A 40,407-nucleotide genomic window follows, 5' to 3' on the forward strand; every position below is an offset into this window, starting at 1 on the left:
ATCATTAATTTTGGTATGATAATTATTTGCGAAACTTCTTCTAAATTTACGCTTTTTAACGCTTTTTAAATCAATATCTTTTCAGATTGATTAATTTTGCAATAAAATCGAATTACCTAAATCATGTTTGTAGTTGTTTTGCGTCATTTATTCCGAAAGAATTTTATTGGAATTACCATTTTTCCTTTCATTTTTTTGAGAGATAAAAAACTGAAAAATGATGAAGTTTTAATCAATCACGAAACCATTCATATCATTCAACAACTCGAACTTTTGGTCGTTTTTTTCTATCCTTTTTATTTTATTGAATATGCCATTCGATTGATTCAATATCGCGATCAACACAAAGCATATCGCAATATTAGTTTTGAGCGTGAAGCTTATGCAAACGAACACAATTTGAATTATTTAAAAAAACGAAAATTTTATAATTTTCTAAAATATATCTAAATGATTTGGAACGATTTTAAAGCTCAAATTCAAAACATTGACATCAAACATTTAACTTCTCAAAATATTCAACTTTCTATATTAAGAGAAGATTTGATTCATCCAGAAATCTCTGGAAACAAATACCGAAAACTGAAATATAATTTTATTGAAGCTGAAAAACTCGGTTTCAAGAAATTGATAACATTTGGTGGCGCTTTTTCCAATCATATTGCAGCAACGGCGGCAGCTGGTCAACTTCATCATTTCGAAACTATCGGTATAATTCGTGGAGAAGAATTAAGTGATAAAATCGATGAAAATCCTACGTTACGTTTTGCTCAAAAATGTGGAATGCAATTGCATTTTATTTCCAGAGAAGATTATCGAAAAAAAGATGAAGTAGAATTTATTAATCATTTAAACACTAAATATCCAAACACTTACGTTATTCCAGAAGGAGGCACAAATGATTTTGCTATAAAAGGTTGCGAAGAAATTCTGTACGATGATTGTTTCGAATATGATTTTATTGCTTCGGCAATCGGAACTTGCGGAACAATTGCTGGATTGATTGAAAGTTCGAAACCTCATCAAAAAATTTTAGGTTTTCCGAGTTTAAAGGGAAATTTTATCCAAAATGAAATCGAAAAATTGACAAATAAAACGAATTTTACTATTTTTAATGATTATCATTTTGGCGGATATGGGAAAGTTTCGGATGAATTAATTACTTTTGTAAATGATTTCAAGCGAATTAACCATATTCAATTGGATCCTATTTACACTGGAAAAATGGTTTTTGGAATTTTTCAATTAATTAAAAATCATTATTTTAGTGATAATTCTAAAATTCTTTTGGTTCATACAGGCGGATTGCAAGGAATTGAAGGAATGAACAAACTTTTAAAGAAGAAGAACAAAAATATTATAGAATGAAAAAATTGTTATACGTTTTTAGCTTAGTGTTGACGATTTCGACGCAAGCACAAGAAAGTAGAGACATAACTTACATTCGAAAACACGCTATTTTAGCTGTTGAAGAAATGCAACTTTACAAAGTTCCGGCAAGTATTACGTTGGCTCAAGGTTTATTGGAAACTGGCGGCGGACAAAGTAAATTAGCCGATCAAGCCAATAATCACTTCGGAATAAAATGTAAAGGTCCTGAAGAATGGTCGTTGGATAAACCTCGTATTTATCACGATGATGATGCGAAAGGTGAATGTTTTAGAAAATATTCTTCAGTTGAAGAAAGTTATAGAGATCATTCTAAATTTTTAGCTTTAAGACCTTATTACAAAGCTTTATTTTTCTTAGATCCAACAGATTATAACGCTTGGGCAAATGGTCTGAAAAAATCTGGCTATGCAACTGATCCAAAATATGCTTCAAAATTAATTTCGAGAATTGAGAAATATAATTTAGATCAATTTGATAAGATTTCTCCAGAAGAAGTTTATACAAAATTGTATACATTATACAACAATCAGGATGATATGATGATGGCAAATAATTCATCGAAATCTAAAACGAAGAAAGAATCTAAAACAATCAAAGAAGAAATTGCATTAGCGTCTTATCAACCAAATAATAATAGTATAGAGAAAAATGAGCCTAGTGTAAATAACAAAACAATTGCTTACGAAACTCGTCCTCAAAATCCTACAACTCGCATTAAAAATCACAAGAATAATATTCCTTATATTGTTGCTCAAGCGGGAGAAACAATTGCGACTATTTCTAAAACATACAACAAAGTTCCTTCGGATATTGCGAATTTCAATGAAATACAAATGGGTTCTAAATTGAAAGATGGACAAATTGTATTTTTCGGAAAAAAGAAAACAAAAGGTTCTGATTATTCATACAAAGTACAAGAAGGTGATGATATGTACACGATTTCGCAACGTTTTGGTGTAAAAGTAAACAACCTATATAAACTAAATCGTATGGAACCAGGTGAACAACCTAAAATTGGTCAACGTATTAATTTGAAAACAAAAGTTAGAGCATAATGAGCTCAATAATAAAAAAAAGCTTCCAAATGGAAGCTTTTTTTATTTCATCATTTTGAGAATATCAACCAATTGTTGATTGATTCCTCCTGTTTGATAATCCATCGGTGCAGGCGCGCGATCAATCATAATATTTCCTTCTTTGTCTAAAATAATAAAAGTCGGAATGTATTCTATCTTATAATCAAAGCCAAAGTTATCTTCTCTTCCTGCAAATAACTGTACACCAGACATCTGATTTTCTCTCACCATTTTTTCCCAAATTGGCTTATCTTCTAATTTATCCAAAGAAACACTTACAAAATGAATTGGTGCATTATGAAATTGTTTTTCCAATTCTTTCATAAAAGGAATTTGAACTTTGCAAGGTCCACACCATGTTGCCCAAATATCCATGTAGACATATTTTCCTTTGAAATCTGATAAGTCAAATCGTTTTCCATTGATATCAGCCAAAGAAAAATCTGGTGCTTTTATCAATTCTTTCGGAATTTCTGATTCTGGTGATTCTTTTTTTGCAACAGAATCAATCTTTTCTATTTCAGCAGATTCTTCAATTTTTTGTTCAGATTTATTACAACTAAAAAATGTAAAAAACATTGATAGTAATAGTAGTTTCGTTTTCATTTTATTTTTCAAATAAGTATTAAAAAACTTGATAATATCTATAAGTCTTTCGTCAAAAATAAACATTTAAACGTTAGCAATTTCATAAAATACCTCAATTCACTTGACAAAGGGGTATCTGACATCGTATATTTGCAAAAAATTGTACAATTATGAAAATGAAAACCTCCGATTTCGACTTTACTTTACCTGAAGAACTTTTAGCAGATCGCCCTTCTGAAAACAGAGACGAAGCTCGCTTAATGGTTGTTCACCGTGACACCGGAGAAATTGAACATAGACAATTTAAAGATCTTATCGAGTATTTCGACGAAGGAGATGTAATGATTCGTAACAATACGAAAGTTTTCCCTGCTCGTTTGATGGGTAACAAAGAGAAAACTGGTGCTCAAATCGAAGTTTTCTTGCTAAGAGAATTAGATGCTGAGACTCGTTTATGGGATGTTTTGGTTGATCCAGCGCGTAAAATTCGTATCGGAAATAAATTATTCTTCGATAATGATGATACATTAGTTGCAGAGGTTGTTGACAATACAACTTCTCGTGGACGTACTTTACGTTTCTTATTTGATGGATCTTACGAAGAATTCCGTGCAAAATTGAAAGAATTAGGAGAAACTCCACTTCCAAAATATATTTTACGTGATGTTGAACCAGAAGATGCAGAGCGTTACCAAACAATTTATGCAAAACACGAAGGAGCTGTTGCTGCACCAACAGCTGGTTTACACTTTTCTAAACACTTATTAAAACGTTTAGAAATTAAAGGTGTTGATTTTGCTGAATTAACATTACACATTGGTTTAGGAACTTTTCAAGCTGTAGAGGTTGAAGATTTATCTAAACACAAAATGGAGTCTGAGCAAGTTATTATTCCTCAAGAATCTGCTGATCTTGTAAATCGTGCAATTGACGAGAAGAAAAAAGTTTGTGCTATTGGTACAACTTCTATGCGTTCTATCGAATCTTCTGTTTCTGCAGATGGTCATTTAAATGCATTTGATGGTTGGACGAACAAATTTATTCACCCACCATACGATTTCTCTATTGCAAATTGTATGATTACAAACTTCCACACACCAAAATCGACATTAATCATGATGATTTCTGCGTTTGCTGGACACGATTTAACAATGAAAGCATACAACGAAGCTGTAAAAGAAGGATACAAATTCTACTCTTACGGAGATGCAATGTTAATCTTATAAGACAAGTTTGAGTACAACAAAAAAAGATATACGAAAGCTTTCACAAGCTGAGATTGAAGATTATTTCAAAGAGATTGGAGAAAAATCATTCCGCGCAAAACAAGTGTACGAATGGTTATGGAAAAAGAATGCGCATCAATTTGATGACATGACGAATATCTCAAAAGCTCTACGTGAGCAATTGGGAGAATCTTTCCAAATTCAACCTGTTGAAGTTGATCTTCTACAAAAATCTAACGACGGAACCATCAAGAATGCGGTTAAACTTCATGATGGTAACGTTGTGGAATCTGTTTTAATTCCGACTGATTCTCGCACAACTGCATGCGTTTCTTCGCAAGTTGGTTGTAGCTTGGATTGTACTTTTTGTGCAACAGCGCAATTAAAACGTATGCGTAACTTAACAGCTGCCGAAATCGTCGATCAAGTTGTGATTATCGATGAAGAAAGTAAACGTTATTTCAATCGTCCTTTAAGCAATATCGTATTTATGGGAATGGGAGAACCTTTGTTAAATTATAACGAAGTAATTTCTGCCATCAAAAAAATCACGTTGCCAGAAGGATTGGGAATGGCTCCAAGACGAATTACAGTTTCTACTTCGGGAATTCCTAAAATGATTGAAAAACTGGCTGACGAAGATTTACGTGTTAACCTTGCGGTATCTTTACATTCGGCTCGAGAAGAAGTTCGTAATGTGATTATGCCTTTTTCTGTTAAATTTCCGTTGACGGATTTAATGGATAGTCTTCAATATTGGTACCAACAAACAGGTTTACGAATTACGTTCGAATATATTGTTTGGGGCGGTGTTAATGATAAAAAAGAAGATATCGATGCATTGGTAAAATTCTGTCGAAAAATTCCTTCTAAAGTGAATATTATCGAATATAATTCGATTGATGACGGAATCTACAAACAAGCATCAGAAGAAGCAGTTAACAATTATATCAAAGCTTTAGAATCCAACAATATTGTGGTAAATGTACGTCGTAGTCGCGGAAAAGATATTGATGCAGCTTGCGGGCAATTAGCCAATAAAACTGGAAATGATTAAAACAAAATCAAATGAAATATTTAGCCATATTTTTATTTTTGATTCTGACTAAATTCTCTTTCGCGCAAATAGTAGAAAACATCGATACAATTTCTATTGATGATTATAAAATGGAAAGTATCAACTTACCGCCTACTTTGAACGAAATTTCGACTTTAGAATATGAAAAAGAAGATAAAAATGTGGCTTCTTTTTGGGGTTTAAACGATTCTGATTCCAAACCAGAATTGTATCGTTTTGATGCAAAAACAGGTAAAATTATCAATACTATTTTCATCACAAATGCTCCAAATATCGATTGGGAAGAAATGTCTTCGGATGATAATCGAATTTATTTTGCTGATTTTGGAAATAATTTGGGCAAACGAAAAGATTTAGCCATTTATTTTATCCAGAAATCAAACATCGATTATTCAAAATCTTATCAGCAATTAAAAGCTGAAAAAATAGAATTTTATTATCCAGAACAAGAAACTTTTCAGTTCAAAAATATGACGACAAATTGGGACGCAGAAGCATTTTTTGTCTACCAAAATCAATTGCATATTTTTACAAAAGAATGGTCAAATATGTCAACGTCTCATTATGTTGTTCCTATTGACTCTTCTAAAAAACACGCAGCCAAAAAGTTAGAAACTTTTCCTACAAATTACGCTGTAGCTGCTGCTTATATCGATGCTGATGTAAATAGTTCTACCAAAGGAATTTATCTATTGGGCTACACAAAAGAAGCGTTAACTTTTATCAATTGGTTCGATTTGCCAAAAGATAACAATCAGTTATTCTTCACTTCTCAAGTTAAAAAAATAAGTTTACCTTTGGGCTTCACGACACAGTTGGGACAATTGGAAGGTATTTCAGTTTTGCCAACCGAAAACAAAATTTGTTTTAGCGGAGAGGAATTTAACTATAAAGGATTCTATGCAAAACAGGTTGTACATTGCATCAATAATTTTACGAATTAAAAAAATAAATTTTGGGTAACACGGTAGATTTGATTAAAGCTCCGATCGCGGAGGAAATGAAATTGTTTGAACAGAAATTCTTCGAATCGATGAAGAGTAATGTTTCGCTTCTTGACCGTATTTCCAATTATATCGTGCGCAGAAAAGGAAAACAAATGCGTCCGATGTTTGTATTTTTAACTGCAAAATTAAATGGCGAAGTACAAGAACGTACCTATCGTGCAGCTTCTTTTATCGAGCTTATTCACACCGCAACTTTAGTACACGATGATGTAGTGGATGATAGTACATTGCGTCGTGGTTTCTTTTCACTTAATGCGATTTGGAAGAATAAAGTAGCTATTTTGGTGGGAGATTATTTTTTGTCAAAGACCTTAATTATTTCGACTAAAAACAAAGATTTTGATTTACTTGAAGTTGTTTCGGTTGCGATACAGGAAATTTCGGAAGGTGAATTATTGCAAATCGAAAAAGCGCGAAAACTTGATATTACAGAAGATGTATACTTCGAGATTATTCGAATGAAAACGGCAACGCTTATCGCAGCTTGTTGTGAGGCTGGAGCACGTTCTGTTGGTTGTTCGGAAGAAGTAGCGAAGAAAATGCATCGCTTTGGTGAATTGGTTGGAATTGCCTTTCAGATCAAAGATGATTTGTTTGATTATACCACTTCTAATGCAATTGGAAAGCCTGTCGGAATTGACATCAAAGAACAAAAAATGACGTTACCGTTGATTTATTCAATTAACACAGCGAATGAAAAAGACAAAAAATGGTTGATTAATTCGGTAAAACGTTACAACAATGACAAAAAACGTGTACGAGAAATTATTCAGTATGTAAAAGATCACGGCGGAATTGAGTACACGCAAAAAATGATGAAACAATATAGCCAAGAGGCTTTAGATATACTATACGAATTCCCAGAAAGTGAATTTCGAAATTCATTGGAAACAATGGTGAAATACGTTATCGAAAGAGAAAAATAACAAAAGGACTTCTAATTGAAGTCCTTTTTGTTTTACATTAAGAATTAACAGTTCTAAGCTCTGGATGCGATATTGAAACAAGTTCAATATGACTCCGATAAATTAAGATCTATTTTCAATAATAAATTAGCGGAAAATGTCAAGCTGAATTGAATTCAGCTTCTCATCACTTTAAAAACTAAATCAACCTCACGACATTACGAATTAAGTCAGCTTGGTTCTAGACACTTTGTTTACAACATAAAAAAAGTCACTACAAACCGTAATGACTTTATATTTTGATTAAAACCTTATTTTTAAATGGATTTCTGATAAATATAATCATCCATAATATATCCATTTCCAATGTCAAATGTTTTTGATTCCATATTCTTGAAACCATTTTTCTCATAAAAACGAATTGCCTTCGCATTGTGTTTATTTACTGTTAAATGAACAGCTTTTGCACCTTTTTCTCTCGCATAATCTACAACTCTATTCAACATCAATTGTCCAATTCCTTTGGTTTGATTAGACTCTTTTAAGTAAATTTTAGATAAGAAAACAGTATTATTTTCATCTAATTTGTAATGTAAATAACCAGACGGAACATTATCTATTTTCAGGATTTCCCAAACGTCTCCATTTGCAATTCCTTCGTTTACTTTGTCATTATTATACATCATATCAATCATATAATTGATTTGATCTTGGGATAATAAATCTTTGTAACATTCGTTCCAGATCTCATTTGCCAAAGGTTGAACCAAATGAATATTTTTTTCATTAACCGTATGAAAATGTGGATAAACATCTAATTTAACTGGATTGATTTTTTGATTAACTTCTAAATTTTGTAGAATTTCATCTTTACGCTTTTCGATATCTGCAGAAAACATTTCCATTGTCCATTTACGTTTAAGATGATAGTAATAGAAAACACCAATAAATAGAAAAATAATTGTTTCTCCAATCCAAACAAATTTTGACTTACTCAATTCAACAGGATTCATGATATCAATATCAATTATACTAGTTACTTTAAGAGCCACTAATGCAAATACTAATAGAACAATTCCAAAAAAATACATTCCAATAACACTTAGAATTGTTTTAACTTTGTTCTTCTTAAAAAACTTAGCTAAAAAATAATATTGTACCGAGAACAAAAATAATATAATAAAATCCACTTAATTTAAATTTTTATATCTCACAAAAATACGAAAAATATGCCCGCAAACATTTATATTTGTATGAAACATATCAAAACAAAAAGTGATTTATTATGTATAGCGATAAATTTCAAAACTACTTACAAACGCAATTGAATGATTTAGAAGAACAAGGATTATTCAAAAAAGAACGCATCATTGCTTCTCCTCAAAGTGCAGAAATTACATTAGAAAATGGTAAAACATTACTTAATTTTTGTGCGAACAACTATTTAGGATTATCTGATAATAAAGACGTTATCTCAGCTTCTCAAAAAATGTTAGATGACCGCGGATACGGAATGTCTTCGGTTCGTTTTATTTGTGGTACGCAAGATGTACACAAACAATTAGAGAAAAAAATCGCTAATTTCTTAGGAATGGAAGATACGATTTTATATGCTGCTGCTTTTGACGCAAATGGTGGTGTTTTTGAGCCTTTGTTTACAGAAGAAGATGCGATTATTTCTGATGAATTAAACCACGCTTCTATTATTGATGGTGTTCGTTTATGTAAAGCTGCTCGTTATCGTTATAAAAACAATAATATGGCTGATTTAGAGGCTCAATTAATTGTAGCTTCAGAAAAAAATCATCGTTTCAAAATTATTGTAACAGACGGAGTTTTCTCTATGGATGGTATCGTTGCAGACTTAAAAGGTGTTTGTGATTTAGCTGATAAATACGATGCTTTGGTAATGGTTGATGATTCTCACGCAACTGGTTTTATTGGAAAAACTGGACGTGGAACACATGAGCACAACGAAGTAATGGGACGTGTAGACATCATTACATCTACTTTAGGAAAAGCTTTAGGTGGTGCAATGGGTGGATTTACTTCTGGTAAAAAAGAAGTCATCGAAATGTTACGTCAAAAATCTCGTCCATATTTATTCTCTAACTCTTTAGCTCCTGGAATTGTTGGTGCAGCTTTACAAGTGTTAGAAATGTTAGAAAAAGATACTTCTTTACGCGATAAAGTAATGTGGAATGCTGAATATTTCCGCAAAGAAATGGTTGCTGCTGGTTTTGATATTCCAGAAGGTGATGCTGCAATTGTACCTGTTATGCTGTACGATGCGAAATTATCTCAAGTTATGGCAGACAAATTATTAGATGAAGGTGTTTATGTAATCGGATTCTTTTTCCCTGTTGTTCCTCGCGACAAAGCACGTATTCGTGTACAATTATCAGCTGCACATACAAAAGAGCAATTAGATCATACAATTGCTGCTTTTACAAAAGTTGGTAAAGAATTAGGAGTGATTAAATAAGAATTTGTTTTTTCAATATTATATTAGCGACTAAATATTTTTAGTCGCTTTTTTTATATATTTAACTTATGCTTTTCAAAAATAAAACATATCAAATAACGACAAATCTTTCTGATCAAGAAGTTTTTAAAATACTGAATGATAATACAGAAGAAAAAAGAATTCGTTTTTCTAAAAGTAAATATGAATTTGAAGGGATAGTTTATAAAGATCATTTCAATTTGATGAAAACGATTAGCGGACGAAATAGTTTTAATCCTCAAATTATTGGTCATTTCAATACCAACGACAATAAAACCACTATTGTTTACAATTTAGAATTAAACTCTTTTGTTTCAATATTTTTCATTGTTTGGATAAGTATTGTGACTTTATTTTTTATAATCTCACTTTTTCAAATTATTACTAATGGAATTCATAATTTTTTACCTTTAATTTCTATTCCGATGTTATTTTTTGGATTCATATTATATTTTGTTGCTACAAAAATGTCTGAGGATAAAATCACTGAAACTTTTGAAAAATTATTTCAAGAAAAAGTTCAAGAAGTAAAATAATTCAACGCCACGAATTGTCTCTCAAAATCCTTACTTTTACAACAATTCAACGAAAGAAAATTTCAAAATGGCTCAATTCATAGAAAATGTTGTAAAAGATTTAGTCCAAAATCAAAAAAACTTTATCAACACCACTTTAGTTTTACCAGGAAAACGTCCAATGTTATTCTTCAAACAAGAATTTCAGCGTCAAGCGCAAAATATCATTCTTCCACAAATGAAAAGTATCGAAGAATTGATGAGCGAACTTTCTGGTTTAGAAATTATTTCTGGAATTAATCTATGGTTCAAAGCGTATCAAGCCTATAAAAAAATCGTTGACAAGCCTGATTCTTTCGAAGATTTTATCAAATGGGGACCAACTGTTTTGAAAGATTTCGATGATATCGATGCTTCTTTGCAACCTGCGCATAAAGTTTTAGACTATTTGATTTCGGTAGAACGAATTAGTCAATGGGGAGATGGAAAAATTGAGATTGGGAAAAATGAAATCATTCAAAATCACTTAACGTTTTGGGGAATTGTTTCAAAATTATATTTTCAATTACAACAAGATCTGTTGGATTCGAAAGAAGGTTATGCTGGGATGGTTTTTAGAATCGCAAGTGAAAAGGTTGAAGAGATTGTCGAAAACAGAACTTCACATTATGTTTTTGCTGGTTTTAATGCCTTGACAAAAGCAGAACAAGCACTAATTTTTCGATTAGAAAAAGAAAAATTAGCCACTTTATATTGGGATGCAGATAAATATTATTACGAAAATCCGAATCAAGAAGCTGGTTCTTTTCTAAGAAAATACAAAGAAAAAATAAAACCTATCAATTGGGTGGTTGATGAATTTTCGAGACCAAAAAATTTACAGACAATTGGTGTTGCAAAACAAGTTGGACAAGCAAAATATATTGCAGATTTAATTAGAAATCTCAACGAAGATGAGATAAAAAATACCGCGTTGATTTTGGCTGATGAATCTATTTTACCAGCAATTCTCAATTCGTTGCCCGAAAATATCACACATCTCAACATTTCGATGGGAATTCCGTTGCGTTCGGTTCCGTTAGCGCAATTTTTCAAATCAATTTTTGAGTTGCAAATGAATCGGGAGAAGTTAGGAAAAGGAACCATGTTTTATTTCAAAAATGTCTTACAAATTCTTGAAAATAAAACATTATCTCTTTTTAGCACAGAAGAAAGTCGAAGATTAATCGGTGATATTCGTTTACAAAATAGAATATTTAATTCTCAAAATTCGATTCAAAATGCCTTAAGAGAATCAATCTTTAAATCTATTTTTCATATTCCGAAAAGCATCACTGAATTTATTCATCATCTAAAAAATTGGACAGACGAATTACTGCATCATCCTTCGATGAACGATTTGTTGACAAAAGAATATTTGTTCTTTTTCAAAAAAGTTTTCAATCAATTGCACGAAAATTTGTTGAGTGTTGATGATATCAAAGATTACAGAACCTTGTTTTTATTGTACAATAAAATCGTTTCTTCCGAGACAATTTCCTTTATTGGAGAGCCTTTGAAAGGTTTACAATTGATGGGATTATTGGAAACTCGTTTATTGAATTTCGATAATATTATCATGACTTCTGTGAATGACGAAATTTTGCCTTTGGGACGACAAAACAATACATTTATTCCGTATGACATTCGCAAACAAATGAAATTGAATACATTTACCGAAAATGATTCGATTTATGCATATCACTTTTATCGTTTGATTCAGCGTGCAAAAAATGCTTATTTTGTGTATGATACAGAAGCTGACGGAATGGGTTCTGGAGAAAAATCTCGCTTTTTGGCTCAAATCAAATTTGAAAGTAATCACGAAGTGAAAGAAACTTTTGCTGCTCCAAGTTTTGTTACAAAACCTTTGAAAGAAATCATTGTTCCTAAAACTGACGAAACAATGGCTAAACTTCAAAATTGGGCTGAATATGGAATTTCACCTTCTTCACTTTCTACCTATTTACGCAATCCATTAGATTTTTATGAGCAACGCATTTTTAATGTAAATGAAGTCGAAGAAGCCGAAGAAATTGTAAGTGCAAGAACGTTAGGAAACATTGTACACGGCGCTTTGGAGGATTTGTACACGTCTTATATTGGGCATATTTTGCATGAAAATGATTTCAAAAATATCGAAAAAATAAAAGATAAAACCTTACAAGAACATTTCAGCAAAGAATATAAAGATGGGCATTTGGACAAAGGTCCAAATTATTTGATTTATAAAATTGCAGAACGAATTGTAGATGGAGTTCTTTCTAAAGATACGACTACTGCAAAAGAAAATGAATTTGTAATTCGAGCTTTGGAAAGCAAGCACGAAGTTGATTTTACACTAACAAATGGCAAAATTGTAAAGCTAAAAGGTGTAATTGACCGAATAGATTCTGTCAATAATCAAATCCGAATTATTGATTACAAAACTGGTTATGCAAAAGATATTTCTGTAAAAACCGAAGAAATAGAAACCGTTTACCAAAAAGAAGATAAAGCCAAACAATTGCAATTAATTTTCTATGCTCATTTATTTTATGCAGACAAAGAGAACTTAACTAAAGACATTGAATTGTGTATTTATCCAATCAAATTTCCAAATAAAGAATTAATTAAACTTTCGGTTGATAAAAATACAACCATCGATTATTCGATTGTCGAGAATTCTACCGCGCCAATGTCAACATTAATCGAAGAGATTTTAAATCAAGAAATTCCGTTCAAACAACCAGAATAGTACTCAATACACTATAAAGAAAACCCTTTGTAAACACTACATACAAAGGGTTTTATATTTAATTTGGTGTATAAATCGATTTATATTCTTAATAATTTGCTAAAAAATAGTAGTTTTGGAAAAGTTTAAAATCGCATAATGAAAAACAATAAACTTTTTATAGCTATTATTATTGCCCTACTTATCGGGGTTGCGCTTGGAGGATATGTACATTATAATACCTCGCCAGAATTTATTAAAACATTTTCGACTAACATAAAACTTCTTGGTACTATTTTCATTCGTCTTATTCAGATGATTATTGCGCCTTTAGTTTTCTCAACTTTAGTAGTTGGTATTGCTAAAATGGGTGATATGAAAATGGTTGGACGTGTTGGTGGACGTGCAATGGGGTGGTTTATCACAGCTTCACTTACTTCTTTGGTGATTGGTGCTATTGTTATCAATGTAATGAAACCTGGAGAAGGATTGAACATTGAAATCGATTCAAGTTCTGCTCAAGATTTATTAAAAGGTCAAGCTTCTCTTACACTAGAACATTTCATTACGCATATGATTCCTAAATCTGTTTTCGAATCGTTTGCAACGAATGAAATCTTACAAATCGTTGTTTTCTCTATTTTCTTTGGTGTTGCCCTTTCAGCTTACGGAAAAGAAGGAGAAATAATTACAAAAGCGTTAGACAAAATTTCACATATCGTCTTAATCATGGTTGGATACGTGATGTGGACTGCTCCATTAGGAGTTTTAGGAACAATTGCTGCTGCTATTGCAACATATGGATTCGGAATATTCTTACTTTATCTTAAATACTTAATCGCCTTTATAATTGGTATTTTACTTCTTTGGATTGTTTTAATTTTAGTTGGATATTTCATCTTAGGAAAACGAGTAATTGATTTATTAAGACACATCAAAGCACCATTATTAATCGCTTTCTCTACAACTTCATCAGAAGCTGTATTCCCAAAATTAGTAGAAGAATTAGAAAAATTTGGAGCTCAAAAGAAAATTATTTCATTTACTTTACCGCTCGGATACTCCTTCAATTTAGATGGATCGATGATGTACATGACATTTGCATCGCTATTCATCGCACAAGTTTATGGAATTCACATGCCAATCGAAAAACAAATTTTGATGTTATTAGTCTTAATGCTTACATCAAAAGGTGTTGCAGGTGTACCAAGAGCTTCATTAATTGTAGTGGTTGCAACTTGTTCGATGTTTGGAATTCCACCAGAAGGAATTGCGTTGATTTTACCTATTGACCATTTCTGTGATATGGCTCGTTCGATGACAAATGTACTTGGGAACGCCTTATCTACAGTTGCTGTAGACAAATGGGAAGGACACGTCGCAATTGAGCAAACATATACACACGATGATGATCATCACAAAGCTTAAAATTGCTTTTCAAAAATATAATAAGAAATGCGACCCTATACAGGTCGCATTTCTTATTATAATCTCATTCGTTAACCGATTACAATTCATTATATTTTGGGAATTTAGGATGAACAATTCGTTTCCATTCCGGATGCTTTTTGATGTAGGCATATACATAAGGACAATACGGAAACAAAGGATTTTTATGTTCCTCCAAATAAACCAATGTTTTATCTACCAAAGCAGCTGCAACGCCTCTTCCTCCTAATTCTTCAGGAACTTCGGTATGAATCAATTTGATAATATCATCTTCTTGTTTATAATCTATAAAAGCGATGTATCCATCAACATTCAGCTCAAAGCGAAAAGTTGATTCATTTTTTACAACCTGTAAAGGAATTAATTCTTCATTCATATTATTTCTTTTTTTATGACAATAATCCGATAAAAATCTGTTTTCAGAATTGATATACATCAAAAAAGCAATCAAAATTTTTGGTTGCTTTTTCCTAATATTTTATACTGATTTCAACTCTATTAATGTTATTTCTGGCCAAACACCTACTCTTCCTGGGTAAAAATGATAACCAAATCCGCGATTTACATTGATAATCTTTCCTTCAAAATCATAAAAACCTGCCCATTGCGGATACACATATTGCGCAGGACTCCAACGCAAACCAATTTTCGGAACTTCAATTCCTAATTGCATTCCATGCGTATGTCCAGACAAAGTCAAGTCAAAATGTTTCGGATGATTTTTCAATATCTCATTCCAATGCGAAGGATCATGAGACATCACAATTTTAAAATCTTCTGTATTTACATAATTCGAAGCTGCATCAATATCACCTAATTTCTTAAATCGTGTTCCCCAATTCTGAACGCCAATCAACGCAATTTTTTCACCATTCTTTGTAATAAATCGGTTTTCATTCAATAATAATTTCATTCCAATCTTAGGGAAAATCGCTTTAATTTTCTCAAAATTATCTTGCTTTTCTTCCTCCGTTTTCCAATCCGAATATTCTCCATAATCATGATTTCCTAGCACTGCAAAATTTCCGTGCGGCGCTTGTTTTATTTTCGAAAAAACATCGTACCATTTGTCCATTTCCCAATGAAAATTATTCACAATATCTCCCGTAAATAACAATATATCAAACTCTTGTTGATTGATTAAATCGACTGCATATTCTATTTTCTCACGATTGTCCAAACTTCCCGAATGAATATCCGTTATATGTAAAATCTTGAAACCGTCAAACGATTTTGGTAAACGTTGATAAGCCAATTTTTTCTTGATTACTTTGAAATTATATTTTCCAATTGTCATTCCATAAATCAAACTAAAAAAAGGTATTGAAGCCACTGTTAATCCAGAAATCATTACAAATTTTCGGCGAGAAGGTAAATAAGAATCTTCTTTTGTTGGATGATTTGTTGCACGATTAAATAGCCAACCAAATCCTCTAAAAATATCTTGAACCAAGAAAAATAGAACCAGAATAATTCGAGGAAAACCAAACAACATAAACAAACCTGTTGCCCACATTGTCGTTTGTGTTTGACCAACATTACGATCAAAAAAGATTAGATTATATCCAAAATTACCCAAAACAAGTAACCACAAAAGCATATTTCCGAAAAGAATATACTTGTTTTGAATAAATTTTTTAAAGTTAAAATACAGGTAAATTTCAAGTACGATTGAAATAATTATTAGCGTGATAACACTATAAACAAACATTATTTTATTTGATTTTGAACAAAAATAAAAGAAATCTTTCTAACAGTGATTTATTATTAAATTCTTAACAGAACATTATAAAATTTATAGATGATTCTACGCAAAAATTTGCGTGATAAAAACGTAACTTTGTAGCATATTTTTAAGCATAAATTATGAAAAATAGACTACCTGTAACGGTACTTTCTGGATTTCTTGGAAGCGGAAAAACGACACTTCTTAATCATATATTACACAACAAAAAAGGACTAAAAGTAGCAGTTATCGTAAACGATATGGGCGCGGTAAATATTGATGCTCAAATGGTTTCTCGCGAAAATGATTTAATTCAAACGGATGAAAAATTGGTTGAATTGAGCAATGGTTGCGTTTGTTGTGAATTGCGCGAAGATTTGATTGTAGAAATCGAGAAGTTGGCTCGATCAGGGAAATATGATTATTTGGTTATCGAAAGTTCTGGTATTTCTGATCCAGGTCCTATTGCGCAATCATTGGATTTTGTTTCGCCAGATGGTAAAATTGATTTGCCAAAAGTTGCGCGTTTAGATACGTTGGTAACTGTAGTTGACGCTTATAATTTCTTCAAAAACTTAGGAACTGATGAAGATGTTTTTGATCGTGGTTTTACAGAAAATAGAGAAGATAATCGTCCGATTGTGAATCTTTTAATTGATCAAATTGAATTTTCGAATGTGATTATTCTAAATAAAATGGATTTGGTTGAAGAAGAAACGTTGATGAATATTGAAGCGTTTGTGACTAAATTAAATCCTTCTGCTAAAATAATTCCTGCAAGTTTTTCTCACGTTGAATTAACTGAAATTTTGAATACCAATCTATTCGATTTCGAAAAAATTCAGGACATGGATGCTTGGGTAAAATTATTAGAAGAGCAAGAAAAAGAGGAACATCATCATCACGACCATGATCACGAATGCGGCGAACATTGTACGCACGAACACCACGATCATTTGGAAGAAAAATATGGAATGACTTCTTTTGTTTACAGACAAAAAATTCCGTTTCATGCAGAACGTTTTTTAACCTATTTGAATGATAATTTTCCTGCAACGATTTACCGTTCCAAAGGTTTATTTTGGTTAGCAAATCGTCCTGATGAAGCAATTTTCTTGAGTCAAGCTGGTGGTAGTATCCGAATTGATCCTGCGGGGGCTTGGTGGTGCTCGATGCCGTATGACGAAAGAATTCAGTTTGCAGCTTATCAATTCAATCAAAAAACAATTGACGCCAAATGGTCGAAAGAATGGGGAGATCGAATGATAGAACTTGTTTTTATTGGTCAAGGTTTGGACAAAGAAAAAGTTACACAAGAATTAAACTCTTGTTTGCTGAATGAGCAAGAAATTGCAGAATGGCAAGCAAAACATAATTAAAATAAAAGAGCCTTATTTCGAATTGAAATAAGGCTCTTCTCTATCATCCTTGTTCTGAAGATTTAAACAGATTATTGTATTTACCAAATTCACTTGTCCTTTCCTAAAGGCTCGGTTAATTACAAACAAGTATGTTTGTAATCAAATTTGGAACGAGTATTTATATTTTTTGCTTCTGATTAAATGAATAAATTAAGTAAAATAGAAATGGTAAAATAAATATCGAGCCGAGTAATAATGCCCAAGCTAACATATTTATTGTACTCATTGCGCCATAATCTGTCAATAAAGATAATGTTGAACCATCTTTGAATAATACCAAATTCGGAAAATGCGAATATGATGCTGCAAACAAAATCATCATCACAATTATTCCTGCATAAACTTTCAACAAAGAATCCTTCGCTTTATTTAAGGCTGAAAGTAATAATACAATCGAAATTGAAGCAATTGCAATTGCGATATAACCGTAAATTTCTGATGTTATCCAACTAAATAATGGAATGTTTTTCCAAAGTGAAACTGCAAATACCAATGCACCAGCAACAAAAATTAAAGCTGTATAAAGCTTCGCACGTTTTCTTAAAATCACTTTATCTTCTTCGTTTTTAACAGTTTGAATTGAATAAACCGAAGCCAAGAAAGCACAAATCACAACAGTAAAAATTCCAACTGAAAAATTAAACCAACTTAGCCACGAAAATATATATGCATCTTGAAACGAAAATGCATTATCATCAATACTTCCTGAAACGATAGATCCTGCAATTATTCCCAAAAACAAAGGCGTCACAACACTTGAATAGGTAAAAATGACATCGTACAGATTGTGCCATTTATCATTGATTGCATCATAATTTCTGAAAGTAAACGATGTTCCTCTTGCAATAATTCCCAATAACATGATTACTAACGGGATGTGCAAATAATTTGAGATTTCTGCATACATCTTAGGAAAACCAACAAATAAAATAACAATGACAATGATTAACCACATGTGATTTGCCTCCCAAATAGGTCCAATCGAATTGTACATAATCTTCTGCGTACGTTTTTTGTAACTCTTTTCAGAGAATAATTCGACAATTCCAGCACCGAAATCTGCTCCACCTAAAATTAAATATAAACAGATGGCAACCCACAAAAATGCTATTACTACGTAAATCATACTTAATGTTTTTCTGGTTTATAATTTGGATCTTCTGGATCGTAAAGCTTCGCAACCATTTGTATTTGTCGATTCATTAAGAACACTAAAATAATGGACAATGTAATGAATACAAACGTGAAAATGTAAAACGAATATTGTATTCCTGGCATTGGCGTGATGGAATCTACCGTTCGCATAATTCCGTAAATAATCCACGGTTGACGACCGACTTCTGTTACCGTCCAACCTGCTTCTAAAGCGATGTATCCGAAAGGTGTCGCAATCATAAACAATTTATAAAACCAGCGTTTTGTTCGCCAATCTTTCTTAAAAAATTGCGCAATCAAATAAATAACAGCTATTCCCATCATCAACATTCCGAATGTTATCATAATCTGAAAAGCATAATGTACAACTGCCACAGGCGGCCATTCATCTTTCGGAAATTCTTCTAGACCTTTTACAGGTGTTTTGAAATCTGAATGAACCAAGAAACTCAATACACCCGGAACTTTTATCGCATATTTAATCTCTTCTTTTGATTCGTCCACTATTCCACCCAAAACAAATGAAGCACTTTCTTCTGTTTTGAAATGCGCTTCCATCGCAGCCAATTTAATCGGTTGACGTTTTGCTACATCTTTCGCCGAAATATCACCACTCAAAGGTGCTAACATTGCTGCTGTAATCGCTAAAACAGAACTAATTTTGAATGCTTCGCGATGAAAATTTACATTCTTACCTTTCAAAATAAGATAAGCATGTAAACCCGCAACCGCAAATCCAGTCGCACAAAAAGCTGCAATTGTCATGTGCAACGCTTGTGAAAACCACGCATCGTTGAACATAGCTTTTACAGGATCTATGTTTAAATATTCGCCATTTATAAAATCGAAACCTGACGGAGAATTCATCCAAGCATTTGCAGCAACAACCAAAATCCCTGAAGCTAAACCACTAATCCCTACAATTACACCACAAATCCAATGAAACCATTTATTGAATTTGTCCCAACCATAAAGGAAAAAACCTAAAGCAATGGCTTCAATAAAAAAAGCTGTTCCTTCTAACGAAAATGGCATTCCGAAAATTGGTCCAGCGTGTTCCATAAATTTAGGAAACAATAATCCTAACTCAAACGAAAGCATTGTACCAGAAACTGCTCCCGTAGCAAATAAAATTGCAACTCCCTTACTCCAAGCTTTGGTTAACCCTTTGTAAATTTCGTTTTTAGTTTTGAGGTATTTGTAGTGAGCGATTGCCATCATAAACGGCATCACCATTCCAACACACGAAAAAACAATGTGAAAGGCAAGCGACATCGCCATTTGACTTCTGGCAGCAATAAAATCGTCCATAAGTAGTTGTTTATAATTTGTTTGTTGGTTAAAGTTACTAAATAAAAAGAGGCAATTCGATTTTGAATTGCCTCTTTTTATATGATTTTGATTATATGTGATTTTCAAAAATTATTCAAATAATCTACATTCGGTATTTGATAAACTTTATTACTATCAAAATTTTTAATTTTATTACCCCTTACCATAATTCTTTTAGTTCCAGACTCTGTTGAAAAAATAATTTGAAAATCTTCATCAAAATTTTTAGAATCTATTTGTTTAGCTTTATTTAAAATAACTAAAAGTTGTTTTATCTGATTGTCATTTAATTGTTTAATTTCTGAAAATTTTCCATTTGAATTACTATCAGGTCTTTCTAATATAACTTCTTTAATTTCATTAATATTAGATGGATAATTTAACCTATCAATATTTGAACATGAAATTATAAATAGAAAAAGTAAAACAATCTTGATATACATCTTAATAAAATTGATTTTCTATTTAGCTGTCGCAGGAACTAACCACTTGAATTGTGGTCCTACTTCAGGAATTACAATACGTTGCGAAATTCTATCCATTCTATCTGGGAATTTCATGATATAATCTCTTGCTTTTTCAGCCTCAGCATTCAATCCAGAGATTTTATCTAATTGCCAAGCTTCAATTAATTTTCGCATAATATCGATGTAATCAAACGCTGTGTACACACCAATGCGTTGCGCTGCATCTGAAAACGCATCAAACAAAGTTCCTCTTTCTTCACCAGAAGCTCTTAAGAAATGCGCTGGCATTACAATTTTAAGTTTGAACATATGTTGAACAGCTAACATCATTTCAGAAGGATCAGCTTCGAAGATACGACGAACGAACTCTGTGTAAGCTAAATGGTGACGCATTTCATCTCCTGCAATAATTTTACACATACGCGATAATTTTTTCGCTCCGTATTTTTTTGCAATTGCTGATACATTATTGTGCGATACATAAGTTGCTAATTCTTGAAAACTTGTGTAAACAAAGTTTTTGTAAGGATCGTGTGCTGTTCCAATGTCGAAACCGTCATTTATCAAATGTTGCGTTGTTACTTCAACCTCGCGCATATTGATACGTCCTGATAAATACAAAAATTTATTCAAAACATCACCGTGACGATTTTCCTCTCCTGTCCAATGGCGAATCCATTTTGCCCAACCATTTTCTAGGTAATTTCCTTCTTCATCTACCACACCGTCCATTTGCATCAACCAAGATTCGTAGGTTGGCAAAGCTTCCTCGGTAATGGTATCACCAATCAATGTAATCCAGAAATCATCTGGCAAATCTTTCGAAAGCTCTTGTAATTCTTTGATTTCGTCAAAAAAAGAATCTGTTTGAGAATTCGGTAAAAAATCTGTTGGTTGCCAAATTTTATCGGCTGGAACTAAGAATTTGTCCATATAAGCATCAATATCTTTCTCAAGAAATTGCATTACTTCCAGGCGAACATTATTTATTGACATATAATTATTTTATGCGGTTATACTACTTTTTACAGTTTTTTCGGTAAGCTCGAATATTTCATCAAACTTATAGTCACTCACTTTTAAGGGTTTATGGTATTGTATCGTTACTTTCGCGCCCAAATACATCGGGAATTTACCCCACTTTTCTATTTCCCACGTATTATTTAGCGTAACGGGAACAACATAAGCGTCTTTAGCATATTTCGTCAAAACTTTCAATCCATTTTCTTTGAAAGCCTTTGGTACTCCATTTTTGCTTCTTGTACCTTCTGGAAAAATAATAGCTGAATAATTATTTTTCTGAATGTATTGCGCTAATTTTTTTATTTCCTCTATTGCTTGTTTTCCGTTCTTACGATCGATTAATGCAGAACCTCCATGCGTTAAATTGTACGATACACTGGGAATTCCTTTTCCCAATTCTATTTTCGAAATAAACTTAGGATGATAATCAGCCAAATCATATTCCAACGGAGAAATATCATACATACTTTGGTGATTACTCACAAAAATCAATGGTACATTTTGTTTCAAATTTTCTCTTCCTTTATAGGTATACGTTGTACCTAAAATTCTTGTCCAAAAAACCAAAAGACCATTCATCACTTTTACACTTTTGTGATGAGCAGCATAACCTCCCAAATTGTAGCACAACCATTGCACAACATGCATTACCAACAACGTTAATCCATAAAAAATATAAAAGATTATAGATAACGGATAACTTAAAATTTTCTTCAACATTAGAAATTTAGACAAATTTAATAAAAAATTATGCTAAGCATAATATATTTTTCTAGGCGATTTACTTTATTAATTTCAAAGTTAACTTTTCTTGATGAGCTTCATCATAAAAAGTAATTTGATTTGATGATTTTACTTTAAAATATGCAGTTTTTTGCAAATTTTGAATCAAATTTTGAGGAATTTCGCAATCAGAATTCACTTGTTTTAAATGATTAAAAATTATAGCTTGATCTATTTTGGTATAATCAGCCGTAATAATTCCGCAAACCGTTTTCATTACCATTTTTTTCGTTGCATCTTCAAAAATAATGTAATCTCCTCCATCATTTATATTCCATTTACCCGACAAATCGCTAATTTCTGAAGTCACAACTTTAGTTTCGGAAACTGTTTTGGTTGGTAAACAACTTGTTAATCCTAAAACAAAAAACAAAAGTATTGCTTGAATTGTATATTTCACGTGGTTTTATTTGTAACGAAGGTAGAAATATTTTGAATATTACGGATTGATTTTTTAAATATTCAATTTTATTAAGAAATTTGTTCTCTAAATAAGAAACAATGGCGAACACAAAGAAAGGAGAAGTTTTTACGGATCAAAATAACATCAAAAAAGTAAAAATAGAACGAAAACCAAGTTTTCCTAAAATCTATATTTTAACTGATGATTGTCAATTCGTGGAAGATGGTTTATACGAATTAGATTTTTTTGAAACGCCAAGTGTTACCAATTTCAAATCTGAATTGAATCCAACTATTCCTGCAATTAACTTTAAGCAGTTAAGTGAAAAAGGGAGAGAAAATTTAGTATAAGTTCTAAAAACTTCCTCCGAAATTAGCACTTTCAAATAGTTTTAAAATTCCAAAAAAAGGAATAAAACTTAAAAGTAATACAAGATATAATATCCTATTTTTATAGTTAAAAATAATGGATATTACTGAAAAAAGTGGACATAAAATAAAAGACCCAAACCCTGTAATAGCTATAAAATCGAACATAAAATTTTGATTTCTTGCTATTTCAGTTCCATCAATATTATACATAACAATAAAGCATAGAAAGAAGAATATTGTCAATCCTAAAAATACTCTTGATATGTTGATTTTGGTAGGCTGATTCATACAATTTATTTGAATAAAAATAAGTAAACTTTACAGAAAGCATCTCACCGAAAATAGTGATTTACAATTTTGCTTAAAATTTGATTGTATTGAAGCAGTAATAAACAAAAAACCCACACTGATAATCAGTATGGGTTTTCTTTAGATTGTGATCCAGTCAGGATTCGAACCTGAGACCTACTGCTTAGAAGGCAGTTGCTCTATCCAGCTGAGCTACTGGACCAATCCAAAATTCTATTACTAAAATTCGTCGGGGTGGCAGGATTCGAACCTGCGACCTCCTGCTCCCAAAGCAGGCGCGATGACCGGGCTACGCTACACCCCGATTCGGTCATTCAAAAAAAATGCGGAGAGACAGGGACTCGAACCCTGGCATCGGTTTCCCGATGACAGATTAGCAATCTGCTCCATTACCGCTCTGGCACCTCTCCTAACTTTTAAAAATAAGACTGATTAGTCTCATAAAGCGGTTGCAAATATATATTGACTTTTATTGCAAAACAAGTCTTTTTAGAAAAAAAATTAAATTATTTGGCTTAATTTTGGCTATTCAAAAGACTATTTAGAACTAAAAGAATGAATTTTAAAGGATTAGTATTTTCGGCAATTTCTTGTTTTTTTATTTTGGCTAGTTGTGCAACTAAAACAGTTCCACCAAAAACAATTACAAAAGTAATTCGTGACACAGTCATTATCAATTCAAAAACAGATCAACCGGAAATGACTCGAGCTGCAAAACTCGACAAGTACAAGGTGACAACAGATTATTATCCATCTATTTCGCAAGATGAACGTGTACGATTTTTAGTGTTACACTACACAGCAATCAACACAGAGTTATCGTTAAAAGTATTGACTCAGAAAGATGTAAGTGCACATTATTTGGTAAATGATTATGATGACAAAACAATTAATCTTTTAGTTGACGAAACAAAACGTGCATGGCATGCAGGTGTTAGTAGTTGGAAAGGATTGGATAATATAAACTTTTCTTCTATTGGTATCGAAATCGTTAATCTTGGAAACAAAGGAACGGATGCTTATCCAAATTACACGCCTTATCCAGATTATCAAATCAAAAAAGTAGGTGAATTGACACAAGATATTGTAAAACGTTATAATATTTCTCCTTTTAATGTAATTGGGCATTCTGATGTTGCGCCAGGAAGAAAACCAGATCCGGGTCCACTTTTCCCTTGGAAAAAATTATATACAGATTACGGTGTTGGTGCTTGGTACGATGATACAGACAAGTATGTATTTATGCAACAATATCCTTGGGATACAACAAGTTCCGTTTTTATCACACAAGTGCAAACTGATCTTAAGAAATATGGGTACAACGTTCCTACAAATGGAATGATAGACGCGCAAACAAAAAATGCAATTGTGGCATTTCAGATGCATTTCCGTCCAGAAAAATACGATGGAGTTGTAGATGCTGAAACTTGGGCAATCTTGAAAGCATTAAACAAAAAATATAATCCGTAAATCAAAATTGATTTATAGTACGAAACTCCTACGTGTTAGGAGTTTTTTTATGGAATAAACTTTCGGTAAAATAATATGAATAAATAGCATAATTATCATTTAAAATGGAATTGAGAGTTAAGAAAAATTGAAGTAATTTTATCCAAAATAATATAACATGGCTTTTAAAAGTTTGCGCCCAATTATTTGGACGAAAGATTTACAAAAAACAACAAAATTCTATAAAAAATTAGGATTTAAGATTGCTGATCAAAATGAAGATTGGATTTGGGCTTGCTTGCAAAAAGACGATGTAGAAATTATGTTGGCTTATCCAAATGAAGGAGCAGATTTTGAACGAGCAAATTTCACAGGCTCTTTTTATTTTGTTGTAGACAATGTAGACGAGTTGTGGAATCAAGTAAAAGATGATTGCGAAGTTGTATATGAAATTGAGACCTTTGAATGGGATATGCGCGAGTTTGCGATCTACGACAACAATGGTTATATCTTACAATTTGGACAAGAAATAGAAGTTACATTCGAAGATTAATTATGATCTCAAAACGATATTACAACATTATTTTAGCGATAATTATTCTTATTATTCCAATTGTTTTTTACATGATTATTAACACTATGGTTAGTATAAAATATGAAACCGACGGAGTTGACACTTGTATTTCTACTGTAACAGGAAAAAATCTTTGTTCGCAAATCGATCAACTAAAAGTTACTATTTACATTAACATGATTGTGATGATTTTCTGGTTAGCCTTAAGAAACTTGATCGTAAAAAAATAGCTTATGGATTATCATTTCGAAGAAAAATTTGAACAAATTAATTTCTCAGAAAATCAAAATATAGCTGGTGAATACGAGAATTGCGAGTTTATAAATTGTGATTTGAATGGATTAGATTTAAGCAATATCAAATTTATTCAATGTCAATTTATCGAATGTAATTTGAGTAATGTAACTTTAGAAAACACAAGCTTTCAGCAAGTTGAGTTTATGAATTGTAAAATGATAGGTTTTAATCTCGAAAATTCGAACAAATTTGGGTTAAGCATTTCATTTGAAAATTGTACGTTAAACGACTCATCTTTTTATGAATTACCGCTAAAAAAGACAAAGTTTAGCAATTGTTCTTTACAAAATGTAGAATTTTCTTTCGCAGATCTTAGTCAAGCTTATTTTATGAATTGTAATTTGGCTCACACCATTTTCTATCAGACCAATTTAAAGCAAGCCTACTTCAAAACGGCTTATAATTTCACGATAAATCCGAATGATAATCAATTGAAAGGCGCGCAGTTTTCCAAAGAAAATTGTGTTGGATTATTAGATTATCTTAGAATTACAATAAATTAAAAAAAGGTTTCGAATAAAATCGAAACCTTTTTTATGCTTTCTACTTATACTATTCTAATCAGAATAAATAATTTCAGATTATATTTTACTAAATCATAACATTTTAGAATAAATTACTTCTATATTTTATCAATTAGTCAATAATTATTTCTTGATTTAATAAATAATAAGATTATTATTGCATCTTTTTTTGATAAATTTTCTGAAATAAATCCAACTCAGATTATCAACTTAAAACTTTTCTTGACATTTTTTTAAGAAATTAAAAAAAATATTAGCGTATTATTTACACTAATAAAATAAAAAAGAAATTCTTTATCAAAAAAAGCATTATTATTATTCAATACATTATTTTAGATAAACTTAAGTCTATTAATTAAGTCAATACAAAATCACAAATAATGTACAGCTAACACCATTTATTAAAAAATGAAAAAAATTTTTGTCGCAATTGCTCTACTATCCATTTTTGGAGCCACGGAATTGAAGGCTCAATATGCTTCTGAATATGACGGCGGTTTGGTCGTTAAATTAAATCCAGAAGGAAGTAAATATGTCCGATTTATTCTTTGGGGACAAACTTGGTTTCAGGATTACGAAGGAAAACACGCCAATGATGGATTTTCTATCAAACGAGCGCGCGTTCTTGCTTATTCACAAATCAATGATCGATTTATGATTTTAACACATTTTGGTGCAAATGGAATCTATGATAATAATCTTTCTCCGATGGGAAAAAGTACAGATGTATCGTTTTTCTTGCATGAAATGTTTTTACAATATAAGGTAACAAACAATTTAGCAATTGGTGCTGGAGTTCACAATTTTGGTGGAATTTCTCGTGGAAATGGTCAAGGTTCTATCAATATGTTGACCTTAGATAATAACAGAGCTGACTGGTCAACACTTGGTTTGTCTGATCAATTTTCAAATCATTTGGGAATGTTTGCTAAAGGGCGAATTGGAAAACTAAATTATCGTTTAGCATTAAGTGATGCTATTACGAATACTTTGGACGGAAACTCTTCGACAGTTTTACAAAACGGACAAGAAAAATATTTGGGAAAAGCGATACTTGGAGAAGGTAAATATGCAGTTTCAGGTTATTTTGATTATCAATTCTTAGATCAAGAATCGAATGCTTTACCTTATCGCGTTGGAACCTATTTAGGAACTAAAAAAGTATTCAATATCGGAGCAGGATTTTTTAATCAAAGCAATGCGATTGTCAAAAAAGAAAATGATAATTTGATTGGAGAAAATGTAACTCATCTTGCTATTGATGCGTTCTACGATGCTCCAATTGGAAAATCATCTTCGATGACAGCTTATGCGAAATATCAAAATTCGGACATGGGCGAAAATTATGTACAAGGTAATGTTGTAGGAGATGGAAACCAATTTTCTGGACATGTTGGGTATTTACTACCTAAAAACCTCAAAGAAGGCGAAGGGAAATTCCGCAATAGAATTCAGCCGTATGTAGGGTATTCTTAAAGAGATTTCAAAGGTTTAGTGAAACCTGCAAACGAATTAAAATTAGGTGGAAACTGGTACATTGATGGTCAGAATGCTAAAATTTCTGTAGAATATCAAAAATCTTTCGATCAACCAAAACACATGGACGACATGATAACAATACAAGCAATGATATTATTATAAAAAAACACACAAGAATTAACACAAAAACACATTATTTATGAGCGAAACTGCTAACAAAAAAACAATCTGGAAAGTGATTGGTGCTTCCTCGATGGGAACGCTAATTGAATGGTATGACTTCTTTATTTTTGGAAGTTTAGCTGTTGTAATTTCTACTAAATTTTTCCCTGCTGACAATCCTACAGCTGCCTTTTTATCAACATTAGCAACATTTGCTGCTGGATTTGTTGTACGTCCATTTGGCGCGTTATTCTTTGGTCGATTAGGAGATATTATTGGTCGTAAATATACATTTATGGCAACTTTAGTATTAATGGGAGGAGCAACTTTTTTAATAGGATGTATTCCATCTTACGAATCAATTGGTTTTATCGCACCTTTATTAGTATTAATCTTACGTTTATTACAAGGTTTAGCACTTGGAGGCGAATATGGAGGTGCTGCAACATACGTAGCAGAACACGCACCAGACGGAGAAAGAGGATATTGGACTTCTTGGATACAAACCACTGCAACAGTTGGTTTATTTGTTTCGTTATTGGTTATTTTATTAACGAAAACATTATTATCAGAAGAGCAGTTTGACCTTTGGGGATGGCGAGTTCCATTTATCTTATCAATCTTAATGGTTTACGTTTCATATTTGATTCGTAAAAATATGGACGAATCGCCAGCTTTCAAAAAAGCAAAAGATGAAGGAACAACTTCTAAAAATCCTTTGAAAGAATCTTTCGGGAATCGTTACAATATGAAATTCGTTTTATTAGCACTTTTTGGAGCTGTGATGGGACAAGGAGTTGTGTGGTATACAGGTCAGTTTTACTCGATGAGTTACATGAAAACGGTGATGAATGTAGAATCTGATCAAGTAGATTCTTTGTTAGGAATTGCTTTATTATTTGGTACACCTTTCTTTGTGTTCTTTGGATGGCTGAGTGATAAAGTTGGTCGAAAATGGGTGATGTTAATCGGAATGATTGTCGCTGTATTCTCGTATCGACCAATTTACGAATCAATGTATCAAACAACAAATCTTGAAAATAAAGAAGTAATTGCAGCACAAACAATTGAAAAAGCTGAAATCAAAAATGTTGACGAAAAATCTGATTCTATTTATACAATTCAAAAATCATTTACAGATGGCACGACTTATAAACAAGTTACAACGCTTCATTTAGAAAATGGTCAAGCAAAAATTGTAGATGGAAAAGTAAGTGAAATTGTAAAAAAATCGACACATATTAATAGTGGTGATAAATGGAAATTAGTTGGATTAATTTGGATTCAAATTATTTTTATCACAATGGTTTATGGTCCAATTGCTGCGTTCTTAGTAGAAATGTTCCCTGTTAAAATTAGATATACATCGATGTCTTTGCCTTACCACGTAGGAAACGGAATTTTTGGAGGTCTTTTACCTGCTGTTTCTACTTATTTGGTAACAAATGCCAAAAACAACGGAGATCCACAGTTTTACTTAGAGGGTCTTTGGTATCCTATTGGAATTGCGGCTGTTTGTTTTATCATCGGAGCAATTTATATCAGTAATAAAGACAGAAATGTTAACTAAAAAACTAATTAGAAATGGAAACAATTAAAAAAATATTAGGAATCGTTTGGATCGCATTATCACTTGTTTTAGCCTACTTTTGTATCATGGAATTTGGAATTCCTAAATTATCATCAGGCTCTCAAGATGATTTAGTATTCGGAATTATTATTCTATTTGTCCTTACACCAATTATTGTTATTGGAATGGCACTCTTTGGCTATTATGCGTTACTTGGTGAATACAGTGAAGAAAAAATGTAAAAAACTATACACGAAATCCTCAACACATGTTGAGGATTTTTTTATATAAATGTATTTTCAATAAACCTTTTTATTAAATCCATAAAAAACAAATCATAAAACGTTAATATCTTTTTAAGAGTTTTAGCATAGTTTATGTCAATTAATTTTAAAATCAACAAAGGTACTCGAAGTTAAACTGAAATATAATTCAAATACAAAAGGCTTTGCAAATGCGAGGCTTTTTATTTATAATATAATTTCTAAAATTGTTTTATATCTGTTCTTTTTCCGTGATAAAAAAGAATTTTCCAATGTTCTTCTTTCGCTTCTTTTTCCCAACGTACACGATCTTCCATCGCTTTTACACCATCTGCATCATTCTTGAAAGCGGCATGATATTTTAGATAATTTAATTGAGGTAGATTATCAGCTCCATAAAATACAATTTCATCATTTTCTTTGATCCAAAAAACTTGTTGAAACGGAACGTGTCCTCCTGTTACTTCGAATTTGATATTATCCGTTATATTTCCACTATCATCATTCATCCATACAATATTTTTGAATGATTTCAACTTTTCTAAACGATCATAGTTATAAGAATTATTTGTTTGAACAACCGCATAATCATACTCGCGTTGTTGAATATAAATTTTTGCTTCAGGAAAGTTACATACAAACTGATCCCCTACCCAATTTCCAATTCCGTTGATATGATCTTTATGTAAATGCGAAATCAATACTTTCGTAATTTGATTTGGATTAATATTATATTCGCGTAATTTTTTTAGAATGATAGGTTCACAATCTACTTCAGTTCCGAAACCACAATCAATCAAAATATTTTCATCTCCAATTTGTATCAAAAATGGACGAACAATAAGATTATATCCGTCAGCGGGATTTTTAACATCAATATTATCACCTAAATAATGAAACTCTTTTTTTGCATCAACATGAAAAACACCTTCTAAAAGAGGAATAACTTTCATTTACTTTTATTTTTTACAAAGGTAATTCGTTTAGATTCTCTCTACAAAAAAAGGCTTCCAAAATAGGAAGCCTTAAAAATTATTATGATTCAAATCTTATTTTACAATTGTCATTTCATCAACGATGTGTTTTGCTCCAGCAAATTTATCAACAACCCATAAAACATAACGAATATCTACAGAAATCGTACGTTGTAATTTAGGATCAAAGATTACATCACCAGCCATTGCTTCAATGTTTCCGTCAAATGCAATACCGATTAATTCACCTTTACCATTCATTACCGGAGAACCAGAGTTACCTCCTGTAATGTCGTTATTTGATAAGAAGTTTACATGTAAATATCCATCTTTATCTCCATATTGTCCATAATCTTTTGCTTTCGCTAAATCTAATAAACGTTGTGGATTTTCGAATTCTTCGTCACCTGCAATGTGTTTTGCAACTGTACCTTCTAATGTTGTGAAATAGTTAGAAGCAACATCTGGTTGACGTTTTGGATTTGTACTTTTTGGTAAATTTTGAATAGAACCGTAAGTTAAACGTAACGTAGAATTTGCGTCTGGATATAAGATATTTCCAATTTTAGACTCACGTAAACCTTTTACCAATAAACGGAAGTTTTTAGAATAAACATCATTCAATTTTGCTTGTTCATCTGTTTGCTTAGAAGCTCTTTCTACCAACGCATTTGACAAAACATATAAAGGATCTTTTTTCAAGACTTCTACATCTGGAGAAATTAAGAAATTCTCAACTTGTTTTTGATCAGCGAAGAAACTTCTTTCAACAGCATCATTTACATAAGCTGTAAAGTTCTTGTTATTTTGCTTCGCTAAATCAGCAACATAAGGCGCTAAACCAGCTTCGCTCGCTTTAGAAGCATAAAGATTTAATTGAGCAGCCAATAAATCTTTTTCTAAAGGTAAATACATTTTTTCGTAATATGCATTGATTGCATTCTGAATTTTCGGACGCATTTCATCACGTTTTGCATCATTCGCTGCTGCATAGTTTTCTAATGCTTTTCCAATAGAATATGGCGCACTTGCTAAAGTTGAGTAACGCAATAAAATGTTGATGTAATTGTTATGACGAGCATCTAAATTTGTTTTCGCATAATAATTATTCAAATTCGAAACAACATCACCATATTCGGCTTTGTTTGCTCCTTTTTGAGCCCATTTATTGAATTTTTCTTCTTCTTTTGTTTTCTTCGCAACAGTTCCGTGAAGTTTTAAAGCTTCGATCATTCCATCACGATTTTTCCAATAGTTCGCAACTCCAGCATATTTAGAAGCATAATCAATATTTACTTTTTGATTTTGCTCCATATATTTTTTCATTTGATCCATTGTCACTTTAGAAGCTTCAACCCAAGCAGGATAAGCGTACTCTACATTTTGAGCAACACCTTGCGCTGGCATCCAACGATTTGTACGACCTGGGTAACCTAAAATCATAGCGAAATCATTTGGTTGATATCCTTTTAGAGAAACTGGTAAATGATGTTTTGGTTGTAACGGAACATTGCTTGTAGAATAAGCTGCAGGATTTCCATCTTTGTCACCATATACACGGAACATAGAGAAATCTCCTGTGTGACGTGGCCATTCCCAGTTATCTGTATCTCCACCATATTTTCCAATAGAACTTGGAGGTGTTCCTACTAAACGTACATCTTCATAGTCTTGGTAAACAAAATAGTAATATTCATTTCCTTGGAAGAATGAACGAACAGAAACAACATATTTTCCGTTTTCGCTGTTTTCTTTTTCGATTTTTGCAATCTCTTGGTTAATCGCTTTTTCACGATCTAACTCAGACATTTTATCATTTACAACACCTAAAATACGTTTAGAAACATCATCCATGCGAACGAAGAAACGTACTTTCAAGCTTTTTGGTTTTAACTCAGCAGCTTTGTCTTTTGCCCAAAAACCATCTTTTAAGTAATCATGTTCTGGAGCAGATAATTCAGCAATAGCACCATAACCACAGTGGTGATTTGTCAAAACTAAACCTTGTCCAGAAACCATTTCAGCAGTACATCCACCACCAAATTGTACAATAGCATCTTTTAAAGAGTTATTGTTGATACTATAAATTTCTTCTGAAGTTAATTGTAAACCTTGTTTTTGCATATCACGGTGATTCAGACGTTCGATGAACATCAAAAACCACATTCCTTCGTCAGCTTTCACTTTAAAAGGAAAAAGCATAACCACTAAAAGCGTGGATAATAAAAATTTTTTCATTAGTTGTTTGTCTTCAATTTTACGATTTGCTAAAATAATTGATTATCTGAAGTTCTCCTAATCTTTAAGTATTTAATAAAGTTTTACTGAGGTTTTATTGTTAAAAAAAGATTATTTTTATTTAATTAACACAAAATTTGAATCGTGAAAGTAAAAATTAAAATCATTAATCTACTTTAGGTTATGATTGGTTTTATAGAACAAAAAAATCCGAGAAAATCTCGGACTTTTTACATTATATCAAAACTTAATTAAGCTTCTTTATTATCTTGAGGTTTATCCTCTTTTTTCTCTGCTGGTTTAGCAGGTTTTTCTGTTCTCTCTGGTTTTGGCAATAAAGCTTTACGAGATAATTTCATTTTCTTTTTATCATCGTAACCTAAGAATTTAACATCAATTTTATCACCGATGTTTACAGAATCTTCAACTTTTTCAAGACGTCTGTGCTCTAATTCAGAAATGTGAACTAAACCTTCAACTCCTTTTGCAATCTCTACAAACGCTCCAAATGGTTTGATAGATTTTACAACTGAATGATATGTTTCACCAACTTCTGGAACGAAAGCAATTTGTTTGATTCTTTCTACAACACGATCGATGTTTTCTTGAATCACACCATTGATTTCTACACGTCCTGTTGTATCTAACTCAGTAATTGCAATAACTGTTTCAGTTTCTTTTTGCATTTCTTGAATTACTTTTCCTCCAGGTCCGATTACTGCTCCAATGAATTCTTTAGGAATTTCAATTACAACAACTTTTGGTGCATTTGGTTTCAATTGTGGACGAGGTGCTGGTAAAGTTTCTAATAATTTACCTAAAATGTGCTCACGACCTTCTTTTGCTTGTAACAAAGCTGTTTCCATGATTTCCATAGATAAACCTTGTACTTTAATATCCATTTGACAAGCTGTGATACCGTCTGCAGTTCCTGTTACTTTAAAGTCCATATCTCCTAAGTGATCTTCATCTCCTAAGATATCAGACAATACTGTAAATTTCCCTGATTTAGTATCTGTGATTAACCCCATTGCAATACCTGAAACTGGTTTCTTCATTTGTAAACCAGAGTCCATAATTGCTAATGTTCCTGCACAAACTGTTGCCATAGAAGAAGAACCGTTAGATTCTAATACTTCAGAAACAATACGAACTGTATAAGGACAATCGTCAGGTAACATTTGCGCTAAAGCACGTTGTGCTAAGTTTCCGTGACCAACTTCACGACGAGAAGTTCCTCTTAATGGACGAGCTTCACCTGTTGAGAATGGTGGGAAATTATAGTGTAAAAAGAATTTTTCGTCGAAGTTTGTTACTACTCCATCAACCATATTAGCATCTTTAGAAGAACCTAAAGTTACTGTAGCTAATGCTTGAGTTTCCCCACGTGTGAAAATTGCAGAACCGTGAGTTGATGGTAAATAATCAACTTCTGTCCAAATTGGACGAATCGTTTTTGGATCACGACCATCTAAACGAATTCCTTCGTTTAAGATTAATTGACGTACAGCTTCTTTTTGTACATCGTGGAAGTAAATGTGAGCAAAAGGAGTTACACGAGCTAACTCTTCCTCATCTCCTTCGTATTGAGCTAAGAAATCTGCTTCAACTTGAGCAAATTTATCACCTCTTTCGTGTTTATCAGATGGATGTTTAGCGATATCATAAAATTTATCATATCCATAAGCCCACACTTTTTCGCGAATTTCTTCATCGTGTGTTTCGTGGCTATATTCACGTTTTGGTAAAGATTTACCTACTTTCGCTGCTAAACTTTCTTGTGCTTCAATTTGTTTTTTAATTTCAGCGTGAGCAAATTCAATTGCGTCTAACATTTCACGCTCAGAAATTTCGCTCATCTCCCCTTCTACCATAACAACAGAATCTTTAGAAGCACCAACCATAATGTCGATATCAGCTTGATCTAATTGCTCTTTTGAAGGATTAATCATTAACTCACCATTCAAACGAATAACGCGAGCTTCTGAAATTAATGTGAAAGGAATATCTGTAATTGCAATGGCTGCTGATGCAGCTAAACCAGCTAAAGCTTCTGGCATTACATTTTTGTCGTAAGAAATAAGTGAGATCATGACCTGAACCTCAGCATGGAAGTCTTCTGGAAACATTGGACGTAAAACACGGTCTACAAGACGCATTGTTAATACTTCATCGTCTGATGGTTTTGCTTCTCTTCTGAAGAAATTCCCTGGGATGCGTCCTGCAGCGTAAAATTTTTCTCTATAATCTACTGTTAAAGGTAAAAAATCTACACCTGGATTTGCTTCTTTGTTTGCTACAACTGTAGCTAATAACATGGTGTCGCCCATGCGTACAACCACAGATCCGTCAGCTTGTTTTGCTAATTTCCCTGTTTCGATTGTAATTTCTCTTCCGTCTGAAAGAGTAATTTTTTCTGTGATCGCCTGTGGAATCATTCGTCTTCTTAGTATTTAATTCGTCTAAAGTTAAAGCCGTTTGCTTTAACCGCATTATATAAAGATATATATCTTATTTTAATTTATAACAAAAAAAAAGGCAATTTCTACGTAATTGCCCTTTTACATTGTGTTTAAAATTACTTACGTAATCCTAATTCAGCGATAATCGCACGGTATCTTGTGATATCTTTTTTCTTTAAGTAGTTTAATAACGCTTTACGCTTACCAACTAACATAACTAATGATCTTTCTGTATTAAAATCTTTGTGATTTTTTTTCAAGTGACCAGTTAAGTGGTTAATTCTGTAAGTGAATAATGCGATTTGCCCTTCTGCAGATCCTGTATCTGTTGCAGATTTACCATGCTTTGCGAATAATTCGCTTTTTACTTCTGATGTTAAGTACATGCCAATATTATTTAATAATTATTATGTAATGAGGTGCAAATGTACAACTATTATATGAAATAATAAACTTTGTACAAAAATAAAAGTGACCGATTGGTTAATTCGGTCACTTTTTAAAAATTTGGTTTAGTTTGATTTAGATAGATAATAGAAAGTGATATTTTAATTTTCTACTAAATCGGATAAGTTTGTTAGTTGTAAAAGACTTGCTTTCACGATTTTTGGTTGGTAGGTTAAAAGTCGGCTTAGTTTTTTAATAAGTAATTAATAGGTTGGTTAATAATTATTAAAAATAGGTTTGGGTAGGTAAGATTAATCTTCTATAATTCGTATTTTTTTATTCGTGATAACTTTTATCGGATACACAATTTTTTCATTTTCTGTTTGTATTGTCATACATATATTATTAATTGCAATTATCACGCCTTTTGTCTCATCTTCTATGATTACTTTTTGTCCAATTTCAAAATTTCTATTGGTATAAAACGACAATAATAATCTATAAATAATATCTTTAGAACCTAATCCAAATGCAATTGCCAATGTCAAAAATATTGATCCTAAAATTAATGACAGATTATTTGTAATTAGCTCTGTATTAACACCTGCTTGATTTAATGAAGTAATTATCGTAAAAATAAGGATGATATAAAAAATAATATTACTAATAATATTTGCTCCGTTTAAATCAATTGATTTAATTAAACTTCTTAAAAAAGTTTTGATATAGTTAGCCAAATAAAATCCTCCAGCAAATATTAACACTGCACTAAAAAATTGTGGCAGATAATCTACAATTCTTCCTATTTGGTTAGAAACGACTGTTAATCCAAAAATATCAGATCCTATAATAATGATTAACAAAATAATAAACAATCGTACAAATTGTAAAATAATCTTAGAAGGATCTATTTCAATAGAGGAGTTTTTCAACGCTTCACTGTTGTTTAAAGCATTTTTTAATTTATCTATCTTAGATAATTTTAATATGTACTTAGTCAATATTAGAATCAATCTTAGCAAGATATATGACAGGATAATGAATATAATACCTCCTACAACTTTAGGAAAAACGAGTACCATTTCTTGATATAAACTTTCTAACAAGCTAAAATTTAAACCTATATTCATATAATCTATTTATAGTTAACCTTCTTTATCTTTTTTGTTCGGTTTGTTAGTTGATTTTTTTCCGATTCCGAAGAAATTTCCAATTGTGCTTGGATATTTTACTGAAACCAAATCGGCTACTTCCAACGATAATTTTATTAAAGCAACATCATCCATAACTTTTTGCTTTATTGTTTCTGGAAGCTTTTCATTGGCTAGCATAGTCTTAAAAGGATTTTCCATTTTACAAAGCGTTATAAATTTTTAGTAAACGATTTTTTGCTCGATTCAATCTCATCTTAGTTGCACTTTCACCAATCTCTAAAGTTTCTGAAATTTCTTTGATTGAAAATTCATCTTGATATTTCATAAGTAATATAGATTTCTCTTCTACATCCAACTCCTTTAGGGACTGCGTTAGTTTTTCGATTTTTAATTCAAAAATTTCTTTGTCATCAATAATTTCGTCATTATAGTTATCAACCAAATCATCCGTCACCGAATAATTTTTTCTTTCTTCTTTTATCTTTCGTTGCACATGATTGACACAAAAATTATATGTAAAAGAATATAACCAAGTAGAGAATTTAGATTTTGATTGATATGTTTTCAGTTTTACAAACAACTTTACAAATATATCATGCGTCATATCCTGCGCCTCTGCTTGATCTTCTACAAAGCTCAAACATTTATTATATACCGTATGCGCATACCTATCATACAATATACCGAACAAATGTTGATTTTTTGTCTCGACAATCTTATACACCAAAATGTCATCTGCAATATTTTCTATAGAATCTTTTGACATTTCAACTGCTTACATTTATATGACACACCTATTCCTATTTGGTCACTTGTTTTTTTTGATTTTTTTATATTTATTTTAAAATAGCTTTAACTTAAACGAATATCTATCTAAAATACAATAATATATAAAAAAAACCGACAAATAAAAATTTATCGGTTTTTTTATAAAATAATAATTGTTACGAATTATTTCTCCAAAACATCTAAGACATCCTGAAAACCTCCTCCATTAAAAATTTCGTCTACACCTTGTGCTTGTAAATATTGTGCAGCTTGACCAGAACGGTTACCACTTCTACAAAAAACCACAATAGGTCTTGACATTTCTTTAAACTCCTCTACTCTCGTAGGAACTTCTCCTAATGGAATATTGATCGCATTTGGAACAAATCCATCTGTATCCAATTCAAAAGGCTCGCGAACATCTACTAATGTTACATTAGCATTGTTTATTGCTTCAACTGTTGTCATTTTAATAATTCTATTTCTATTTTTTATCCAATCAATAATTTTGCCAAGCATCTTACCAAATTCTAATACGGTCTTTTGGTGCTTTGTACAATTTATCTCCTGGTTTTGTTTTAAACGCATCGTGGAACGCATCAATATTAACGATTGGTCCAAAAGAACGGTAATATCCAGGCGAATGTGGATCTGTTTTCACTTGATTTACTAACGCTTCGTCAGTCGCTTTTGTTCTCCAAATAGTTGCCCAAGATAAGAAGAAACGTTGTTGCGGAGTATATCCATCTATATTTCCGTAAGTTCCTTTATCTTTCAAATACATTTGTAATGCATCAAAAGCAACAGAAGCTCCTCCTAAATCTCCAATATTTTCCCCAGATGTAAATGTACCATTAACGTGTGTTCCTGCTACTGGTTCATAACCATCATATTGCGTAGCCAAAGCTTTAGTAGCTTTTGCAAATTTCTCTTCGTCTTGTGGTGTCCACCAGTTTACTAAGTTACCATCACCGTCAAATTTAGCTCCCGAATCATCGAATCCGTGAGAAATTTCGTGACCGATAACTGCTCCAATTCCACCAAAGTTTACAGCTGCATCCGCTCTATAATCATAGAAAGGTGGTTGTAAAATTGCTGCTGGGAAAACAATTTCGTTATTAGTTGGATTAAAATATGCATTTACAGTTTGTGGCGACATTCCCCAACGAGTTTTGTCAACTGGTTTTCCAAAATCTTTCAAGTTTTCTGCTTGACGCCATTTGCTAATTGCCATTACATCTTCAATTAAGTTTCCTCCATCTGCCAAAGATTTTACTTGTAATCCAGAATAATCTTTCCATTTATCAGGGTAACCAATTTTTACAGTAAACTTGTTTAATTTTTCTAACGCTTTCGTTTTAGTTGCGTCAGACATCCAATCTAATTCTTTGATGTGTTTGTCAAAAGATTTGAATAAATAACTGATTAATTCTTCAGCTTTTGCTTTTGCCTCTGGTGGAAAATTATCTTTCACATAAATTTGTCCTAATAATTCTCCTGTTGCGCCATTTACAAACGCTAAACCTCTTTTTTCTAATGGACGTTGCTCTTTTTGACCAGATAAAGTTTTTCCGTAAAATTCGAAATTAATTTTATCTAAATCAGATGTTGAATAACTTGCATAAGAATTGATTAATTTAAAACGTAAATAATCCTTAATCAAAGGTAAATTCTCTTGATTTAAGATTTTATCTAAATTTTTATAATAATCTAATTCACCAATAATTACCGTTTCTGGATTAATTCCTAACGCTTTTACATAACGCTCAATATCAACATTTTTCGTTAAATTTTTAACTTCTGATAATTTTACAGGATTGTACGATTTATTTGGATCACGATCTTCTTCAACAGTTTTGATGTATTTCGCCATCATTTTTTCGAAAGCCACAATTTTTGGACCTTTCAAATCACGTGTTTTAGAACCTGTATAAGGCATCAATTGATCGATAAACTTGTTCAAATTAGCTAAAGTTTCAGTGTTTTTAGCATCTTCTTTTTGGTAATATGTTTTACCTAAAGTCAAGTCAATATCTCCTAAATAAACAGCATTTTGTTTACTATTTTTAAGGTCAGTATAAACATAAGCACCATAAAAAGGATTCTCTCCGATAGCAGCTACATCGATTAAATAATCTTGTAAACCTTTCATATCTTTGATTGCATCAATCTGCTTAAAATATTTTTGTAATGGTGCTAAAGCCGTTTTGTTACGCGCATCAACATTCATATACGCATCATACAAATCCGCAATTTTTTGCTCACTTGTTCCTTTAGCGTGTTTCGTTTTAATAAGATCTTTCACTAATTGCAAAGTGACCTTATCCGTATTTTCTCTTAACTCATCAAAACTTCCCCATCTTGCTCTATCAGAAGGAATTTCTGTAATTTTCATCCAATTTCCGTTCACATAATTATATAAATCATCTTGTGGACGAACCGACTTATCCATATAATTTGGATTAAAAGCCTGATATGATTCTTGTGCCATTGCTAACATAGAAGTACATGCAAATGCAGCAACAAATAGTTGTTTTTTCATATTTCTACTAAGTATTTTTGATATGATATGTCGAAATTAATACGACGTTTGTTACAAATTTACTAAATAAAGTATTA

The 40,407-nt window shown here is 31.8% G+C and carries 40 protein-coding genes and 3 tRNA genes; 21 read left to right on the top strand and 22 right to left on the bottom strand.

From position 1 onward, the window contains the following. Positions 1–123: 123 nt before the first annotated feature. Genes N5D46_RS11820 through N5D46_RS11830 form a run of 3 tightly spaced genes read left to right on the top strand, consistent with a single transcriptional unit; the run spans position 124 to position 2,447 of the window. Positions 124–450, top strand: a complete 327-nt coding sequence (locus N5D46_RS11820) for a hypothetical protein (RefSeq protein ID WP_038336313.1) — start codon at positions 124–126, stop codon at positions 448–450. Then, positions 451–1,368: a 1-aminocyclopropane-1-carboxylate deaminase/D-cysteine desulfhydrase gene (locus N5D46_RS11825; protein WP_280050071.1), complete on the top strand. Its 918-nt coding sequence runs from the start codon at positions 451–453 to the stop codon at positions 1,366–1,368. Further along, positions 1,365–2,447: a glucosaminidase domain-containing protein gene (locus tag N5D46_RS11830; protein ID WP_280050072.1), complete on the top strand. Its 1,083-nt coding sequence runs from the start codon at positions 1,365–1,367 to the stop codon at positions 2,445–2,447. The genes N5D46_RS11825 and N5D46_RS11830 overlap by 4 nt, the downstream gene beginning before the upstream one ends. A gap of 42 nt (positions 2,448–2,489) precedes the next feature. Here the strand turns inward: N5D46_RS11830 and N5D46_RS11835 are convergent, their stop codons facing one another. Continuing rightward, a complete protein-coding gene (locus N5D46_RS11835) occupies positions 2,490–3,074 on the bottom strand; it encodes a TlpA disulfide reductase family protein (protein ID WP_181816294.1) in 585 nt (194 codons plus the stop codon). Positions 3,075–3,232: 158 nt separating this feature from the next. On the opposite strand from N5D46_RS11835, the gene queA reads away from it, so the two are divergent. The 4 genes from queA to N5D46_RS11855 are packed head-to-tail and all read left to right on the top strand — an operon-like array spanning position 3,233 to position 7,293. Then, on the top strand, positions 3,233–4,282 hold the full coding sequence (gene queA / locus N5D46_RS11840; RefSeq protein WP_038336356.1) for a tRNA preQ1(34) S-adenosylmethionine ribosyltransferase-isomerase QueA: 1,050 nt from the start codon (positions 3,233–3,235) through the stop codon (positions 4,280–4,282). Between the two features lie 7 nt (positions 4,283–4,289). Next, positions 4,290–5,339: a 23S rRNA (adenine(2503)-C(2))-methyltransferase RlmN gene (gene rlmN, locus N5D46_RS11845; RefSeq protein WP_038336309.1), complete on the top strand. Its 1,050-nt coding sequence runs from the start codon at positions 4,290–4,292 to the stop codon at positions 5,337–5,339. 11 nt (positions 5,340–5,350) lie between these two features. After that, entirely contained in the window at positions 5,351–6,304 is a 954-nt protein-coding gene (locus tag N5D46_RS11850; RefSeq protein ID WP_125350211.1) for a hypothetical protein, read from the top strand. Between the two features lie 56 nt (positions 6,305–6,360). Continuing rightward, the gene (locus tag N5D46_RS11855) at positions 6,361–7,293 is read left to right on the top strand and encodes a polyprenyl synthetase family protein (RefSeq protein WP_180906365.1); all 933 of its coding nucleotides are present in this window, start codon (positions 6,361–6,363) and stop codon (positions 7,291–7,293) included. A gap of 296 nt (positions 7,294–7,589) precedes the next feature. On the opposite strand, the gene N5D46_RS11860 is transcribed toward N5D46_RS11855, so the two are convergent. Then, positions 7,590–8,462: a GNAT family N-acetyltransferase gene (locus tag N5D46_RS11860; RefSeq protein ID WP_280050074.1), complete on the bottom strand. Its 873-nt coding sequence runs from the start codon at positions 8,460–8,462 to the stop codon at positions 7,590–7,592. Positions 8,463–8,557: 95 nt separating this feature from the next. Between N5D46_RS11860 and kbl the strand changes: the two genes are divergently transcribed. From kbl to N5D46_RS11880, 4 genes are all read left to right on the top strand, one after another. Then, positions 8,558–9,757 (top strand): glycine C-acetyltransferase, encoded by a 1,200-nt coding sequence (kbl, locus tag N5D46_RS11865; RefSeq protein WP_125350209.1) that lies wholly within the window; start codon positions 8,558–8,560, stop codon positions 9,755–9,757. 68 nt (positions 9,758–9,825) lie between these two features. After that, positions 9,826–10,314: a hypothetical protein gene (locus N5D46_RS11870; RefSeq protein WP_221855776.1), complete on the top strand. Its 489-nt coding sequence runs from the start codon at positions 9,826–9,828 to the stop codon at positions 10,312–10,314. Between the two features lie 67 nt (positions 10,315–10,381). Next, positions 10,382–13,069, top strand: coding sequence for a PD-(D/E)XK nuclease family protein (locus tag N5D46_RS11875; RefSeq protein WP_280050075.1), 2,688 nt, complete (start codon positions 10,382–10,384; stop codon positions 13,067–13,069). Between the two features lie 138 nt (positions 13,070–13,207). Continuing rightward, positions 13,208–14,476 (top strand): dicarboxylate/amino acid:cation symporter, encoded by a 1,269-nt coding sequence (locus N5D46_RS11880; protein ID WP_280050076.1) that lies wholly within the window; start codon positions 13,208–13,210, stop codon positions 14,474–14,476. 79 nt (positions 14,477–14,555) lie between these two features. On the opposite strand, the gene N5D46_RS11885 is transcribed toward N5D46_RS11880, so the two are convergent. Both N5D46_RS11885 and N5D46_RS11890 read right to left on the bottom strand, forming a co-directional pair. Continuing rightward, positions 14,556–14,873, bottom strand: coding sequence for a GNAT family N-acetyltransferase (locus N5D46_RS11885; RefSeq protein WP_280050077.1), 318 nt, complete (start codon positions 14,871–14,873; stop codon positions 14,556–14,558). Positions 14,874–14,975: 102 nt separating this feature from the next. Then, positions 14,976–16,097, bottom strand: coding sequence for a metallophosphoesterase (locus N5D46_RS11890; RefSeq protein ID WP_347881030.1), 1,122 nt, complete (start codon positions 16,095–16,097; stop codon positions 14,976–14,978). Between the two features lie 266 nt (positions 16,098–16,363). Here N5D46_RS11890 and N5D46_RS11895 point away from each other — a divergent pair, with 266 nt between their 5' ends. Next, positions 16,364–17,602 (top strand): GTP-binding protein, encoded by a 1,239-nt coding sequence (locus tag N5D46_RS11895; RefSeq protein ID WP_280050079.1) that lies wholly within the window; start codon positions 16,364–16,366, stop codon positions 17,600–17,602. Positions 17,603–17,762: 160 nt separating this feature from the next. Here N5D46_RS11895 and N5D46_RS11900 read toward each other — a convergent pair whose 3' ends face one another. The 6 genes from N5D46_RS11900 to N5D46_RS11925 form a co-directional block, all read right to left on the bottom strand. Continuing rightward, positions 17,763–18,770, bottom strand: coding sequence for a cytochrome d ubiquinol oxidase subunit II (locus tag N5D46_RS11900; RefSeq protein ID WP_114999965.1), 1,008 nt, complete (start codon positions 18,768–18,770; stop codon positions 17,763–17,765). A gap of 2 nt (positions 18,771–18,772) precedes the next feature. Next, positions 18,773–20,110 carry a cytochrome ubiquinol oxidase subunit I gene (locus N5D46_RS11905; RefSeq protein ID WP_114999963.1) on the bottom strand — a complete coding sequence of 446 codons (1,338 nt, stop codon included), beginning with the start codon at positions 20,108–20,110 and terminating at the stop codon, positions 18,773–18,775. A 104-nt stretch (positions 20,111–20,214) separates the two neighbouring features. After that, positions 20,215–20,574 carry a hypothetical protein gene (locus N5D46_RS11910; RefSeq protein ID WP_125350396.1) on the bottom strand — a complete coding sequence of 120 codons (360 nt, stop codon included), beginning with the start codon at positions 20,572–20,574 and terminating at the stop codon, positions 20,215–20,217. A gap of 18 nt (positions 20,575–20,592) precedes the next feature. Further along, entirely contained in the window at positions 20,593–21,594 is a 1,002-nt protein-coding gene (locus tag N5D46_RS11915) for an acyl-ACP desaturase (protein ID WP_125350395.1), read from the bottom strand. 9 nt (positions 21,595–21,603) lie between these two features. Next, the gene (locus tag N5D46_RS11920; protein ID WP_125350403.1) at positions 21,604–22,338 is read right to left on the bottom strand and encodes a lysophospholipid acyltransferase family protein; all 735 of its coding nucleotides are present in this window, start codon (positions 22,336–22,338) and stop codon (positions 21,604–21,606) included. A 64-nt stretch (positions 22,339–22,402) separates the two neighbouring features. Next, complete coding sequence (locus N5D46_RS11925) at positions 22,403–22,804, bottom strand: hypothetical protein (protein WP_221855789.1); 402 nt, start codon at positions 22,802–22,804, stop codon at positions 22,403–22,405. 101 nt (positions 22,805–22,905) lie between these two features. Here N5D46_RS11925 and N5D46_RS11930 point away from each other — a divergent pair, with 101 nt between their 5' ends. After that, positions 22,906–23,157: a hypothetical protein gene (locus N5D46_RS11930; RefSeq protein ID WP_114999959.1), complete on the top strand. Its 252-nt coding sequence runs from the start codon at positions 22,906–22,908 to the stop codon at positions 23,155–23,157. Positions 23,158–23,615: 458 nt separating this feature from the next. Here N5D46_RS11930 and N5D46_RS11935 read toward each other — a convergent pair. The 3 genes from N5D46_RS11935 to N5D46_RS11945 form a co-directional block, all read right to left on the bottom strand. Then, a tRNA-Arg gene (locus N5D46_RS11935) sits at positions 23,616–23,689 on the bottom strand. Positions 23,690–23,716: 27 nt separating this feature from the next. Further along, positions 23,717–23,791 (bottom strand) — tRNA-Pro (locus N5D46_RS11940). A gap of 22 nt (positions 23,792–23,813) precedes the next feature. Continuing rightward, positions 23,814–23,897, bottom strand: a tRNA-Ser gene (locus tag N5D46_RS11945). Between the two features lie 145 nt (positions 23,898–24,042). On the opposite strand from N5D46_RS11945, the gene N5D46_RS11950 reads away from it, so the two are divergent. From N5D46_RS11950 to N5D46_RS11985, 8 genes are all read left to right on the top strand, one after another. Further along, the gene (locus N5D46_RS11950) at positions 24,043–24,957 is read left to right on the top strand and encodes an N-acetylmuramoyl-L-alanine amidase (protein WP_114999956.1); all 915 of its coding nucleotides are present in this window, start codon (positions 24,043–24,045) and stop codon (positions 24,955–24,957) included. 157 nt (positions 24,958–25,114) lie between these two features. Beyond that, complete coding sequence (locus tag N5D46_RS11955) at positions 25,115–25,489, top strand: VOC family protein (RefSeq protein WP_038333665.1); 375 nt, start codon at positions 25,115–25,117, stop codon at positions 25,487–25,489. Between the two features lie 2 nt (positions 25,490–25,491). Next, positions 25,492–25,740: a hypothetical protein gene (locus N5D46_RS11960; protein WP_114999954.1), complete on the top strand. Its 249-nt coding sequence runs from the start codon at positions 25,492–25,494 to the stop codon at positions 25,738–25,740. Between the two features lie 3 nt (positions 25,741–25,743). After that, the gene (locus N5D46_RS11965; protein WP_114999952.1) at positions 25,744–26,310 is read left to right on the top strand and encodes a pentapeptide repeat-containing protein; all 567 of its coding nucleotides are present in this window, start codon (positions 25,744–25,746) and stop codon (positions 26,308–26,310) included. Positions 26,311–26,739: 429 nt separating this feature from the next. Continuing rightward, positions 26,740–27,807 (top strand): hypothetical protein, encoded by a 1,068-nt coding sequence (locus tag N5D46_RS11970; protein WP_280050080.1) that lies wholly within the window; start codon positions 26,740–26,742, stop codon positions 27,805–27,807. 18 nt (positions 27,808–27,825) lie between these two features. Continuing rightward, positions 27,826–27,972: a hypothetical protein gene (locus N5D46_RS11975; protein ID WP_280050081.1), complete on the top strand. Its 147-nt coding sequence runs from the start codon at positions 27,826–27,828 to the stop codon at positions 27,970–27,972. A gap of 37 nt (positions 27,973–28,009) precedes the next feature. After that, positions 28,010–29,542 (top strand): MFS transporter, encoded by a 1,533-nt coding sequence (locus tag N5D46_RS11980; protein ID WP_180906341.1) that lies wholly within the window; start codon positions 28,010–28,012, stop codon positions 29,540–29,542. A gap of 14 nt (positions 29,543–29,556) precedes the next feature. Continuing rightward, entirely contained in the window at positions 29,557–29,784 is a 228-nt protein-coding gene (locus N5D46_RS11985) for a DUF6814 family protein (protein ID WP_125350389.1), read from the top strand. Positions 29,785–30,026: 242 nt separating this feature from the next. Here N5D46_RS11985 and N5D46_RS11990 read toward each other — a convergent pair whose 3' ends face one another. The 9 genes from N5D46_RS11990 to N5D46_RS12030 all read right to left on the bottom strand — a co-directional run bounded on the left by N5D46_RS11990 (position 30,027) and on the right by N5D46_RS12030 (position 40,330). Then, positions 30,027–30,758: an MBL fold metallo-hydrolase gene (locus N5D46_RS11990; protein WP_280050082.1), complete on the bottom strand. Its 732-nt coding sequence runs from the start codon at positions 30,756–30,758 to the stop codon at positions 30,027–30,029. Between the two features lie 96 nt (positions 30,759–30,854). Then, complete coding sequence (locus N5D46_RS11995; protein WP_038333656.1) at positions 30,855–33,017, bottom strand: S46 family peptidase; 2,163 nt, start codon at positions 33,015–33,017, stop codon at positions 30,855–30,857. A 251-nt stretch (positions 33,018–33,268) separates the two neighbouring features. Then, positions 33,269–35,455: a polyribonucleotide nucleotidyltransferase gene (locus N5D46_RS12000; RefSeq protein ID WP_280050083.1), complete on the bottom strand. Its 2,187-nt coding sequence runs from the start codon at positions 35,453–35,455 to the stop codon at positions 33,269–33,271. A gap of 140 nt (positions 35,456–35,595) precedes the next feature. Then, positions 35,596–35,865 (bottom strand): 30S ribosomal protein S15, encoded by a 270-nt coding sequence (rpsO, locus tag N5D46_RS12005; protein ID WP_038333654.1) that lies wholly within the window; start codon positions 35,863–35,865, stop codon positions 35,596–35,598. A 312-nt stretch (positions 35,866–36,177) separates the two neighbouring features. After that, positions 36,178–36,996, bottom strand: a complete 819-nt coding sequence (locus tag N5D46_RS12010) for a small-conductance mechanosensitive channel (protein WP_280050084.1) — start codon at positions 36,994–36,996, stop codon at positions 36,178–36,180. Positions 36,997–37,011: 15 nt separating this feature from the next. After that, entirely contained in the window at positions 37,012–37,218 is a 207-nt protein-coding gene (locus N5D46_RS12015; protein WP_280050085.1) for a hypothetical protein, read from the bottom strand. A 1-nt stretch (position 37,219) separates the two neighbouring features. Next, positions 37,220–37,786, bottom strand: a complete 567-nt coding sequence (locus N5D46_RS12020) for an RNA polymerase sigma factor (RefSeq protein WP_038333651.1) — start codon at positions 37,784–37,786, stop codon at positions 37,220–37,222. A 185-nt stretch (positions 37,787–37,971) separates the two neighbouring features. Beyond that, a complete protein-coding gene (locus N5D46_RS12025) occupies positions 37,972–38,307 on the bottom strand; it encodes a rhodanese-like domain-containing protein (protein WP_244958029.1) in 336 nt (111 codons plus the stop codon). Between the two features lies 1 nt (position 38,308). Continuing rightward, complete coding sequence (locus N5D46_RS12030) at positions 38,309–40,330, bottom strand: M13 family metallopeptidase (RefSeq protein WP_114999931.1); 2,022 nt, start codon at positions 40,328–40,330, stop codon at positions 38,309–38,311. Between the last annotated feature and the right edge of the window lie 77 nt (positions 40,331–40,407).

The organism is Empedobacter sp. GD03865, assembly GCF_029840775.1.
GTDB classification, from domain to species: domain Bacteria; phylum Bacteroidota; class Bacteroidia; order Flavobacteriales; family Weeksellaceae; genus Empedobacter; species Empedobacter falsenii_B.

Excerpts from the sequence above, each read along its gene's own strand:
- N5D46_RS11820 (WP_038336313.1), top strand. The coding sequence starts at position 124 with ATGTTTGTAGTTGTTTTGCGTCATTTATTCCGAAAGAATTTTATTGGA.
- N5D46_RS11825 (WP_280050071.1), top strand. The coding sequence starts at position 451 with ATGATTTGGAACGATTTTAAAGCTCAAATTCAAAACATTGACATCAAA.
- N5D46_RS11830 (WP_280050072.1), top strand. The coding sequence starts at position 1,365 with ATGAAAAAATTGTTATACGTTTTTAGCTTAGTGTTGACGATTTCGACG.
- N5D46_RS11835 (WP_181816294.1), bottom strand. The coding sequence starts at position 3,074 with ATGAAAACGAAACTACTATTACTATCAATGTTTTTTACATTTTTTAGT.
- queA (WP_038336356.1), top strand. The coding sequence starts at position 3,233 with ATGAAAACCTCCGATTTCGACTTTACTTTACCTGAAGAACTTTTAGCA.
- N5D46_RS11850 (WP_125350211.1), top strand. The coding sequence starts at position 5,351 with ATGAAATATTTAGCCATATTTTTATTTTTGATTCTGACTAAATTCTCT.
- N5D46_RS11855 (WP_180906365.1), top strand. The coding sequence starts at position 6,361 with ATGAAATTGTTTGAACAGAAATTCTTCGAATCGATGAAGAGTAATGTT.
- kbl (WP_125350209.1), top strand. The coding sequence starts at position 8,558 with ATGTATAGCGATAAATTTCAAAACTACTTACAAACGCAATTGAATGAT.
- N5D46_RS11870 (WP_221855776.1), top strand. The coding sequence starts at position 9,826 with ATGCTTTTCAAAAATAAAACATATCAAATAACGACAAATCTTTCTGAT.
- N5D46_RS11875 (WP_280050075.1), top strand. The coding sequence starts at position 10,382 with ATGGCTCAATTCATAGAAAATGTTGTAAAAGATTTAGTCCAAAATCAA.
- N5D46_RS11880 (WP_280050076.1), top strand. The coding sequence starts at position 13,208 with ATGAAAAACAATAAACTTTTTATAGCTATTATTATTGCCCTACTTATC.
- N5D46_RS11885 (WP_280050077.1), bottom strand. The coding sequence starts at position 14,873 with ATGAATGAAGAATTAATTCCTTTACAGGTTGTAAAAAATGAATCAACT.
- N5D46_RS11890 (WP_347881030.1), bottom strand. The coding sequence starts at position 16,097 with ATGCTTTTGTGGTTACTTGTTTTGGGTAATTTTGGATATAATCTAATC.
- N5D46_RS11895 (WP_280050079.1), top strand. The coding sequence starts at position 16,364 with ATGAAAAATAGACTACCTGTAACGGTACTTTCTGGATTTCTTGGAAGC.
- N5D46_RS11900 (WP_114999965.1), bottom strand. The coding sequence starts at position 18,770 with ATGATTTACGTAGTAATAGCATTTTTGTGGGTTGCCATCTGTTTATAT.
- N5D46_RS11905 (WP_114999963.1), bottom strand. The coding sequence starts at position 20,110 with ATGGACGATTTTATTGCTGCCAGAAGTCAAATGGCGATGTCGCTTGCC.
- N5D46_RS11910 (WP_125350396.1), bottom strand. The coding sequence starts at position 20,574 with ATGTATATCAAGATTGTTTTACTTTTTCTATTTATAATTTCATGTTCA.
- N5D46_RS11915 (WP_125350395.1), bottom strand. The coding sequence starts at position 21,594 with ATGTCAATAAATAATGTTCGCCTGGAAGTAATGCAATTTCTTGAGAAA.
- N5D46_RS11930 (WP_114999959.1), top strand. The coding sequence starts at position 22,906 with ATGGCGAACACAAAGAAAGGAGAAGTTTTTACGGATCAAAATAACATC.
- N5D46_RS11950 (WP_114999956.1), top strand. The coding sequence starts at position 24,043 with ATGAATTTTAAAGGATTAGTATTTTCGGCAATTTCTTGTTTTTTTATT.
- N5D46_RS11955 (WP_038333665.1), top strand. The coding sequence starts at position 25,115 with ATGGCTTTTAAAAGTTTGCGCCCAATTATTTGGACGAAAGATTTACAA.
- N5D46_RS11960 (WP_114999954.1), top strand. The coding sequence starts at position 25,492 with ATGATCTCAAAACGATATTACAACATTATTTTAGCGATAATTATTCTT.
- N5D46_RS11965 (WP_114999952.1), top strand. The coding sequence starts at position 25,744 with ATGGATTATCATTTCGAAGAAAAATTTGAACAAATTAATTTCTCAGAA.
- N5D46_RS11970 (WP_280050080.1), top strand. The coding sequence starts at position 26,740 with ATGAAAAAAATTTTTGTCGCAATTGCTCTACTATCCATTTTTGGAGCC.
- N5D46_RS11980 (WP_180906341.1), top strand. The coding sequence starts at position 28,010 with ATGAGCGAAACTGCTAACAAAAAAACAATCTGGAAAGTGATTGGTGCT.
- N5D46_RS11985 (WP_125350389.1), top strand. The coding sequence starts at position 29,557 with ATGGAAACAATTAAAAAAATATTAGGAATCGTTTGGATCGCATTATCA.
- N5D46_RS11990 (WP_280050082.1), bottom strand. The coding sequence starts at position 30,758 with ATGAAAGTTATTCCTCTTTTAGAAGGTGTTTTTCATGTTGATGCAAAA.
- N5D46_RS11995 (WP_038333656.1), bottom strand. The coding sequence starts at position 33,017 with ATGAAAAAATTTTTATTATCCACGCTTTTAGTGGTTATGCTTTTTCCT.
- N5D46_RS12000 (WP_280050083.1), bottom strand. The coding sequence starts at position 35,455 with ATGATTCCACAGGCGATCACAGAAAAAATTACTCTTTCAGACGGAAGA.
- rpsO (WP_038333654.1), bottom strand. The coding sequence starts at position 35,865 with ATGTACTTAACATCAGAAGTAAAAAGCGAATTATTCGCAAAGCATGGT.
- N5D46_RS12010 (WP_280050084.1), bottom strand. The coding sequence starts at position 36,996 with ATGAATATAGGTTTAAATTTTAGCTTGTTAGAAAGTTTATATCAAGAA.
- N5D46_RS12015 (WP_280050085.1), bottom strand. The coding sequence starts at position 37,218 with ATGGAAAATCCTTTTAAGACTATGCTAGCCAATGAAAAGCTTCCAGAA.
- N5D46_RS12020 (WP_038333651.1), bottom strand. The coding sequence starts at position 37,786 with ATGTCAAAAGATTCTATAGAAAATATTGCAGATGACATTTTGGTGTAT.
- N5D46_RS12025 (WP_244958029.1), bottom strand. The coding sequence starts at position 38,307 with ATGCTTGGCAAAATTATTGATTGGATAAAAAATAGAAATAGAATTATT.
- N5D46_RS12030 (WP_114999931.1), bottom strand. The coding sequence starts at position 40,330 with ATGAAAAAACAACTATTTGTTGCTGCATTTGCATGTACTTCTATGTTA.